This window comes from Glaciecola sp. SC05 (assembly GCF_041380235.1).
Lineage (GTDB): Bacteria > Pseudomonadota > Gammaproteobacteria > Enterobacterales > Alteromonadaceae > Glaciecola.
In genome coordinates, this window is record NZ_JBGIYY010000010.1 from 1 (window position 1) to 57,671 (window position 57,671).

General features: G+C 43.4%; 57 protein-coding genes, 2 pseudogenes and 1 riboswitch (1 of these 60 running past the window's edge). Of the genes and pseudogenes, 13 read left to right on the top strand and 46 right to left on the bottom strand.

All coding sequences use genetic code 11. The features are described 5' to 3' along the window. From AB9H30_RS10490 to AB9H30_RS10535, 10 genes and pseudogenes are all read right to left on the bottom strand, one after another. Positions 1–401: hypothetical protein (locus AB9H30_RS10490; RefSeq protein WP_371194623.1), on the bottom strand; the 401-nt coding region annotated here is incomplete at its 3' end. 163 nt (positions 402–564) lie between these two features. Then, positions 565–2,151, bottom strand: a complete 1,587-nt coding sequence (locus AB9H30_RS10495) for an IS66 family transposase (protein WP_371194624.1) — start codon at positions 2,149–2,151, stop codon at positions 565–567. Between the two features lie 122 nt (positions 2,152–2,273). After that, positions 2,274–2,609 carry an IS66 family insertion sequence element accessory protein TnpB gene (gene tnpB / locus AB9H30_RS10500; protein WP_371194625.1) on the bottom strand — a complete coding sequence of 112 codons (336 nt, stop codon included), beginning with the start codon at positions 2,607–2,609 and terminating at the stop codon, positions 2,274–2,276. Positions 2,610–2,671: 62 nt separating this feature from the next. After that, positions 2,672–2,959, bottom strand: coding sequence for a hypothetical protein (locus AB9H30_RS10505; RefSeq protein WP_371194626.1), 288 nt, complete (start codon positions 2,957–2,959; stop codon positions 2,672–2,674). Between the two features lie 104 nt (positions 2,960–3,063). Beyond that, positions 3,064–3,237 (bottom strand): annotated as a pseudogene (locus tag AB9H30_RS10510) (OST-HTH/LOTUS domain-containing protein); the annotation flags it as partial. 133 nt (positions 3,238–3,370) lie between these two features. Next, positions 3,371–4,714 (bottom strand): MobV family relaxase, encoded by a 1,344-nt coding sequence (mobV, locus tag AB9H30_RS10515; RefSeq protein ID WP_371194627.1) that lies wholly within the window; start codon positions 4,712–4,714, stop codon positions 3,371–3,373. Between the two features lie 1,143 nt (positions 4,715–5,857). Next, on the bottom strand, positions 5,858–6,160 hold the full coding sequence (locus AB9H30_RS10520) for a group II intron maturase-specific domain-containing protein (RefSeq protein ID WP_371194628.1): 303 nt from the start codon (positions 6,158–6,160) through the stop codon (positions 5,858–5,860). A gap of 37 nt (positions 6,161–6,197) precedes the next feature. Continuing rightward, positions 6,198–6,518, bottom strand: a complete 321-nt coding sequence (locus AB9H30_RS10525) for a reverse transcriptase domain-containing protein (protein WP_371194753.1) — start codon at positions 6,516–6,518, stop codon at positions 6,198–6,200. Positions 6,519–6,676: 158 nt separating this feature from the next. Next, positions 6,677–6,937, bottom strand: a complete 261-nt coding sequence (locus tag AB9H30_RS10530; protein WP_371194629.1) for a hypothetical protein — start codon at positions 6,935–6,937, stop codon at positions 6,677–6,679. Positions 6,938–7,100: 163 nt separating this feature from the next. Beyond that, on the bottom strand, positions 7,101–7,427 hold the full coding sequence (locus AB9H30_RS10535) for a helix-turn-helix domain-containing protein (protein WP_371194630.1): 327 nt from the start codon (positions 7,425–7,427) through the stop codon (positions 7,101–7,103). A 26-nt stretch (positions 7,428–7,453) separates the two neighbouring features. Between AB9H30_RS10535 and AB9H30_RS10540 the strand changes: the two genes are divergently transcribed. The 4 genes from AB9H30_RS10540 (at position 7,454) to AB9H30_RS10555 (ending at position 10,321) form a co-directional block, all read left to right on the top strand. After that, the gene (locus AB9H30_RS10540) at positions 7,454–7,738 is read left to right on the top strand and encodes a hypothetical protein (protein WP_371194631.1); all 285 of its coding nucleotides are present in this window, start codon (positions 7,454–7,456) and stop codon (positions 7,736–7,738) included. Positions 7,739–7,884: 146 nt separating this feature from the next. After that, on the top strand, positions 7,885–8,742 hold the full coding sequence (locus AB9H30_RS10545) for an HD domain-containing protein (protein WP_371194632.1): 858 nt from the start codon (positions 7,885–7,887) through the stop codon (positions 8,740–8,742). Between the two features lie 72 nt (positions 8,743–8,814). Continuing rightward, the gene (locus AB9H30_RS10550) at positions 8,815–9,387 is read left to right on the top strand and encodes a DNA-binding protein (protein WP_371194633.1); all 573 of its coding nucleotides are present in this window, start codon (positions 8,815–8,817) and stop codon (positions 9,385–9,387) included. Positions 9,388–9,499: 112 nt separating this feature from the next. After that, entirely contained in the window at positions 9,500–10,321 is an 822-nt protein-coding gene (locus AB9H30_RS10555) for an HD domain-containing protein (protein ID WP_371194634.1), read from the top strand. Positions 10,322–10,514: 193 nt separating this feature from the next. Here the strand turns inward: AB9H30_RS10555 and AB9H30_RS10560 are convergent, their stop codons facing one another. The 3 genes from AB9H30_RS10560 to AB9H30_RS10570 form a co-directional block, all read right to left on the bottom strand. Continuing rightward, positions 10,515–10,727: a response regulator gene (locus AB9H30_RS10560; protein WP_371194754.1), complete on the bottom strand. Its 213-nt coding sequence runs from the start codon at positions 10,725–10,727 to the stop codon at positions 10,515–10,517. A 204-nt stretch (positions 10,728–10,931) separates the two neighbouring features. Beyond that, a complete protein-coding gene (locus tag AB9H30_RS10565; protein ID WP_371194635.1) occupies positions 10,932–11,126 on the bottom strand; it encodes a phage integrase N-terminal SAM-like domain-containing protein in 195 nt (64 codons plus the stop codon). Positions 11,127–11,316: 190 nt separating this feature from the next. After that, positions 11,317–11,934, bottom strand: a complete 618-nt coding sequence (locus AB9H30_RS10570) for a class I SAM-dependent methyltransferase (RefSeq protein ID WP_371194636.1) — start codon at positions 11,932–11,934, stop codon at positions 11,317–11,319. Between the two features lie 350 nt (positions 11,935–12,284). Here AB9H30_RS10570 and AB9H30_RS10575 point away from each other — a divergent pair, with 350 nt between their 5' ends. Next, positions 12,285–12,488: a transposase gene (locus AB9H30_RS10575; RefSeq protein WP_371194637.1), complete on the top strand. Its 204-nt coding sequence runs from the start codon at positions 12,285–12,287 to the stop codon at positions 12,486–12,488. Positions 12,489–12,668: 180 nt separating this feature from the next. Here AB9H30_RS10575 and AB9H30_RS10580 read toward each other — a convergent pair whose 3' ends face one another. The 9 genes from AB9H30_RS10580 to AB9H30_RS10620 all read right to left on the bottom strand — a co-directional run bounded on the left by AB9H30_RS10580 (position 12,669) and on the right by AB9H30_RS10620 (position 24,705). Next, a complete protein-coding gene (locus tag AB9H30_RS10580; protein WP_371194638.1) occupies positions 12,669–13,376 on the bottom strand; it encodes an ABC transporter ATP-binding protein in 708 nt (235 codons plus the stop codon). 1 nt (position 13,377) lies between these two features. Beyond that, a complete protein-coding gene (locus tag AB9H30_RS10585) occupies positions 13,378–14,580 on the bottom strand; it encodes an ABC transporter permease (RefSeq protein ID WP_371194639.1) in 1,203 nt (400 codons plus the stop codon). After that, positions 14,577–15,728: an efflux RND transporter periplasmic adaptor subunit gene (locus tag AB9H30_RS10590; protein ID WP_371194640.1), complete on the bottom strand. Its 1,152-nt coding sequence runs from the start codon at positions 15,726–15,728 to the stop codon at positions 14,577–14,579. The genes AB9H30_RS10585 and AB9H30_RS10590 overlap by 4 nt, the downstream gene beginning before the upstream one ends. Continuing rightward, complete coding sequence (locus tag AB9H30_RS10595) at positions 15,725–16,333, bottom strand: TetR/AcrR family transcriptional regulator (protein ID WP_371194641.1); 609 nt, start codon at positions 16,331–16,333, stop codon at positions 15,725–15,727. The genes AB9H30_RS10590 and AB9H30_RS10595 overlap by 4 nt, the downstream gene beginning before the upstream one ends. A 689-nt stretch (positions 16,334–17,022) precedes the next feature. Further along, positions 17,023–17,817 (bottom strand): peptidylprolyl isomerase, encoded by a 795-nt coding sequence (locus AB9H30_RS10600; RefSeq protein WP_371194642.1) that lies wholly within the window; start codon positions 17,815–17,817, stop codon positions 17,023–17,025. A gap of 141 nt (positions 17,818–17,958) precedes the next feature. Next, positions 17,959–18,639 carry a respiratory nitrate reductase subunit gamma gene (gene narI, locus AB9H30_RS10605; RefSeq protein ID WP_371194643.1) on the bottom strand — a complete coding sequence of 227 codons (681 nt, stop codon included), beginning with the start codon at positions 18,637–18,639 and terminating at the stop codon, positions 17,959–17,961. A 2-nt stretch (positions 18,640–18,641) separates the two neighbouring features. After that, on the bottom strand, positions 18,642–19,382 hold the full coding sequence (gene narJ, locus AB9H30_RS10610) for a nitrate reductase molybdenum cofactor assembly chaperone (protein WP_371194644.1): 741 nt from the start codon (positions 19,380–19,382) through the stop codon (positions 18,642–18,644). After that, positions 19,382–20,914 (bottom strand): nitrate reductase subunit beta, encoded by a 1,533-nt coding sequence (gene narH, locus AB9H30_RS10615; protein WP_371194645.1) that lies wholly within the window; start codon positions 20,912–20,914, stop codon positions 19,382–19,384. The genes narJ and narH overlap by 1 nt, the downstream gene beginning before the upstream one ends. Positions 20,915–20,916: 2 nt before the next feature. Next, positions 20,917–24,705 carry a nitrate reductase subunit alpha gene (locus tag AB9H30_RS10620; protein ID WP_371194646.1) on the bottom strand — a complete coding sequence of 1,263 codons (3,789 nt, stop codon included), beginning with the start codon at positions 24,703–24,705 and terminating at the stop codon, positions 20,917–20,919. A gap of 288 nt (positions 24,706–24,993) precedes the next feature. Here AB9H30_RS10620 and AB9H30_RS10625 point away from each other — a divergent pair, with 288 nt between their 5' ends. Next, positions 24,994–26,850 (top strand): HAMP domain-containing protein, encoded by a 1,857-nt coding sequence (locus AB9H30_RS10625; RefSeq protein ID WP_371194647.1) that lies wholly within the window; start codon positions 24,994–24,996, stop codon positions 26,848–26,850. A gap of 23 nt (positions 26,851–26,873) precedes the next feature. Here AB9H30_RS10625 and AB9H30_RS10630 read toward each other — a convergent pair whose 3' ends face one another. Both AB9H30_RS10630 and AB9H30_RS10635 read right to left on the bottom strand, forming a co-directional pair. Continuing rightward, positions 26,874–27,524: a DUF542 domain-containing protein gene (locus AB9H30_RS10630; RefSeq protein WP_371194648.1), complete on the bottom strand. Its 651-nt coding sequence runs from the start codon at positions 27,522–27,524 to the stop codon at positions 26,874–26,876. A 122-nt stretch (positions 27,525–27,646) separates the two neighbouring features. Next, positions 27,647–29,260 (bottom strand): MFS transporter, encoded by a 1,614-nt coding sequence (locus AB9H30_RS10635; protein WP_371194649.1) that lies wholly within the window; start codon positions 29,258–29,260, stop codon positions 27,647–27,649. 334 nt (positions 29,261–29,594) lie between these two features. On the opposite strand from AB9H30_RS10635, the gene narL reads away from it, so the two are divergent. From narL to AB9H30_RS10650, 3 genes are read left to right on the top strand one after another with little or no spacing between them, the layout of a single operon-like run. Next, positions 29,595–30,248 (top strand): two-component system response regulator NarL, encoded by a 654-nt coding sequence (gene narL, locus AB9H30_RS10640; RefSeq protein ID WP_371194650.1) that lies wholly within the window; start codon positions 29,595–29,597, stop codon positions 30,246–30,248. 3 nt (positions 30,249–30,251) lie between these two features. Continuing rightward, the gene (gene glp / locus AB9H30_RS10645) at positions 30,252–31,487 is read left to right on the top strand and encodes a gephyrin-like molybdotransferase Glp (protein ID WP_371194651.1); all 1,236 of its coding nucleotides are present in this window, start codon (positions 30,252–30,254) and stop codon (positions 31,485–31,487) included. Between the two features lie 4 nt (positions 31,488–31,491). Continuing rightward, positions 31,492–31,854 (top strand): YbaN family protein, encoded by a 363-nt coding sequence (locus AB9H30_RS10650; protein ID WP_371194652.1) that lies wholly within the window; start codon positions 31,492–31,494, stop codon positions 31,852–31,854. Between the two features lie 5 nt (positions 31,855–31,859). Here AB9H30_RS10650 and nrdD read toward each other — a convergent pair whose 3' ends face one another. The 12 genes from nrdD to AB9H30_RS10710 all read right to left on the bottom strand — a co-directional run bounded on the left by nrdD (position 31,860) and on the right by AB9H30_RS10710 (position 42,417). Continuing rightward, positions 31,860–33,677: an anaerobic ribonucleoside-triphosphate reductase gene (nrdD, locus tag AB9H30_RS10655; protein WP_371194653.1), complete on the bottom strand. Its 1,818-nt coding sequence runs from the start codon at positions 33,675–33,677 to the stop codon at positions 31,860–31,862. Further along, positions 33,664–34,134, bottom strand: a complete 471-nt coding sequence (gene nrdG / locus AB9H30_RS10660) for an anaerobic ribonucleoside-triphosphate reductase activating protein (RefSeq protein ID WP_371194654.1) — start codon at positions 34,132–34,134, stop codon at positions 33,664–33,666. The genes nrdD and nrdG overlap by 14 nt, the downstream gene beginning before the upstream one ends. Before the next feature lie 246 nt (positions 34,135–34,380). Next, positions 34,381–34,845 (bottom strand): molybdopterin synthase catalytic subunit MoaE, encoded by a 465-nt coding sequence (moaE, locus tag AB9H30_RS10665; RefSeq protein WP_214451624.1) that lies wholly within the window; start codon positions 34,843–34,845, stop codon positions 34,381–34,383. Positions 34,846–34,847: 2 nt separating this feature from the next. Then, complete coding sequence (gene moaD, locus AB9H30_RS10670; protein ID WP_214451625.1) at positions 34,848–35,093, bottom strand: molybdopterin converting factor subunit 1; 246 nt, start codon at positions 35,091–35,093, stop codon at positions 34,848–34,850. Further along, complete coding sequence (moaC, locus tag AB9H30_RS10675) at positions 35,080–35,589, bottom strand: cyclic pyranopterin monophosphate synthase MoaC (RefSeq protein WP_214451626.1); 510 nt, start codon at positions 35,587–35,589, stop codon at positions 35,080–35,082. Before moaC ends, moaD begins: the two co-directional genes overlap by 14 nt. Continuing rightward, positions 35,586–36,170: a molybdenum cofactor biosynthesis protein B gene (gene moaB / locus AB9H30_RS10680; protein ID WP_371194655.1), complete on the bottom strand. Its 585-nt coding sequence runs from the start codon at positions 36,168–36,170 to the stop codon at positions 35,586–35,588. Before moaB ends, moaC begins: the two co-directional genes overlap by 4 nt. Then, positions 36,157–36,771, bottom strand: coding sequence for a molybdenum cofactor guanylyltransferase (locus tag AB9H30_RS10685; protein ID WP_371194656.1), 615 nt, complete (start codon positions 36,769–36,771; stop codon positions 36,157–36,159). Before AB9H30_RS10685 ends, moaB begins: the two co-directional genes overlap by 14 nt. A gap of 68 nt (positions 36,772–36,839) precedes the next feature. Further along, positions 36,840–37,814: a GTP 3',8-cyclase MoaA gene (gene moaA, locus AB9H30_RS10690; protein ID WP_371194657.1), complete on the bottom strand. Its 975-nt coding sequence runs from the start codon at positions 37,812–37,814 to the stop codon at positions 36,840–36,842. Further along, positions 37,806–37,976, bottom strand: a riboswitch (molybdenum cofactor riboswitch). (Overlaps the previous gene by 9 nt.) A gap of 165 nt (positions 37,977–38,141) precedes the next feature. Further along, positions 38,142–39,344 carry an alginate export family protein gene (locus tag AB9H30_RS10695; protein ID WP_371194658.1) on the bottom strand — a complete coding sequence of 401 codons (1,203 nt, stop codon included), beginning with the start codon at positions 39,342–39,344 and terminating at the stop codon, positions 38,142–38,144. 179 nt (positions 39,345–39,523) lie between these two features. Beyond that, positions 39,524–39,916, bottom strand: a complete 393-nt coding sequence (locus AB9H30_RS10700; RefSeq protein WP_371194659.1) for a SirB2 family protein — start codon at positions 39,914–39,916, stop codon at positions 39,524–39,526. Between the two features lie 20 nt (positions 39,917–39,936). Continuing rightward, positions 39,937–41,136, bottom strand: coding sequence for an NnrS family protein (locus AB9H30_RS10705; protein WP_371194660.1), 1,200 nt, complete (start codon positions 41,134–41,136; stop codon positions 39,937–39,939). 3 nt (positions 41,137–41,139) lie between these two features. Continuing rightward, positions 41,140–42,417, bottom strand: a complete 1,278-nt coding sequence (locus AB9H30_RS10710; RefSeq protein ID WP_371194661.1) for a nitrate/nitrite transporter — start codon at positions 42,415–42,417, stop codon at positions 41,140–41,142. Between the two features lie 462 nt (positions 42,418–42,879). Between AB9H30_RS10710 and AB9H30_RS10715 the strand changes: the two genes are divergently transcribed. The 3 genes from AB9H30_RS10715 (at position 42,880) to AB9H30_RS10725 (ending at position 46,619) form a co-directional block, all read left to right on the top strand. After that, positions 42,880–44,346, top strand: a complete 1,467-nt coding sequence (locus AB9H30_RS10715) for a NarK family nitrate/nitrite MFS transporter (RefSeq protein ID WP_371194662.1) — start codon at positions 42,880–42,882, stop codon at positions 44,344–44,346. A gap of 68 nt (positions 44,347–44,414) precedes the next feature. Continuing rightward, positions 44,415–46,175: a protein kinase gene (locus AB9H30_RS10720; protein WP_371194663.1), complete on the top strand. Its 1,761-nt coding sequence runs from the start codon at positions 44,415–44,417 to the stop codon at positions 46,173–46,175. A 30-nt stretch (positions 46,176–46,205) separates the two neighbouring features. Then, on the top strand, positions 46,206–46,619 hold the full coding sequence (locus AB9H30_RS10725; protein ID WP_371194755.1) for a hemerythrin domain-containing protein: 414 nt from the start codon (positions 46,206–46,208) through the stop codon (positions 46,617–46,619). Positions 46,620–46,656: 37 nt separating this feature from the next. On the opposite strand, the gene AB9H30_RS10730 is transcribed toward AB9H30_RS10725, so the two are convergent. The 9 genes and pseudogenes from AB9H30_RS10730 to AB9H30_RS10770 form a co-directional block, all read right to left on the bottom strand. Continuing rightward, complete coding sequence (locus AB9H30_RS10730) at positions 46,657–47,049, bottom strand: ribonucleotide reductase subunit alpha (RefSeq protein ID WP_371194664.1); 393 nt, start codon at positions 47,047–47,049, stop codon at positions 46,657–46,659. A gap of 220 nt (positions 47,050–47,269) precedes the next feature. After that, positions 47,270–48,022: a molybdopterin-synthase adenylyltransferase MoeB gene (moeB, locus tag AB9H30_RS10735; protein WP_371194665.1), complete on the bottom strand. Its 753-nt coding sequence runs from the start codon at positions 48,020–48,022 to the stop codon at positions 47,270–47,272. A 670-nt stretch (positions 48,023–48,692) separates the two neighbouring features. Continuing rightward, positions 48,693–50,762, bottom strand: coding sequence for a TonB-dependent receptor family protein (locus tag AB9H30_RS10740; protein ID WP_371194666.1), 2,070 nt, complete (start codon positions 50,760–50,762; stop codon positions 48,693–48,695). Between the two features lie 910 nt (positions 50,763–51,672). Next, positions 51,673–52,809 carry an ATP-binding cassette domain-containing protein gene (locus AB9H30_RS10745; RefSeq protein WP_371194667.1) on the bottom strand — a complete coding sequence of 379 codons (1,137 nt, stop codon included), beginning with the start codon at positions 52,807–52,809 and terminating at the stop codon, positions 51,673–51,675. After that, on the bottom strand, positions 52,806–53,504 hold the full coding sequence (gene modB / locus AB9H30_RS10750) for a molybdate ABC transporter permease subunit (protein ID WP_371194668.1): 699 nt from the start codon (positions 53,502–53,504) through the stop codon (positions 52,806–52,808). Before modB ends, AB9H30_RS10745 begins: the two co-directional genes overlap by 4 nt. After that, on the bottom strand, positions 53,501–54,331 hold the full coding sequence (gene modA / locus AB9H30_RS10755) for a molybdate ABC transporter substrate-binding protein (protein ID WP_371194669.1): 831 nt from the start codon (positions 54,329–54,331) through the stop codon (positions 53,501–53,503). Before modA ends, modB begins: the two co-directional genes overlap by 4 nt. Next, positions 54,324–54,641 (bottom strand): annotated as a pseudogene (locus tag AB9H30_RS10760) (ThiF family adenylyltransferase); the annotation flags it as partial. The gene modA and the pseudogene AB9H30_RS10760, both read right to left, overlap by 8 nt. 278 nt (positions 54,642–54,919) lie before the next feature. After that, on the bottom strand, positions 54,920–55,660 hold the full coding sequence (locus AB9H30_RS10765; RefSeq protein ID WP_371194670.1) for a hypothetical protein: 741 nt from the start codon (positions 55,658–55,660) through the stop codon (positions 54,920–54,922). A gap of 167 nt (positions 55,661–55,827) precedes the next feature. Continuing rightward, positions 55,828–56,004, bottom strand: a complete 177-nt coding sequence (locus tag AB9H30_RS10770) for a helix-turn-helix transcriptional regulator (RefSeq protein WP_371194671.1) — start codon at positions 56,002–56,004, stop codon at positions 55,828–55,830. Between the two features lie 185 nt (positions 56,005–56,189). On the opposite strand from AB9H30_RS10770, the gene AB9H30_RS10775 reads away from it, so the two are divergent. Continuing rightward, positions 56,190–56,882, top strand: a complete 693-nt coding sequence (locus AB9H30_RS10775) for a hypothetical protein (RefSeq protein WP_371194672.1) — start codon at positions 56,190–56,192, stop codon at positions 56,880–56,882. Between the two features lie 374 nt (positions 56,883–57,256). Here AB9H30_RS10775 and AB9H30_RS10780 read toward each other — a convergent pair whose 3' ends face one another. Then, positions 57,257–57,671 carry the 3' end of a tryptophan halogenase family protein gene (locus AB9H30_RS10780; RefSeq protein ID WP_371194673.1) on the bottom strand. It continues 1,082 nt past the right edge of the window, so only the last 415 of its 1,497 coding nucleotides appear in the window; its start codon lies beyond the right edge, outside the window; the stop codon is at positions 57,257–57,259.

Genomic DNA, 57,671 nt, shown 5'->3' on the forward strand with positions numbered 1-57,671 from the left:
ACGCTAGCGACGGGCATTAGCGTTCTGGAATTAAACGATTTAATATTTTTTGTTGAGCTGTTGTTACCTGTTGCAATGGCCTCATCACGCTCTAACACCTCGAGGCAATCCACGGGCACTGGAAAACACAGCATATACGCGGAATCGCAAGCTATGTAATGACTTGACTGCAAGACATGACTAGCTGCCTCTGTGCGAGTAACAGGAGCCTTGCTTTGCGCCAGCAGTACATCAAACTTTGTTTGGTCAATAACATTCAGGATATATTTATTCTTCGCCACCATCTCATTGCTGCCAAAAATATCATTCGCCTTGATATTTTTTGGCAATGCTTTGTGTAAGGAATCTAAATTTATCGGCTTGCCTTGACTGATAGCGTATAGAAGTTGATAGAGCGACACGTGGCTTCCTAATTATATTTCGAGTTTACATTTATACTGCTGTACAGAACCAGACCCTACAGCTTTTGAATTCTCCCACTAAGAGTTTACTGTGAGCATACGGCAGTATAGCATTGACATAGGCCGTTAGGCCTACATCAAAGGGTTTTTGTGGGTGTGTAGCTTACCTACTTTCAGTGTAATTCCACGGTAGGTAGTCGGCTGGGTTGGCTTTAACCGCCTCTTTTTCTTGTTGTAGCAGTATAAAATACTCGAACACATTGATTTGCGCTTCACTCGCGGTGGCAATCAGTGAGGTAACGATATCGCCTATAGTTGCCCCGGTTTGATTGCGGAGGAACATCGCGTTTTTTCTGTCTCGCACGACTATTTTCAGCATCGCTTCAATGGCGTTATTGTCTAGCTTTGCATTTTCTATTCGGCAGAAACAGCTCAGTCCTTCATAGTGTTTAATGAAGTAGCGTACGGCTTTGCCTAAGGCGCTGTTGTCTTCGACTTCCTCGCTATGTAGCTTGGTTTCCCCCCACTGTTTTATTTCTGCCAGCACGGGCAGCGAGTGTTGTTTATGGTAGGCGAGTCTTTGTCTAGGGCTGAGCGATTGTTCTATGATTTCATGCTCGTTGACCCATATTGCCTCATACCTTTCTAATACGTACTCCACCTCTTGCGGGAAGTGCGATATCACATCGACGAACTGGCGTCTTGCATGGCTGTTGCATAAAGCAAGTATTGACGCACATACCGTTGGCTTATTACTGCCAAGTGCGTCGCTCATGATAATGGGGACAGGTGAGTTTTCGCCGCGATAGGCAAGTATTGTATCGATGAACTCACCTGCATGGCCAATGCTGGTATCAAACAGCACCACATCGTGATTATTTTCAAGCGTAGCGATTATGCCTGACGCATACACGCCAGAGCGCAGTTGCGTTTTATCGCTGTTTCTTACCTTTTTCTCAATCGGCTTGGCATCCAATATGCGATGCGTGGTGTCGTCCATATAATAGTGCTTAGCATCGCCTGCGAGAGTTAATAAGTGTTGATACACCGGGTAAATGGCATCTGCCACGTATTCTGTTTGGTCACATGATGTCGAGGCACTAATACTCACCCCCAGTAATTGTTGCAAACTGCCTTGGCGATAATACGGCAGGCCCGCGAAGTACTTGTGGATAGCCATTAAGGCGCGTGCCGAATACCCGTATTTTTGACCCACTTCACCATCGGCCAATACTGCGTCAGGTAAAGCCGCTGTAAAGTACGTCCCGCAAGTATTACAGCGCAGGCGCTCCATCACATGCTGCTCGGGCACAAACGGGCTATGCCCACTAATGCGCAGTAAGTTGCCTGGCGGTGCTTTATACACTTTGCCGACTTCACACTCTGGACAATCATCGCCTTTAGCCATATCTGTCATGGGGTGCATCACCACGGTGGGTTTCACTTGTGTGACGTTGGGCAGCGCTTTGCGCCGTTTTTGGCGAGCAGGCTTAACGCCTTTACGTACCTTTCCCGTCACATTGCTGTGTGATTCAGTGGACTTTTCGATGCCCAACAGTTTTCGCAGTTTATGCACCGTCACATCATGATTGGCCAAACGGTCTTGCATACTAGACAAGGTGACTAAGGCATCTAGCAACAATTGGCAGTCCTCAGGGCTCAACGCTAGTTGATGCTCCTTGGCCTCGCTCACGCGATGAATAAGGGCCTCTAAGCCTGCACTGTCGATGTCGGTAAAAGGTCTGCTCACGAAGTTCCTATTGTCGTTAGTAAAGTGCCGTCAAGCCACGAATAGCCTGCCTTAGCGACTAGGCGTGTGGATAACGTTGAATGTGCTGGCAGTATTATCCCATTGATCACAATAGCAAGCCTTTATTGCATAGTATTGATGTAAGTGGCGTCATCCCCCGATAAAAGCGCACGCAAATACACAGCAGTAACGCGATGCAATTTAGGGTGTTTGGGGCTTGGCCACTGACGAAACTTGCCCTTCGACAAGCGCTTGGTCATCAACCAAAAACCGGTGCCATCAAAACGTAGAGCGCGGATCATGGTTTTATTTCGATTAATAAACACATACAGTTCACCTGACTGCGGATTAGCGTCTAAATGCAGGCGGCAACGCGCTGAAAAACCATCAATGCCGCATCTAAAATCAGCCGGCTCTGTGGCTAACAATATGCGCGACTGCGAGGTTAAATACATCATGTGCTGGCGGCACGAATAAGCTCGCCCATCATGCTGGGCGATAGCGGACCAGACAGCGATAATTAAGCGCCGTTGGGCAGGCGTAACTCAAGACGCAAAGCGCTTGGCAGGTCATCCAAGACGGGCAACTCCACAAATGCAGGCGGATCACCTGCGATCCCTTGCCAATGCTTTATTTGGGTGCCACTTAGCCCCAATTCACTGGATACTCTGCTTCGGGAATAATGGATAAGCAATTCAACGGCCTGCTGCTGCAATGCTTCTGGGGTTTTACGTGTCGACTTTTTACGGGTGGCACGCCACTGCTTGAAGGCGTCTATTGCACATGATAGCTGGTCAGCGGGACTCATAGTACTTTCCTGTACTGGTGAAAACACCATTACATCAGAAAAATATCAGGAAGTTGTGCTACGCTGCCGTAAGCTCACAGTTTACTCAACTTCAAATATTAATGTCATCTGTACTCAGCATAGGTGCTAGCGTTATCCCTTTTTTTTTTACGTTTATCACGCACCCATGTGCCATTATCCTTTGTTTGCTTCATTTGAAATAAATCGATTGCAGCGAACAAATCGCTTAACTTTTTAAATCCATAGTTGCGTTGGTCAAATGATGCCTGATTAGATATGATGACCTTGGTCGATAACCACGGCTTCACCGGCAGTTACTGGGCGGTAAACCGTTATATTAAAAGCATCATCGCTGCCCAACCAGGCAAGATCTCTACCGTGATGGAGTTCGAGCCAGGCGATGCGACGATGTCAGCGCAAGTTTTTTTGCGGCATCGAAGAATATAAAGCATTGTCCGACTGAAGCTTATTCGGTTTTCTCGTACCTGGTGTTGAGGAGGCAAAACTTACACTTCTTTCAACATCGATAGATTTATTATGTTCCAGAAAAACTCCAAGGTTACCCTTCATCTCTGCAAGAACATTTTCAAATGATTTACATATATCCTTTGCTAACTGCTCCTTAATAAGGAGTTCTGAGAATCCATCGACAAGCGACAACAATTTTACCGCATTCCGTGAAGCGGAATTAATTAATTCAAACTGTGTTCTTATAGTATTCAAAGATTCATTTGAAGCAACTTGTGCATCGTCCCGAATCTTTTTGAGGCTGTTGATCTCGTTATAAAGTTGAGCAAGTTTAAATTCGCTTTCTGCGATAGACTTCCTTTGTAATTTAAGTTCAGAGAGCCCTTGATTTTTCAAGCTCGATAGCGCTCCTATTTTATGTTTCATGTCGAACACAGCCCTGCTGTAGTTATCAAGACTAGCGCGAGCTTCAGTGGATTTTTGCTCATAAGAAGATGCTTCAGATTTAAGATGCAGAATTTTTGTTGCTAGCTCTTGCTTTGTTTTTAATTCAGCTCGCAAAGACTCACATTGTTTGACGAGCAAATCACGTTCTGCTCGCAGGCGTTCATTCTCCATTTGCAACATTCCATTTGCCTTTATTTCATTATGTTTAGCCTGAGAATGAATTACCCCTCTAGAAAGACCCAAACATTGCAGTAACTTACTGTAGTCGTCGTGAAGGCTGTATAGCCATTTTCGTTTGACAAGGTCACTAGCGCACAACCTAACTTCTGTTTTCAATTCAGTTTTTTTATACCCACAAGGAACACGAACTTGCTTTGTTATTAAGGGCACAAAAATAACGTGAATATGAGGCGTGCTTTCGTCTAAATGCAAGGACATGTCAATAATCGTGTCTTGAAATCTATTTCTCACCCAGTCGACTGTTAATCTTTTCCATTCTTCAAATTTATTTTTATCGCAATTGTCATCAATATCGAACCGGTAACGTTTATCTTCAGAAAAGAATTTGGGTGACGCGGTTAAAAGTACTTCAATTGCAAGAATGGCATTCTTTCTTTTAGTCGACAGGCATAATGGATTAAGCTTTTGTTTGATGAGCGTGAGGTAAGATGACGTTGGTACGCTACCATTTTCTTTAACCGGTATTTGTTCAATACGTTTTGTTCCGTCTGCATTAGGTACCTTCATCTTTCTTGTATTATGCGGACATGCTTTTACGACAGATTGCCTGTTCAGTTTTTTTACACGTGGTATGCTGTAAAGTATTGGTTCACCATTCATTGCTTACTTCCTCATAACGCGTCAATGATGCATTGACAGCCCTCTCATATAAACTTATCACAAGGACATAATATTTCCGTTTACGAAGATTTATTTTTATCAGCGGCATTGCAGACCAATAAAAGTAAGGGGTAAGAAAGAATTTCGCATTTTGATAATAAATACTCTAACACTCAGTAGTTCTTTTAAAAGCCATTTTTAGGGTTTATTATTATCGAGGTATTTCGGGAGAATTGGATAAGGTTTCATCCAATCGATTCAATCGACAAGGGACACGCAGCAAAATTAGACTAAGGATAGTTAACGTTATGGTAATTTCATCAGTTTAGAAATCCATTAAGCAATGTCTGCTGTTCAAAACTTCAACATAAATAGTGCACTTTAGAAGTGGATATAATGTTGCATGTTGGTTGAGTCCAGCACCACTTCAGTGTTCTTTGATTTAGTATTTTTTTCGATGAAGCTCTACAATTTCTTGCATTCAGGCGACATGTAAAGGTCAGTATTTACTCTTAAAAAAGTAAAGAGGCTTGGCTATTTTTGGTGAGTGAACTTGTGTCCATGATCACATTTTATCAATCCAATAACTTGCAGAATTGAAGCGTCTCTTGCGGTATTTAGGAGCTAACTTAATGACAGAAAGCAGAAGATTATGCCTTTAATAATAGCTCTCACTTTATGAACTTTGAGTTAAGTTGGAGTATCGCAAAACCATACGAATCACTAAGTATTATCAGGTATAAATCTTACAAATGTTACCGTATTGGGTAACAAAGGATGACTCGATTTTCATTACGTTTCTACTACAGAATACAGCTTATTATTGCCGTAAGAATGCTACTTGGACAGTTGATTTTCAGCGTTAAACATTCTATCTCGGCAGAAGGAAACCAATAAAACCTAGCGTAATACCGTTAAGGATTGCTATTGAAAGTATTTAATTGTTACTTCACAAATCCGGCGCAACTATGCATTCAATGCAAACACGATCCCGTTGAAATGGCGCGTCCAATCACTCAATATTGCTAGTTTATGGCTCACATTTGCCGAACAAAATCATATTAAGGTCGAGTAGCTCGACGGAGCTTCCCCCTCAGGCTCTCGCAGAACCGTACGTGAACCTCTCAGCTCATACGGCTCTTCCTATCTAATCGTTTTAAGATATACAAATTCCCAATGCACAAATAGCACAGGGTCATCAGATCGGATACGCTTAAGCCATTTCCATAATTGCTGCTTATGACCACGTAAAAGTTTGCACTCCTTCCGTGCCCATCGCCCTAAACGCAAGTCAATTTTAAGTAACGCTCGGTGTAGGATTTGCGGATAGAACTTCGCGTAATAACTCACTAAGCCTCGTACAACCGGGTTTAGTTTCTTCGCTAAATCATAAATCGTCAGCCGAGTCGCTTGGTTGATATTCATACTACGCAGGGTCTTAAACATTCGCTTTAATACCAGTCTACCTGCCGATGGATTAAAGCTAGAAAATATTCCCGACCTTATCTTGAACAGAACGAGCTTGAAAGGTGAAGCCAAGAAAATCGAACCGAGTGTAGGAACGAAACCCTAGTCGTTTGCGATCTTTGCAATACGCAATTTTGGTTTTTACTGGATGCAGGTCAAGATGACACGATGTCATACGCTCCTTCAATGAATTAAGTAATTGCTCCGCTTGTATCTTTGTCCGGCAATGGCAAACAATATCATCTGCATAGCGTTCAAACGGTAGATTTGGAAACTGCTTATTTATCAATATATCAAAAGCATAGTGCAAAAAAAGATTCGCTAACAACGGTGAAATAACGCCGCCCTAGGGCGTGCTCTTTGTCGACACTTCTATCTTCCCTCTTCAGTTTGAACCGGTGCTTCCAACCATCTGCGAACATAAAGAAGGTTCACCAACGTGCTTATTCACTGCTTTCATCATCAGATCATGATCTATCGTGTCGAAGAAAGCCTTCATATCGATATCCAACACTCAATCGTATCGCCAACAATGTTACTTTGCTTGCGCGACTGCTTGATACGCAGAGCGAGCTGGACGATAACCGTATGAAGAAGAGGGAAACACATATTCAAGCAGAGCTCAACAAGCATTTTCACCGCCATTTGGGCCACTCTGGCATCTACCGTTGAAATACCTAAAGGTCGAAAATTACCGTCTGCTTTTGGTATCATGACTTGGCGAACAGCTTGTAAGAAATAACTTCCCGAGCACATATGGTTCCATATTTCGTATAATTTGCCCCAAGATTTTCTTTGAATACAGCATGGCGTTTCCCATCCTAGGAGTCCGCCTTCAAGGCACACCAACAATTAAGTTGATTGGTTCGTATTATCTCACCGTCAGTGACTTCCAGAATCGTTTTCATCTCTTTAAAGCTCATGAACGTGATGGCTGCGTCGCTCGTTTTTGGTCGCGCACAATTTCCAAGAAATCACCAATATTGCACTCTAAATAATCACAAAGAATTTCTAGTGTCTCGTAATCAATTCGCGTAGTTGTCTCATGATAAAGCCTGTTGACCGTACTCCGATTAATACCTGTTTCGCGAACAACGTCAGAAATTTTAAGTCGTTTAGCACCCATTAGTGTCGATAAGTTACATTTTATCACTTTAAAGAACCAATTTATGTCTTGTGAGACACAAAAAAATATTGACTTGTATCTCACTACTAATGTATTGTGTCTCCAGAGAATCAAAAACACTCTTTTTAGTTACTTGGGGATTATGTATGAATCAAACGTATTTAACAACCGCCGAATTAGCAAAACGCATTAAGTACGACAGCCGCTCCATCCGTGAGCGACTAAAAGACTCTGTCCTCATTGAAGGCGTTCATTACATTCGCCCATTCGGCGGCCGTAAGATTTTGTATGACTGGGATGCCATTCAGCAGGATATGCGCAAATTTAGCCAGCAGCTTATGGTATCCACTGATGCGACACACCGAGCTTGCAAACCGCAATCCTTGTCAGACGAGCCATACGGCCGACAGGCTCTAGTTAGCGACAGATGAGGAGCCTGAATTGATTGATAATCAAATAGGGTACGCAAATACTGAAATGGTATTCCATGTTTGCTCTCGCTATGTCACAAATTTGACTCGCCAAGATGGCTCGGTAGCCATCAAGATGTTCTCACAGGTGCTGGGAGGAAGTGTTAGTGACTTCAAATGAAAATCTAGTTCATCAGCCCTTATTGACCTATGCATTCAATCAAATGAGATTCAAAGGTACCTATTTTTTAACGAGGTTTGTGGTAAAGCTTGATAAACAAAGCAATCCTTTTTGGGAGGTGTCGCTATCAGACGTTTCAGGCTCACTTACCCTTTATTGTAGAGACCAAAGCTGTGTTATTGGCCGCATTCAACCTGAGTCGTTAGTGCATATTGAAGCACAGGTTGATACGCGTGGAGTGTTGCCCTACTTTCGATGCAAGCTAATACAACCTTGCTCGCAACCAATAGGCAGTTTTACCTACTTATCCCAATTGCCCTCCGCTCGCTGCGCTAAACCCGATGCTCTGATGGATATGTATACGCTGGCAAGAAGTATTAAGCACCCACTCCTAGTATCGTTTTTAACTAAAGCGCTATTACAACCAGATGTTGGGCTTCGTTTTATACAGTGTCCGGCGAGCCTCAACCATCATCACAATTATGCGGGTGGATTGTTAGAGCACTCTGTTGAAATCGCTCGTCAATTAGCGAATGAAAGAACTGAATCAGATGATAATCGTGATCTAGCAATTGTCGCAGCATTACTCCATGACATTGGCAAAACTCAGACCCTGACACCAAAGTTGAGCCGAACATCAGTTGGTTCGTTAGTTGACCACAATGATCTTACCCTCGAGCTTTGTGCCGCAGCGTTGAGCGAGCTTTCTAAGCATCACGCTGGGTTTGCCAATCACTTAAGACATGTTTGGACATGTGCAACGCCCGGTGCTCGTTATGGTTTTAAGCCTAAATCGCGGATAGCCAGACTCCTGCAACTCTATGACCGCATGAGTGCAGCCTGATATCAATGAATTAAATAAATTAATTGAATTAATGAAACAAATTCAATTAATGCAACATAAGGAATAGAACAAATGGCAAGACATCCTGAAATCAAAGAAAAGGACATTATAGAGGCTGGATTAGCGCTCGAGGAAAAGGGAAAAATGCCGAACCCTGGAGCGATCCGCGCGCAACTTGGCTTTAGAGGCGGATTAATCCGCATACGCGATGTGTGGAATAAGCATCAAGCGAAACAAATTGGAGCAATTAGCACTGATGAGCATCAGATGTTGCTTGAAGATTTACCGAGTGAAATAGCCGACGCCACTGAGCAACTTATTGTTCAGCAAAAGACTCAATTAGAGCGTCTAGTTGTGTGCGCCTTTCAGCGATGTCAGTCATTATTTGATAAGCGCTTGGATGATCACCTGTCTAAGCACAACCAACAAATGGCCTTTTACAAAGACTACGAAACCAATGTGGATGTTTCTATTAAAAAGCTCGAAGATGATGCAAAAGATATGCAGACTGAGCTGAAGGATTTAGCTGAGCAGAATGCGAAGCTGCTTATTGAGAATGCCAAATTGGCTGGGCAAGTCGCGGCCTTTGAGAGGGCACTGCCTACACCCGCCACTACACAGCCTTCTTTAAACAAGGCCTCATAAAAATTACGGGTAACCATCTTACAAAAAAGACTGACGGTAGCTTTCAGCGTTTCATCAATATGGCTTGCTAAGCCATGACAATCAACAAACGACCTTTTCAATTGGAGTATTTATGAATTTAAAGATCACTGGCGCATTCAACCTTGCAGCACAAGCGCATGGACATCAAACACGAAAATATGATGGCTCTAGCTACACATTACACCTTAAAGAAGTCTATCTTTTATTAGAATATGCAGGCGTCCAAGATGAGAAAGTCTTGATTGCCGGTCTGCTTCACGACACGTTAGAGGATACTGCACTTACTGCCGCGGAAATCGAAGCTCAATTTGGCGGTGAAGTATGCTCGATAGTACAAAGCCTTACGGATGATAAGACGGCCAGCTTTGCATCACGTAAAGCGGCGGCGATAGTTAAGGTGAGAACATTATCAGGCGGTGCGCTCAGCATAAAATTAGCAGATCTAATCAGCAACATGACTGCAATCCCAGCAGCTTGGGATGCAAAAAAAATTGCTGAATATATGAACCATTGCCACGCCATTATTGATGCGGCTCGTCAAAACTCGCGCATTGATGAGATATCGGGAAAATTACTCAACTTGGCGGATTTCTTCTATAAGGCACAAACCAGTGGCTGTGAAGAGTACTTCGAATTATGCGACATGGCCGAGCGAGGATTGTTGTTCTGGAATGATGATGATCACTATTTTGTTATAGCTACTGACAGTTCTGATTCGAACGTAGCTTGCAAATTAGCTAATGGCCCTCTCGATGACTCCTTTCGTTTGGGGCTACTTAGAGGGCTTAAAATAAGCGATAAACGTCCCCAGACTATGTCAGTTACATGGGAGCAAACGCAGACTTGTGATGAACCTACGATTTACCATGCCGCAATAGAGGTTCAGTGTCAGCGAGTTATGTTGAAAACATGATTATAGGGAAAACGCAATATACTGAACTTCGCTGAGATGGTAAGTCTGTTAACACCAATACAGGTAAGTCGAAGACATTTCTGCAGCCTACTTGTATTAGTGTGATTACCTAGGGAAACTGTCGTTCTAATTACCGAGCGACTTTGTCGTAATTACATTAGCGCCCTAGATTTTGCGTTACAAAGTAGCATAATTAACGAAAGATTTTATGAATAAAACTCTTACCGAGTATATGAGGTTTTACATATTCGTCCTGACGATAGGAAGCAACCACTAATACTTTTGTGTTTGGGCTTACTTCGCGTATTCGACGCGTCGCCTCAACACCGTCAATTTTAGTATTAAATTTTAAATCCATTAAAACGACGTCAGGAACATGTTCACTTACAAGCTCAATGCTTTTTATCGGCTCTTCGTTCTGCTAGCAACGCGCGACCTCCTGTTGAAAAAGCATTGAAAGGCTTTCCATAAATATGCCTTACCTTGATATGCGTCAGCTCACTTAGCCGTAAATCACAGCCACATCAAAGAATCGTCATTATTTTAATGCGCAAGGTTTGGCAATACCTTTTTAAAGTGGCGACTTGGCTTCGTTATAAAAGTCAGGCGGCTATATTTTGCGCCATGGCACAGCCACATCTAATGCCAATGGCTGCTTGAGGACGTGTTTATACAGAAACGCCAAGCTGTTAATTTGCGGCGCTATGCTGGCATAAGAAAGTCGACGGACTGACGGATGTTGAAAGTAGGTCTTAAGCTCGTCACAGCTCACTTCATCTATCGGACGGCCAAAGAACTTGGCCATGCATATGAGGTGACAGTGTAAGATTGTTTCGTATTAGAAGAGTACACTCTATACTGTATTTCAGTGATGACTTGATTGATTAAATCATTCATTTTGTACCTGCGGAATTATGGGAAAAACCCCAAAGGTAGGTATGGTTAAAGTGGTGTAAATTACTCCTCTGCGAAGCAACTGATGCTGCAACGCATTGTTAGTCTTTTTTTACAAAGTGACAAAACACAAATTTTTGCGTTGTACCGAAAGGCGTATTATGAATTTCTTTTAATTGCTCTTTAAGTAAGAAGTTCTCACCAAATTCAGCATACAAAGCTTCAGTAGAATAGCGCATAACGGGCAAACCGCTGCATTGAGTTGGGCCGTCTTCTGCGAATGTAGAAATAATAATGTGGCCATTTGGCTTAACGGAATGCATTACATTTTTGATATAAGCGGAGCGCTCTTCTGGATTTATTAAAAAATGTAAAACTGCACGATCATGCCACACTTCAAATTGATGCTTAGGGAATTGTACTTCCGTTACATCAGCTTCAAACCATTCAACGCTTACCGAATTAGAGCCAATTCGCTTTTTAGTAGTTTCAAGAGCTGCGCCCGAAAGGTCAAGAACATATAAACGAGAGTAACCATTTATAAGCAGGTCATCTACGAGTGTTGAGGCTCCGCCACCTACATCAATAATTGGGGCGCTTTTTTCTAAGTTTAAATTTTTTATAAAATTTAAGGATGTTTCTGCTTGCTCCTGAAACCAACTTACAGAATCAGGCGCTTTTGTAGAGTAAACCGTTTCCCAATGTTCTTTCTTTTGCATGATATTTCCTAAGTGCCCCAGTCTAACGCTACACTAACTGCCAGTAATGCAGCGGCATAAGCGCCTTATTAAAAGCCACGGTTCGCCTCTGTGTCAAAAGAAGTTTTAGAGGTGGCGACCAATATTAGTTGAACCACAATAGCTATATAGATAAAAAGCAAATCTGCCCGTATGTTGACCTTTCAATGTAATGACAAGGCTAACATGATCCAAGCCAAGAGCATGATAAAAAACATAAATGAAAAAAAGGGAATTTTCATAAAGGTTTCAGTAAAGGCAAATGAAGTCTGTCACCGACTACAAAGTATACCAGATCTAGGCCCGATGGTGGCGAGCGCTTATGTTAATGAGTGGGCAATGACAGTTCTTATTATAAAGGGCATGATGTATCAGCATCGTTAGAATTGGTTCCCAAACCATACAGCGGTGTTGGAAAAGACAAATTACTAGGGATCAGTAAACGAGGAAATAGTTACTTGAGATGCTTACTTATGCGGGGCGCCAAGGCAGTTGTATTTAGACCTCAAAAGAAAGATGATGCACTTAGTTGTTAGATAAATAATTTAGTGAAAACCTGATACCACAGCAGTCACCAAAACTGACGAGCTGATAAGGACAATATACGCGATTCACATCAAGGTTAGAGCCTTAAGGCTAATTAAAAATCGTATATATGGCAGCAATCCTGTTCCTGTTATCAACATGAAAAACCTTGCAATGTTGAAAGAGGAGAATTAAGTACTTCGGCCCTCTCCCTGCTCCTCGTGCGTTACGCCATCTCGAATATGGTAAATACGCTTGAAGGTTGGGATGATTTTTTCGTCATGAGTAACCACAATTATCGCAGTCTCGAAACGTTTTGCCATGTCATTAAGAATACGGATCACAGCCATTGCCCTGACTGAGTCCAATGGTGCTGTAGGCTCGTCGGCTAAAATAACTGGTGGATGATTAACCAACCCCCGCGCAATTGCCACACGCTGCTGTTCACCACCTGACAATTGCGACGGCATCGCCGTTGCCCGGTGCTGAACATCGAGCGCAGTCAGCAGTTCAAGGGATCGGTGACGAGCTTCACTATTTGCCACGCCTGCCAGCATGGGCAACAATGCTACGTTGTCGATAACATCAAGAAATGGGATGAGATAAGGCGCTTGGAATACAAAACCAATCTTATCACGGCGCAGCGCCCGTAAATCCCGGACCTTCCAACCGTTATCAAAAATAACTTTATTCCCTAAACTCATTCGACCTGCCGTCGGAGCTATCACCGCGCCAAGGCATTTTAACAGGGTACTCTTACCTGAACCTGATGGCCCGATCAAACCAACAACCTCTCCTGGTGCTACATGCATATTGACGTCTTTTAGCGCCATTATAGTATTATGACCTACGCCATATAGTTTAGAGAGGCCTTCGATGTGGATCCCCTGATCTGCCATTTTAACCTCCTATCGCTTCTGCTGGGTCAACCTGAAGTGCCATGCGAATTGAGACAAGGCTCGACAGCAGACAAATGATAATAACCGCTATGAACCCCAACATCGCATCGAGGGGCATTAATAACACGTATTTCGGAAACAACGGCGCAGCAAAGGTGGCGCTGATCTTACCCACTACAAACCCAATTAATCCAAGTACAAGCGACTGCTGCAAAATCATTCCCGCGATGGTAATGTTTCGAGTACCAATAAGTTTCAGAACGGCAATTTCACGGATCTTGTCCATCGTTAATGTGTAGATGATGAACGCCACAATGGCGGCGCTGACCAACGCCAGAATAACTAGAAACATGCCGATCTGCTTAGCTGAAGTAGCAATTAGTTTTCCAATCAGAATTGACTCCATTTGTGGCCGATCATAAACGGTCAATCGTTTCCATCTGCGGATAGGTTCGGCAACATCTGCAGGCAAAAGCCCGGGCTGAATCCGCACAAGTACAGCATTTACAGCATTGTTGCTGGTTTGGGTGGCAATAACCGCATCAAGTAAATCGGACATGCCAGGGCGATTAAAAGCAGGATTGGTGGAAGTGCGCCGCCGTTGACTAAGCAACGCGTCGTTATCTTTGATAAATTGGGCAGCTTGAGCGTCCTTTAGCGGGATGAAAATCATCGGATCCCCACTGGATGACACCATACGACGGGTTAATCCCACAACAGTGTGTTGATTTCTGCGAATGTTAAGACGGTCGCCGAGCTGAAACCCTGTTGCAATATCAGCCACTGCTTCGTAGTGACTACGGTTGATCTGACGGCCAGCAACCAGCTGGGGTGGCCAGCCCGGTTTACCTGACTCGCCTCCACTAATGCCAACTACCATCGCTCTGACGTCTTTTTCTGCTTGACGAACCTGCATGGTAAGATAGGTGACATTAGCTGTTTGTGCTACACCCGGCATGCTACGAATACTGCGCCAAAGGTCATCCGGAACACTGGAAGACTCGGCATAAGGACCTAAAGTATCTTTTTGAACAACCCAAAGATCTGCGCCACTATTGTCGAGAAGCACTTTGCCATCATTAACCATGCCACGATAAACGCCTGCCATGGTTAGCGTAACCCCGATCAGAAGCCCTAGCCCAATACCAGTAAAAACAAACTTCCCCCATGCATGAAGAATGTCACGCCCTGCAAGGTTGATCATGGCGTCGCCTTCGTCAGATGTTCTACGACTTTGAGCCTACTGTTTGCCGTCAGCATTTTCTCACTGTAAACAATAATCTGTTCACCGGTATTCAAGCCCTCGATTACCTGTACATTACCAGCTAGGTCTGAGCGTCCGAACTTAAGAGAAACAAATCTTATCTTTCCCGCTACAAGTTTCCACACGCCACGCTGATTATTTAGTGTCCGAATAGCCGCATTAGGAATGGTAGGTGCTGCAGCCAATTCTGGTAACTGCACTGTTACTTCAGCCAATTCACCTAACGGGGGCAGAGGAACAGGTGTCGATTTGAAAGCTACTTTGGCCAGAGTTTCCTCCGTTACTGGATCTGCCAACGGCTCAGTTCTGAATACATACCCGATGACCGATACCGATGCTCGTGAACGCAGGATAATGGTTGCCGGCAAGTCTGCGGCTAAACCTTCCGCGGTAATTTGGTCAAATCTGGTATTCACCCATATGCTGTCAGGGTCAATAATTTCAATAACAGCCTGACCAGCGACTGCTGTAGAGCCGGGCTCGACGTCTCGCTTTGTAACGAGCCCGTGCACCGGTGCCACTAGAAGTAGATAGCCTTTTTGAGCCATTAAAGCTTCGCGCTCAGCTTGCAGACGACGTAGATCCTGTTTGGCCACTACTAATCCTGCATTGGCGATCGCCAGTTCCTGCCGTTTGGCTGACACCATTTCTTCACTGGTACCATTAACCAGCGACAGCTGGTTATAGCGTGTTGCTTGTGTTTGAGCATGAATCTGCTTGGCTTCGGCCTGCGTTATTGCAGCTACCGCACTATTAATCGCGGCTTGTTGAGCGCTGATCCGCTCATCCATATCCACAGCATCCATTTCGCCGATAACTTGGCCTGATTCAACTACGTCGCCCACTTGTACTTCCAACCGCTTAAGTTTTCCCGCAAATGTAGGCCCCACTTTAAAGGTATAACGCGCCTGAATCGTGCCAATACCAAACAATTCGGGCGCGATGGATTGCGAGCGCACGGTAGCAACAGTCACTTTTATCGGCGCTAGAGGCCCTGAACGCATAACCACAAAAATAAACAGCAGCAGCAACGGTACTATCGCTACGATCAGTCCGATAGTGCGACGTTGTAGGCTAGGAAACTTCATACCGTTCTCCCAATACCCCGGCAGTAAATAGCGAACACACCAGGGCCAGCTTTAACAATATGTGCAGTGTCCCCCGAAATTAATGTCTGCATAACTAAGCCCTGAATGGAACCAATGAATAATGCAGCAGCGGCGCTTATGTCTAAGTTAGGGTTCAATTCTTCCGCAGAAATACCTGCATCCAATAGCCGTTGCAACCGCTCCTTATATTGGCGGAGCAGTGTCTGTACCATTTTCTTCGGTAACGTATCACCGGGACGTTGAAGCTCACCAAATAGAATTCTTGGCACACCAGGATGTTCGGAAACGAATTTAATATGTGCCATAAACATTGCTTCTATAGCTGCCATGGGTGTGCTGGCTTGTGTGGCAGCTTCGTCAATCTTAGTCAGCAGTCGATTGGCGATCCAAGTCGTAACCGATTCTAGGATGGCTTCTTTGGTTGGAAAATGTCGGAACAAAGCGCCTTGAGTCAGCCCCATTCGCTTTGCAATAGCGGCAGTTGTAATATCACTTGGATTACGTTCAGCGGCCAACTCGACAACCACTTGCACTGTAACAGCACGTCGTTCATCTGCTGGCAGGTTTTTAGAGTATTTGATCATAAGACCCACATTAAGATAGTAATTAATTACTATCTTAATGGCGCTTTCTTATAAAAGCAAGAAATAACCTATCTTAAAGCTAAAAAGAAACGGCATGTTGAGAGCATGGCTCGGTGTTTTATACGTCTAGTAACCCACTGCTCTATAAGCTTCTACCCACAATGGAGTAACCTGACACACCTCTTAATGGCAATAACTAACCTCGTATATGGTCTCCTCCCACATTGGAAGGTTTTTCATGTTGATAACAGGGACAGGATCACGGTTAGCACGTTTTAATCTCAGATTCTAAAAGGGTTGAGCGATAATCGTCATCTAGCGCAGCCGTTTTTCTTCTACCTTTCATACTCGCTGTTTTTGTTTCGCCTTTTTTAAATAAGGCCATGGCTATTTTTCGCATGATATTGTAGACCAAAACCCGTGTCCTTTACGGTTCGTTGACTTGTTTTTTCTGAACGTCATATCCAACACGCAGTCCATACTCTCGACTTACCAATGGCTGCGTACACAATTCAAGGCTTGCTCTGCATTCAAATCCAGAGAGCTAACTTACCAGTGGGTTTATTTGTGCCGATACTTTCACATATACAGACAAATAGTTACTTGCACAGGCATATCACATGCCCACAAGCGAGCGCACTTCAAAACAGTTCGCTCAAACTAGATACTTTTATCACGTACATGCAGACTTACTGCATCACCCTTGACTCATCGTAATTAAACTCAAAACCACTTATTTCTGCTTCGGCAATCAGGCGATGCAAATACTGAGAAATTGCTTTTCTATGTACTTTGTCATTTAAGTATTTCTTAATTCTATCTTCAACTAAATCATATGTTAAAGGCTTTCCATCAACCTTTCTAATCACTTCAACGACATGATAGCCAAAACGTGACTCAACGGGCACTGTCATCAAGCCAATGTCTGCTGCGAAAACCTGCCTTTCAAATTCGCTTACCGTTTGACCGTTAGATAATTGTCCCAAATTGCCACCTTGGTCCTTTGAGGGACAAACAGAGTACTTTTTAGCAGCTTCCGCGAAGCTAATCTCCCTGGATTTTAGCTGTTCAATTATAATTTCGGCCACGCTAAGCGTTTCTGCACGATGCTCGAGATCTTTCGGATCTGCTGCTAGCAATATATGATTGGCTTCAACAAGTGGTGACGACGTGAACTGCTCTGGATTTGCCTTAAAGTACCGCTCACACTCCTTTGCTGTGGCTTCTGGAATATCAATCTCTATAGCGAATAATTGGTCTATAAGCTCTGGGTTGGCTTCTAAAGAGGCTCGGTCTGCCCTTTCATTAAGGCCCATGTCTCGTATTTTTTGAGCAATCACCTCAGCGATAATTAATGATTGAGCAGCTTGAACCATGGCCTCCCTGCGAGTTTCGGCTGGGTGATACTGTACTTCAGTGTCAATAGCAGAGGCTAAAATCCGACTGCCGTTCACTGTAATTTCTGGGGTATTGGTAAGTGACATTCTTTAATCCTATTTACGGGTACAAAATCTCATAATTTACTGGAGTGCTTGCTCTTACTATGTGTTGGATAAAACTTGGCATCCTTGCCACATTGCGGGAATCCCTGCCTCCTCGCTCAGCGATGAGCGATCGTTGGTAGCTTAACGCTGTCTCACTACTTGGTAGCTTCTAAGTACATACTGCACTGGTACACTCCAAATATGTACTAAGCGGCTGAATGGGAATAACACAAACAAAGTTATGCCTAGCGTTACGTGCATCTTATATAACCAGTGTACCGAGGAGATATATTCTACAGCCTCAGCAGGTCTAAAAGTTAAGGTATAACGCGACCAGCTCATTAGGTTATACATAACTGAACCATCCATATGACCAGTAGAGATAACAATGGTGAACATACCAATAATTAGCTGCAGGTAAATCAAGAGTAAAATACCAGTATCCATGAGGCTGCTGTTCGCTCTTATTCTAGGGTCGAACAATCGTCTGTATACCAACATGCTTAAGCCAATAAAGCATAGAACACCGAAGAAACCACCCACGCCCATAGCGATGATCTGCTTAGTGGCCATGCTAATTCCCAGCGCATGCCAAATTTCCCAAGGCAAAACTAACCCAGCGAAATGACCACCCAAGATAGCGATTATACCAACATGAAAAAGCACGCTGGCTATGCGAAAGTTTTTGCTACTAAGCATCTGGCTGGAGCCTGTCTTCCAAGTATATTGCTCGCGATCATATCGAATAAGACTACCCAAAAAGAAAATAGCCGTTGCTAAATATGGATAAATCCCAAAAAATATTGTGTCTATGATATGCATGACTAACCCCTTACACTTTCTTCGCTGCGTATGTTGTTAGCAGCATCTATAAATTGAATAGGCACATCTTGATCACGTCGTTGAGATTCAGAAGGCTTAGACGTATTGGTTGGACAACCACCATTTGTAGCATCACCGCCAAAAGTAACGGCTTCCTCTTCCCACACTTTGTCGAGGGCTTTTTTGGTGTCATCGCGTTTTTCTTCTTTCACTTGCTCGCGCAAAGCATCTAGATCGATGTCTACTTCAGACAAGTTCACTAGAGCCTGAAACAAGCTGCTGTAATTACACTGTCGCTTTTCAAGCCTAACGGTGAGTAAAGCTAGTACCGGCCCAATGTCTTGCAACCATCCTTTTGCATTTTCATTACCTTGGGTGCTGACAAACTCTAAAAATAATGGAATATAATCAGGCAGTTCACGCACGCCAATATCAAGGCCTGCAGCTTTATATTGCTCCAGCAAGTCGACCATAGCTTGACCTCGGTCGCGGGATTCGCCATGAATATGCTCATAAATGAGTAAAGACAGCGAACGCCCTCGCTCAAATAAACCGTCATAATCCGATTGCCAATCGAGTAAGCTATCGCCAAAGCGCTGAGCCACAAAAGCTTGCAAGGCTGTTTTATCAGACTCTGCAAGGTCTTCATTACCCGCAATATAATCACTTACATCCTCAGCGTGAGCATATAGCTCGTCGCTTGGATAATCGATGAGTCTTGAAATAAGGCTTAAAATTTTCATTAGTCACGCACCTCTACTGGAATAACTTGGCGTACTGTTTGTTTTTTACCGCCAAACAAGTCCGCTTCACTGTCGCCGCCGCTGCAGCCATTGCCGAAAGTAAAGCCACAACCAGACTTCATATCATAAGCATCTTCTGCGTAGGCTTTATGGCTGGTTGGGATCACAAAGCGGTCTTCGTAATTGGCCAATGCCATATAGCGATACATTTCTTCAACTTGCGCTTCGGTCAAACCCACTTGGTTTAAGGCTTCTAGGTTCAATTCGCCATCGACTTGTTGTGAGCGTTTAAATATACGCATTGCCATCATGCGCTCTAATGCTTTCTCTACGGGTGCTTCGTCACCAGCGGTAAGCATGTTCGCCAAATATTTCATTGGAATACGCAATGATTTCAGGTCAGGGAACACACCATTCATGGGTACCTTATTTGCAGCTACTGCATTTTGAATAGGGCTTAGAGGCGGCACATACCAAACCATTGGTAATGTTCTATATTCTGGGTGCAAAGGTAATGCAACCTTCCAATCCATTGCCATTTTGTATACCGGTGACTCTTGCGCCGATTTTAGCCACGCGTCAGGAATACCCTCTTTGCGAGCTGCTTCTTGAACACTTTCATCAAATGGGTCAAGGAAAATGTCACACTGCGCTTGATATAGGTCTTTGTCGTTTGCAACTGATGCCGCTTCTTGTACGCGATCTGCGTCATATAGCATGACGCCTAAGTAGCGAATTCGGCCTACGCAGGTTTCTGAGCAAATGGTCGGTTGACCCGCTTCAATACGCGGATAGCAGAAAATACATTTTTCAGACTTACCGGTTTTCCAGTTATAGTAGATTTTTTTGTAAGGGCAGCCGCTTACACACATTCTCCAACCGCGACATTTATCTTGATCAATCAAGACAATGCCGTCTTCCTCACGCTTATAAATAGCGCCTGAGGGACAAGAGGCTACACAAGCTGGATTAATGCAATGCTCACATAAACGCGGTAGATACATCATGAAAGTTTTTTCAAACTCGCCATACATATCAGCCTGCATTTGGTTAAAGTTGCTGTCGGCCCGACGTTTTGAGAACTCAGTACCAAGAATCTCCTCCCAGTTTGGTCCCCATTCAATTTTTTCCATACGTTGACCGGTGATCAACGAGCGTGGACGGGCTACCGGTTGGTGTTTACTCTCACCCGCTTTGTGCAGATGCTGATAATCAAAATCAAACGGTTCGTAGTAATCGTCTATGCCAGGTAAATCTGGATTGGCAAAAATATTTGCGAGTATGCGCAGCTTACCGCCTTGTTTTGGCGTTAGCTTTCCATTGGCATGACGCTTCCATCCGCCATTCCACTTCTCTTGATTCTCCCACTCTTTGGGATAACCAATACCAGGCTTAGTCTCTACGTTGTTAAACCAGGCGTATTCAACACCTTCGCGTGAGGTCCAAACATTCTTACAAGTAACTGAGCACGTGTGACAACCGATACATTTATCAAGGTTTAGCACCATGCCGATTTGAGCTCTAACTTTCATGATTAGCCCTCTACCTTATTGTTGTTAACAACACTGTTAAATTCTTCTTTGCTTTGGTCGACGCTATCATCATCAAGCCAATCAACTTTCGCCATTTTGCGCACAATGACAAACTCATCGCGGTTACAGCCAACGGTTCCGTAGTAATTAAATCCGTAGGATTGTTGCGCATAGCCGCCAATCATGTGCGTGGGCTTCATGACGCATCTAGTCACTGAGTTGTGAATCCCTCCGCGTGTTTTAGTAAGCTCTGAGCCAGGCACGTTTACAATACGTTCTTGTGCGTGGTACATCATGCTCACCCCCTCTGGCACGCGCTGAGACACAATGGCTCTTGCCGCAATGGCACCGTTAATATTGAACACCTCAATCCAATCGTTATCCACGATGTCAGCTCTTGCAGCATCAACCTCCGACATCCACACAACAGGACCACCGCGTGACAGTGTCAGCATCAGCAAGTTGTCTGAATAGGTGCTGTGAATACCCCACTTTTGGTGTGGTGTTAAGAAGTTAAGTGCAATTTCTTTATTGCCGTTTGAGTCCTTATTCATAATGGGCTTAACAGTTTTTAAATTAATGGGTGGCTTGTATACACACATGGTTTCACCAAAGTCGCGCATCCACTCATGATCTTGATAGAACTGCTGACGACCGGTCACCGTTCTCCAAGGAATGTATTCATGCACATTGGTGTAGCCTGCATTGTAAGATACATGTTCATCTTCAAGCCCTGACCATGTGGGGGAGCTGATGATCTTACGCGGCTGAGCCTGAACGTCTCTGAAACGAATTTTCTCTTCTTCTTTCGGTTTCGCTAAATGGGTATGATCGCGCCCTGTAAACTCGCTCAACGCTGCCCATGCCTTCACGGCGACTTGTCCATTGGTTTCAGGCGCCAGTGATAAAATCATTTCTGCGGCATCAATTGCCGACTCTAGCTTCGGCCGTCCTTTATTCACACCCTCTTCTAAATGCTTATGATTTAGCTCACCTAAGAACTCCACCTCTTTTTCGGTATTCCAACTGATGCCCTTGCCGCCATTACCTAACTTTTCTAGGGCCGGACCAATAGAAGTAAAACGGGCATAAGTATTAGGATAATCACGCTCAACGACCACCATGTTAGGGGCTGTTTTACCAGGAATGAGATCACACTCACCTTTCCACCAAGCTTTTACACCAAATGGTTGGGCTATCTCCGCAGGCGTATCATGCAAAATAGGCACAGTGACTAAATCTTTCTCAACACCTAAATGCCCTTCTGCCATTTTTGAAAATGCTTTGGCGACGCCCTTAAAGATTTCCCAGTCAGAGCGAGATTCCCAAACAGGGTCAACGGCCGCACTTAAAGGGTGAATGAACGGGTGCATGTCTGAGGTATTTAAATCATCTTTTTCATACCATGTTGCGGTAGGTAGAACGATGTCTGAATACAAACATGTGGTAGACATTCTAAAATCAAGCGTGACCAATAAGTCGACTTTACCTTCGGCAGCTTGCTGTTCGAACTTAACGTCTTCTGGCATTTTACCGCCTTCTTCGCCTAGGTCTTTACCAAGCAAACCGTGCTTGGTGCCCAGCAAGTGACGCAGCATGTATTCATGACCCTTACCCGATGAGCCAAGTAAATTGGAGCGCCAAATAAACATATTACGAGGGAAGTTTTTAGGGTTTTCAGGCTCCATGCAAGCGAAGTCTAATTCTCCTGACTTCAAGCGCTCTACTGCATACTCTTGAGGTGATTGTCCTGCAGCTGCTGCATCTTTACAAAGCTGTAAGGGGTTCATATTAAGTTGTGGTGCAGACGGTAACCAACCCATGCGCTCGGCGCGCGTATTGAAATCGATAATAGAACCAGACCATTTGCTCTTATCAGCAAGTGGAGAAACAACTTCGGTCATTTCTAGCTTTTCATAACGCCATTGACTGGAGTGGTTATAGAAGAACGATGTACCGTTCATATGACGTGGTGGACGTTGCCAATCTAAGCCAAATGCAAGGGGTTGCCAGCCTGTTTGTGGACGTAGCTTTTCTTGACCCACGTAGTGCGCCCATCCGCCGCCACTTTGGCCAACACAACCACACATCATTAGCATGTTGATGAGGCCACGGTAGTTCATGTCCATGTGATACCAATGGTTCATACCCGCACCCACAATGATCATAGAACGACCACGGGTTTTGTTAGCATTGTCGGCAAATTCACGAGCAATTTTAATCACCTCTGAGCGTGGTACGCCAGTGATTTGCTCTTGCCAAGCAGGAGTATAAGGAATGTCTTGATCGTAGCTTGAGGCAACGTTCGGGTCGTCATAGCCATTATCAACGCCGTAGTTTGCAATGGTTAAGTCAAACACTGTGGCGACATAGGCCTCTGTACCATCAGCAAGGGTGAGCTTTTTGGCGGGTACTTTACGCACCAAAATATCGTCATGCTCGGTGTTTTGGAAGTAGCCGAATTCATGCTCAGCGCCACCAAAATATGGGAAGCCAACCTCAACTAATTCGTCGTGAGAGCCTTTTAAACTGACGCGTAAATCAAGCTCATCACCTGACTTACCATCGGTCTGCGTAATGTTCCATTTGCCTTTTTCGCCCCAGCGATAGCCAACCGAACCCGTTGGAGAGACAAGCTCGCCATCTTTGTCGTTAATCGAAATAGTTTTCCACTCTGGGTTGTTTTCTTGGCCGAGATTCCCGTTAAGGTCAGAAGCGCGTAAGAAACGGCTTTGATGTAAAGAACCATCTTCAGCCTTTTCTAACATGACCAACACAGGGAAATCAGTGTAGCGTTTTACGTAGTCGGTGAAATACTTAGACGGATTCTCTAGGTGGAATTCTTTTAAAATGACATGACCAAAGGCCATGGCTAATGCGGCGTCTGTTCCTTGCTTCGGCGCTAGCCACTGATCGGTAAGCTTGGCCACCTCAGAGTAATCTGGCGTAATGCCGATGACTTTAGTGCCTTTATAGCGAACTTCAGTTAAAAAATGTGCGTCTGGCGTACGTGTTTGAGGTACGTTTGAGCCCCAGCAAATAATATAGTTAGAGTTATACCAATCGGCCGATTCAGGCACGTCAGTTTGCTCACCCCAAATTTGTGGTGAAGCTGGCGGAAGGTCACAATACCAATCATAAAAACTTAGGCAGTTGCCGCCAATGAGAGATAAATACCGAGCGCCCGCCGCATAAGAAACCATCGACATGGCAGGAATAGGTGAGAAGCCAGTAATACGGTCAGGTCCATAGGTTTTGGCCGTATACACGTTACTGGCCGCTATGATCTCATTGACTTCAGACCAGTTCGCGCGCACAAAGCCACCTAGCCCACGCTGCTGCTTATATTCTTTCGCTTTTTCTGGGTTTTCAACAATCGAGCCCCATGCGAGCACAGGGTCTTTATGTTCTAGCTTTGCCGCGCGCCATAACTTAACCAAGCGCTTACGAATCTTTGGATGCTTGAGGCGGTTAGCACTGTAAATGTACCAAGAGTAACTTGCCCCACGAGGACAGCCTCTAGGCTCATGATTCGGCAGATCTGGGCGGGTGCGTGGGTAATCAGTTTGCTGTGTTTCCCAAGTCACTAGACCATCTTTAACATAGATTTTCCAGCTACATGAGCCAGTGCAGTTTACACCGTGTGTAGAGCGAACGATTTTATCGTGCTGCCAGCGACGGCGGTAACCATCTTCCCAATCTCTATTTTCTTCGGTTGTTACGCCATGACCATCCGAAAACGATTCTTCTTTACGTTTAAAAAACTGCAATCTGTCTAAAAAGTGACTCACGCCAGACTCCTTGGTTAATAAGAATGCAGCACTGAAATATCTTTCAAATAATGCTGCAAATTCAAGCTATGTCTGGATTAAAAGCCATATTTTTACGCTATACAATAGGGCGAAATGAGCATCAATTTACCCCAGTACCACTAAAGAGGTAGGTGTTAATATATGCCTTTTCCTTTAGTTTAAAGGCGTATAGACTGGTCGTTCATAATTAATGATTTAAAAATTTTGACCCTTAGTCTTTGTAGGTATCACCTCTGACTCACACAATTTGGCCTTAGGTACATGCTTATGACGCAAAACTTTTTCCATTCCACTGTATTTAAAATTGCGGCACTGATGTTTTCAGTAAGCTTTTTAGCAGTAGCAAGTATGTTTAGCTCTGTGTTTATAAGTGACAGTGCGCAAACTGACGCAGCATCGATAAATGTAGCCGGCTCCCTGCGCATGCAAAGCTATCGTCTGGTGAGTCATGTGCAACTGCAAGATAAAACGCCTGCGCATTTTGAGCGATTCGCCGAGCTAATAAGCGCCTTCGAAGATGACCTGACCAAAGGGATATTGGTTAACAAACAGGCTCTTATGGGTGCAAACAACTCGGAAGTACTGCTAGAACAGTTAACAACGCAGTGGTTTGGGCAAATTAAGCCCATGCTTGTTGACGCTCAGAACGGCTTTTCAGTTGATGGTGCTGAGCTCAATATCGCGACACAAAGCTTTGTTGAAGGGCTCAATGAACTTGTATCGAGTTATCAATTGCACGCTGAAAGCAATATTGCAACCATCAGGCTTATTCAAAGCATCGCTTTATTTAGTACCCTGCTGCTAATCGCTTTTGCAATGATGATTGTGAATCGACATATCGATAAGCCTTTGTCTCGCCTAACCGATGTAGCAAAACAAATTGGCAGAGGGGACTTTACCGCAAGAGCTGACGAAAGTGGAAAAGATGAGCTTGCCTTGCTCGCTCGTACAATCAACAAAATGAGTGACTCTGTATACCGCTCCCGCAGTCAATTAGAGTCATTGGTAAAACAAAAAACACAAAAACTATCCCGTTCTAATGAATCTCTCGATGTGTTGTATGAGATATCGCGTCGCATGAACAACAGCGATCCAAACACGATTGATTTCAAATCACTGCTAGAACGACTAGCCAGTGTCACCGGAAACCCTGACCTAGATTTATGCATCATGACCGCACAGGGCAATGGTCCTTATGAGCATCTTGTAACCACAAACAAAGAACTGCCAGAAAAATGCATTCGTCACCAATGCGGTGATTGTACTGAACATAATGCAATTTTCCCCAAAGCCAGCAATCAGATGCGTTATCAGCTCACTCTAGGTGAATACAATTACGGCGTATTAACGGTCAACCCCAAAGAGAGTCAGCACTTTGATGACTGGCAAAACCAACTCTTTGAATCTGTAGCCGAGCAAATTGCCAATGGGTTAAGTCGCAAGCACCGTCAAGATGAAAGCCGACGTGTGGCGTTAATGAACGAACGAACGGTCATTGCAAGAGAGCTGCACGATAGTTTAGCCCAGGCACTCTCGTATTTGAAAATACAAGTTACTCGCTTGCAACGTTTACAAAAAATGGAAAATGCACAAGAACAAATTGATTTAGTTATCAACGAGCTTAAAAACGGGTTGGGGGCGGCATACAGTGAGTTACGGGAGCTACTTACCACCTTTAGGCTTAAATTAGATGGGCAAGGCATTAAGGCTGCTTTGGAACAGACCATAGAGCAGTTTAAAACTCGCTCTGATTCGTTTACCTTTGTTTTGCAATACGATGTGGAGCACATACCGTTTACACCACAAGAAGAAATTCATCTATTACAAATTGCCAGAGAAGCCACCCAGAATGCGTTCTATCACTCAAAAGGGAGTGAAATCAGGATCACTATTACAAGCAATAACATATCGGAAATTACATTGTGCGTGACAGATAATGGCATTGGTATTCCTGGAGACCCAAATAAGCTCAATCATTATGGCTTGGCAATTATGGTAGAGCGCAGCCGAAATTTAGATGGCACGCTGAATATTGAAAGAGCGATGCCGAATGGCACTCAAGTGAGATTTAGTTTCTTACCTGAATATGCTCGTGATGAAGCGCTTTCAGCACAGAATGGGTAATAGAGTGTTTGAATAAGCAGCTTTCATCTGACAAACAATACATTGTTTTCAATGAAAATATGCATATATATGTCGTTGATAAAAGCCTGTAAACCCAAATAAAGCGCCTTCCAAGAGTTACACGCATCTGGGTGCAACTGAATGTCGTTTGTGATTTCAAAAATGGTACTTATGAGTGATAAGTGGTCATCATGCTCACGCTTCATTACCTGAATAGGTCCAGCTGGAAGAGATAAGTGCTCTTGGGCTAACATCGGGAAAAGTACGTTTTCTTCCTTTTGCATGTGCTCTTCAAGTTCATTTTGTACTTGCACTAAATGCTGGCTCAGGCCAACAGGGCAGTACTTGTTATCAACATGCGTGGTCTCAACTCTTTCTGCCAGACGTATCAGCTCAGGTAGCTGTTGCCTGTGTACATCATGAAAGCGAGTGAAAATGTATTCAATAATCTGCTGTTTAGGCCATGTATCGAATTCTTGTATGTACTCTTGCCTATCGATAATGTTGTTTAATTCAGCATAAATGCGCTCGGCATCGGCTGACCGATTTTGCATTGCTACCCCTAAGGGTTCTTGGTTCTGAGAGCAAAAGTTAATATTATGGGAAAAAAATACCGCAGTTGCACCTGGCAAATTCACAGCAATCTTTGAAGCGCTTGTTCGCTCAAAATTCATGATAACCTCGCTATTTATCGCCCTCTATAGACCTAGAAGACACAACTACTTTCAATGTGCTTTGATGCAGGGAGCATGAATATGCATGCCCCCTTGTGTGTGACCCGCTTTAACTTCGCTTACTATGGGTTATAAAACTCACCGTCTTTGCGTAAATAGAACCAATAGTTAATTAACACGCATACGCAATAAAACACTGCAAAACCTATAAGCGCCACCTCTGGTGTGGTTGCTGTTATTTGCTCGCCAATCACTTTAGGGATGTAAAACGCACCATAGGCAGCAACCGCTGACGTCCAACCTAAGACAGGACCTGCCTGCTCTTTTGGGAACACCATGGCGATGGTTCTAAAGGTTGAGCCATTGCCGATACCAGTAGCCGCAAACAATAATAGAAATAAGACGAAAAACGGAATGAAGTACTCTTCAGGCGTAGCCGACTGATAAGCTTGCTTCATATAATAAGCAACACCTAAGGCACTGCCAATCATCACAATTGAGCACACTTGTGTCACAAAAGCGCCGCCTAATTTATCAGATATCCAACCGCCAACAGGACGAATGAGCGCACCAATAAATGGGCCCATCCAGGCGTACATAAGTGCACTAGGGCCATTTGCATTAATAGTATCGTGTGTCATGATCCCATCAACCATTATATGGCTGTAGCCAAAGATAACCTTTATTGCCAGCGGGAAGGATGCTGCGAACCCGATGAATGAGCCAAATGTCATTGTATAGATAATACTCATTACCCACGTATGTTTATTATTAAAAATTTGATATTGACGGGTCAGGCTTTGGCCAATGGCACCTGGTAGGACTTTAAGCGCGATAACCGTAGCGGCAACAACTAGCACCAGTACAAGCTCTTTGGGCACACCAAAACCGGAGCCATTGGCGCTTTCTGGCAACATTAACCATAAACCCACAGCGGCAATCACAAGACCGATAGTAAGCATTACTGTGATGAGCGCAAACGATGTTAACGGGTTGCCAATATTTGGGGATACCTCCGGAGTTCGGATGTTGTTCATACCAAACCATGTAAGGAAGAATAACGGTACCAGTAACAACAGCCATACAAAGCCCGCATTAGAGATATAGCTCTCGGTACCTGCTGGTATTTTACCAATGAGTGTACCAGATGCGTTAACCAACACCATCGGGTCGCCGCTTAGCGCACCAAAGGCAGCAAATGTCATAAATAATGGCACCACAATTTGCATGGTTGTAACACCAAAGTTGCCCAGTCCGGCATTTAGTCCCAAGGCTAAGCCCTGCTGTTTTTTGGGGAAAAAGAAGCTTATATTTGACATAGATGACGCAAAGTTTCCTCCACCAAAACCCGACAATAGTGCTAGAAGCTGAAAATGCCACAGTGGCGTATCTGGGTTTTGCAAGGCAAAACCCGCACCAACGGCAGGTATCATCAACAGCGCTGTGGTAAAGAACATGGTGTTGCGCCCACCACACAGCCTTATAAAAAAGCTACTAGGAATACGCAGTGTTGCGCCAGTTAATCCGGCTATTGCCATTAGGGTAAATAGCTCTGCCTTTGCAAAATCAAACCCTAAGTTGAGCATCTGCACAGTAATGATGCCCCAATACAACCAAACCGCGAAACCTGCTAATAAGCTTGGTATAGAAATCCAAAGATTACGGTTAGCGATTTTTTTACCTTCCTTTTCCCAGAACTCTGTGTCTTCCGGGTTCCACTTGTGTAGATCTGACATGTGCATTCTCCAATCAATGTCGTCTTCAATAAATTACATGCACTATGGTACACACGGGCCTCACTCACAATCTGCATTGATAGGTATATCAGAGGATTATTGTAGGCAAACAAACCAAGGTGGCGCTGATCAAAAACCACCTTCATTCGCGGCCTAAGCCCTCTGTATACCCCATATAATGTGGATTTACATATGGGTAGTCAGTTACCCCCTTTTAGGTAGTCGCTTTACCCCAAAGAAACTTATTGTTGATGAATATGATGATGTATAGTGGTGTCTGTAACGTTTTAATGTACGAATCGTCGCCACACACCAACGCCAAAGGAAGAACTGCATGTTTAATGATCAACCCGCGTCAATCATGATGGTAGATGACCATCCCTTATTGAGAAAGGGGCTCAATCAGCTACTTGAATTTGAAGATGATTTAACCGTTGTCGGTGAGGCTTCCTCCGGTCAAGAAGCTATAGAATTAGCGCTTTCATTAGAGCCTGATCTAATAACACTGGATTTGAACATGCAAGGCATGGATGGTCTAGAAACGCTGAAGATAATGCGAGACAAAGGTGTAGACTCACGCATAATCATGTTAACCGTTTCTGATAATGACGAAGATGTAGTGGAGGCTATTCGTTCTGGTGCAGACGGTTACCTTTTAAAAGACATGGACCCCGAAGAACTCGTCGACAAACTCAAAGAAGCCGCGCTGGGCAAAATGGTGATGAGCGCAAAGCTCACAGAAATTCTAGCCACAGCACTTAGAAAGCCTGAACGTGCGGGTAGTCGTGCATTGGCCAGTTTAACCAGTCGAGAGCTAGAAATTCTGAAGCTAATTGCGAAAGGCATGAGCAATAAACTGATTGCTCGCGAGCTAGATATCTCCGATGGCACGGTCAAAGTGCATGTTAAACACTTTCTTAAGAAGCTCAATTTACGCTCGCGCGTAGAGGCCGCCGTATGGATGGTCAATCACCAAAACGGAGTATAAGCAATGAAGTGCGGATGTGATGCGCCGGGACTAATGCCCATTGAACAAGCGAAAGATATGATTTTTCGCGCGATAACGCCCATAAATGTGCTTGAACACTGCGCGCTTCATGATGCCCTTGGAAGGGTGTTGTCTGAAAATATTGTTTCACCCATTAATGTTCCAGCCTATGATAATTCAGCAATGGACGGTTATGCGATCAGAGCAAGTGACCTGCAATCCACCTCTACACTTAAGCAGATAGGAAAAAGCTTTGCAGGAGCGGCGTTTATGGAAGAGGTGAACGAGGGTGAATGCGTTCGCATTATGACCGGCGCACAAATTCCAAACGGCTCAGATACAGTGGTGATGCAAGAGAATACCAAAGCCGATGACCTTCAAATAAGCTTCACTGGCAAGGTAAAACAAGGCGATGCTATCAGGCCTGCCGGTGATGATATAAAGCTTGGCAGTGTGGTACTGCAAAAAGGCAAACGAATCAGCCCAATTGACATTGGCTTGTTAGCTTCATTAGGCATCAATAAAGTACCTGTTGTACGCCGACTATGTGTAGCGGTGTTTTCTACGGGTGACGAATTGTTAGCCGCCGGTGAAACGGCTAGAGAAGATCGAATCTTTGACAGTAACCGTCCAATGCTCATTGCTATGTTAGAACGTCTAGGGGCATCGGTCATTGACCTAGGCATCATCGCCGACAGTAAAGCCGATATTAAAGCAGCCTTTGAAAAGGCGAATAACCTTGCTGACTGCGTCATAACCAGTGGCGGCGTTTCTGTTGGCGAGGCTGACTACACAAGAGAAATCTTGGAAGAGTACGGCCAGATTGATTTTTGGAAGCTTGCAATAAAACCGGGCAAGCCTTTAGCATTTGGCCGCTTAAGCGACAGCATCTTTTTTGGTTTACCGGGCAACCCGGTTTCATCGGCTGTTACTTTTGATCAAATTGCCGCCCCCGCACTTGCTTATTTGGCTGGAGAATCAAGCCCGGTGGCAGTGCCACTGAAAGCTGTGGCAAAAAGTGCCATGAAAAAGCGCCCAGGCAGGACAGACTATCAAAGAGCATATTACTATGCCGACGACTCGGGAGAGCTTTGCGTCACGCCTAGTGTTTCCCAAAGTTCAGGAGTACTCTCTGGTTTTAGCGATAGCAATTGTTATGCGGTGCTAGAAAATGTGCGCGACGCAGTGTCAGAGGGTGAATCGGTAAACATTTTACCTTTTAGCACTCTCGTCAAGTAGCCTAATGCGGCGCGGGTTCCTCTTATGTTTAGGCTGGTTATTTTTCGCGCTAGCTGTTATCGGCGTAGCTTTACCCTTAGTCCCCACTACGCCATTTTTATTGTTAGCAGCCTACTTTTTTTCACAAAGCTCTGATCGGGTTCACCAGATGCTAATGAACAATACGTATTTTGGTCCAGTGATAAGCGATTGGCACACTAATCACGTAATACGGCTCAAGACCAAATGCATTGCGAGCGTTTTAATGCTTATCATGATCTCCTACCCACTGATTTATATGATTAACAACTATTGGGTTAAAGGATTTGTAATAAGCATCATATTGGCCGTGTTAGGATTTATTTGGTCCAAGCCGAGCGCAATTTAACCTTACTAAACCTCATGTGCCTCGTCAGGTGATGCACTATACTCCTTAGTTTGTCGATGATAGTGGCGTATATCATGCTCATCTCGCCTACCTTTACTAAATGCAGAGACTCGCTTTAAGTAGCCAATTACACGCGTGCCATAATCAATATCTTTTGAATTACATGCGCTACAAGCAGATAAAGTACGTTTATCGATATGCTCGCACTCATTGCATATTGTAATTTTTACGTTAATGCAAAAGTAGTTACAACCCGCTTGAGCTGCGATGTTTAAAATCCGCAGCGCGTTTTTTTCTGTTAAGGTTTCTTCTAAATTGACATGAAGCGCAGATCCACCATCGAGATAGCGCGTCATTTCATGCCCATGCATGAAAAATTTATCGAGATGATTAATACCCGCATTTTCAACGGCATAAAAATATGAGTTATAACAGTCTCGCGTGACCCAAAATCCATCTTCTCGATCCCATTTGGCATTTTTTACACCAAGGTTTTCCGCCGGCACAAACTCAGTGTTGAACATATATCCATATTCTTTGTTAGCGCGCTTATTGGCGTCGTAAATAGTTCTTAAATGTTGCTGAACAAAGTGCTTATAGTCGCTATTATTATCGACTCGAATGCCTAAAAATTCGGCGGCCTCGACCATGCCATTTATGCCAATGGTAAGATACTGTTTTTTTAAATCGATGAAACCCGCGCTATACACAGAAAGCGCGCCTGCTGTTAAATACTCCTCAACGAGCGCGCGATAAGCAACTTGATACTTTTGAATATTCTCAACCGTCTTTTTAATGTCCATACCTTTTTGAATAAGTCGATTCATATTCATGGTAATGACATTAATCGAGCCTGTAGAAACGCCACCGGCACCTAAACTGTATGAAAAGGTATTGTCTGAAATTTCATTACGCAAGCGACAACATGATGCCAGAGAGTCTGGGCTGTCAGATTGATACACAAAAAATGACGCGCCTTGACTCATTGAGCGAGCGCACATTTGCGCAAAGCCTGCATCTTTAACTGCTCCATTTTCCGTCAGCATCGCAGCGGTAACGACTGGAAATGTCAAAATAGCTTTGCTCCTTTCTTGGGTAAACCAGTCAACAAAAAAGCCTTGAAGTTTTTCGATACTTTGCCACTTAGGAGCGGTCATATCAGGAAACACAAAACCTCCAAACATGGCGTCAAAGTAATACTTGTCGTATAAGGATATATTCCAAAATACGCTTTGGTAACCTCTGGCGGCTGCGGGCTGGTTAATCGCATAGACCACATGTTGTAGATGATTTTCTATTTCTTTTTTATGCGTGGTCAGATACTCGCTGCCAAGATCTTTGCGCGCAAAATAATCGAAGTACATTAAAAACTCTACTGTCGCAATGGCGCCAGCAAATTGTGCACTAATGGCAAAAACTAAGTTCACAAAGCTGCCACAAAATGATGACAGATGCTGTGGGGCTTTCGATTCGCCGCCAAGTTTGGTTAAGCCATCTAACAAGAACGGATACATGGTAATAGATGCACAATAGGGTTTTAAGCTCGTTTCGTCATGCACATATATTTCATGTTGACGAATTTGTCGCTCATATTCTTTGGCCAACGGGGCGCCAAAAAGCGTTTGTATTTTTTGTTTGACCGACGCACGATTAACTTGAATAAAGAAGTCTTTCATAAGCTCAGCTTCTAAAGTAGCAATATTTTTACTCGTTACGTTAGCGTTTGCGTCTAAAGTCGCGCCATCGGCGGCATTGTCGGCTCCTAGATAGTTAGCAATGAAATCTAGCTTATGATTAATGTGTTCTTGATTAAGTGGTAGCATTGAGTGAAGACTCCTGAAATTTAATGTTTAGTACTTGCCCATTTGCAAGCTCTATAAAGCGCTGATTAGTGTTGGGGTTTTCAAGTCCACCTAGCGTGCGAATATATGGACCTGTTTTTATATAAGTAAGTAAACTTTTAAGTGTGTCGGGTACGTCGTTAAGACCCGTATATAAACAGGTACTCATGCCGCTTTCACGTGCTTTTTTTAGTTTTGAACATAGTGCTTCTAAGCACCATTCTCCGCCAAAAAACAGCACACAGCTCACATATTGAGAGTACTGAGTTAGGTAACGGTTAAAGCGTTCATCACTCAGATGGGTACCTGCAGTGCTTGGCCAAGTATCTTTGCTATGACAGCCTTTACAACGTAAAGGGCAACCAGTAATGGTAAAGCACAAGCTAATATGATCTGGGACTTCTTGAAATAAAACCTGGGGCTCGAAAGAGTTAAACATTAACACTCCAAAACACTATATGTAGTGTTTTTATACTCCTCAAACACAACATGTAGTATGATCTGGATCAAAGTTTCACCTCTTAAAATGCGATTAAATGGTGGGTTTTCCCACAAAGCCGAGACGCCAATGACTTAGGGATTTTAAAACAATAAAGGGACGCAGAGCGCGCTAGAGGCAAGTGCTAATGTCATCGCTTATGCGATAAGGACATACAACAAAAAATACGACGATAGAAAACAGGTTTTATAATGATGAATGGGGCTCAAACCAACGCTTTATCGCTTGATGATCACTGGATTTAGTTTCCACCCATTTCAGACCTGTTGATGTGCCTTCCTGCTTCCATAAAGGCGCATTGGTTTTTAGGTAATCCATAATAAATTCTGTCGCTTCAAACGCATTCTTTCTATGTTTTGAGGTCACACCAACAAACACAATTTGTTCGGTTGCCTCAAGCTGCCCCACTCGATGAATCAAGCGAATATGACCGAGCTCCCAGCGCTTTCTTGCAGCTGAGCAGATTTTCATCAGCGACTTTTCGGTCATACCAGGGTAATGTTCAATGACAACACTCGATACCGCACCTTGAGGATTGAACTCTCTCACCAAACCGGTGAACGTTACGATAGCGCCATCACTGTCCGCATTATCCCGAAGTGCTTGATACTCAACACAGTGCTCAAAATCCTCTTGCTGGACGCGTATCATAATTATCCACCCGTTACCGGAGGGAAAAACGCAATTTCATCCCCGTCATTTATGCGCGCATCTGCACCACAAAGCGTTTGATTTACTGCTATGAGCACATCATTTTCTTTTAATACGCTCCACTGCTCGCTTTTTTCTAATAATTCACGAAGCAGGTCACTGACAGTCCTTTGACCTGAGTACTCAAAATTCAGAGACGCTACACCAAGACGTTCTCGTAGACTTGCAAAAAATTTAATTTGGATCATTTTCTCGCCTCCAGACGCCAGACTTACCGCCTGATTTTTCTAACACTCTTATAGCATAGATGATCATGCTTGGATCTGCCGCCTTACACATATCAAATAGAGTCAATAGCGCAACCGACACCCCCGTTAACGCTTCCATTTCAACGCCTGTTACCCCATCTAATTTGCAATGACATAACACGCGAATTTCATTATGTTGTTCATCCATTTCAAAATCGATACTAACTTTACTCAACATCAATGGATGGCACAGTGGAATTAAGTTGGCACAATTCTTACTCGCCTGTATGCCGGCTATCCTAGCGGTGCTTAACACATCTCCCTTTGCCATTTTGTTCTGCTGCACTTTTAACAGTGTCTCAGCGCTCATCGAGATAGCGCCGATTGCTGTTGCCTCTCTTCTTGTCTCTTGTTTGCCTGAAACATCCACCATATTAGCCGCGCCATGCTCATCCACGTGAGTTAGGTTAGCACTGCCGATTGTGGATGTACTCATGAGCGGGAGCTACAAAGCTGCTGCTGAAATTGACTTGAATCATTAGCATCTGATTTGGCAGCAATATCGACACGCTTTAGATGGGGAACAAAGTTGCAAGGTCCTTGTGCACCATCTAGCTGCTGCTTAATAATGCCGTTCCACGCTGTTTTGCATGCACCCGTCGACCCCGGCACACAAAAAATTACTGTGTTATTGGCTAAGCCAGATATTGCGCGGGATTGAATGGTCGAGGTTCCAATTTCTTGATAGCTCAAATGCCTGAAAAGTTCGCCAAAGCCTTCTACTTCCTTATCAAATAGGGGAGCGACCGCCTCAGGCGTTGAGTCTCGTTGTGTAAATCCTGTACCGCCAGTAATTAATATCGCTTGCACATTCGGATCAGCGATATACTCCGATACTCTCGCTCGAATAAGGTAAACATCGTCTATCACGATATCTCGGCGAACGACTTGATGGCCTTGGTCACTGGCGCTTACGGCCAAAAACTCGCCAGACGTATCAGTGGTTTTATCTCTAGTGTCAGATACGGTAAGCACCGCGATATTTAGCGCTTCAAACGTTTTATTAGAATGACTCATAGCGCACCTCCTGTGTATTTGGTTGATGATTTTTCTCAAAGTGTTGCATTGCGAAGCGCCATTGTTCAGGAGTATTGGTATTAAATGTTTTTGAATCCGCACTTGCTCGAAGCTCTAGCATCAAAAAGTGTGAACAAAGCCGCGCAACTGAGTACGATTGCGTGCACTTAAGCGTGTAATCTAGGATTTGTCTAAATTGAGGGGTGTTTTGCACAAATAGTGGCAAATTACTGCCTTTAAATCTGACATTTTTTGATTGCTCTCGTCCACATGCAATCAATGATTCTAGGTTTTTTGTATCCATTAATGGCAGGTCTACCGGTTGAATTAACAGGTTATAATGTGGAAAGCGGGTTGCGATACTATGAATGCCAGAAAGAGGACCAGCACCTGAGATGAGATCTGAAAAGTGCGAAGGATTTCCATCGTTTCGACTAATCACAACTTTATCAACCGAAGTATTGCGTAATAGCCGCTCTGTGCGCTTTACCATGGTTGAAGAGGCGATTTTAAGCAGTGCCTTGTCTTTGCCCATACGAGACGAAAGGCCACCGGCAAGGACTACGCCCATCACGTTTCGGTTTTCTTGATTGTCTTTCATCTGTTTTATCCTGTTATTTCGTTTTCTGTCATTTATGAGCTGCTTGGCTTTACCGTCGATTTTTGGCGTTAACCACCAAGCATAGCTAACTGCTTGGTAGCGCCTGTAAAACCTTCTTGTAAGAAATGTGTCGCTTTTTTATCTTTCATAGAAAGACCAACAGCCTCTACCGTCGCATCCACATCGCCAGCTTCAAGATAGGGCAAAATATCATGCCCTTCATTGGCAAACAGACACAAATGTAGCTTCCCTTGAGACGACACTCTCAAACGATTGCAAGTGTCACAAAAGTCTTTGCTATAAGGCATGATCAAGCCGATATTTCCGCGATAGTCAGGGTGTGAAAACTCTTGAGCAGGCCCAGCGTCACCGCCTCGAATAATGCGCTCCCAACCTTGCGTGAGTAAGGTATTTTTGATGGCTTGACCTGGCACATGATTGCGCTCAAAAAACACCTGATTATCGCCCGTTTGCATTAGCTCAATAAAGCGCCAAGTGACCTCGTGCTCTTTTAAATAAGCCAAAAAGCTACTTAGTTCTTTGTAGTTAAACTGTTTAAGCATCACGGTATTAAATTTCACCGTCTTAATCCCAGCAGCTAGCGCTGAATCCACACCCTGCAGGATATCCTCTAATTTCTTTTTACCGGTAATTGCAGCAAACATCCGAGGGTCAAGACTATCGGCACTAACATTTAGCGCATCAAGACCTGCATCTTTATACTTTTGTGCGTCCTTGTTTAAACGATAAGCATTTGTGGTCAATGCCACTTTATCTATACCTGGGGTTTGCTTGCATAGGGAAATGATATCGACCAAGTCTTTACGGAGCGCTGGCTCACCACCGGTAATACGTATTTTACTTGTCCCCATTTTTGCAAAGGCCTGAACCAAGGTCTCAATTTGGCGGATGCTAAGCCCGCCAGTGGGTGTATCGCAAGCGTTGCCATCAGGCAAACAATAGTTGCATTTAAAATTGCACAATTCAGTGATTGAAAGGCGCAGGTACTTAAATTTTCTGCCAAATGTATCTTCTAGTTGCACGTTAAACACCTTTCCAATTGCCGGGAGGCTAGCAGATTTCTCTGGTTAACCAGGCGTTGAGAAGAAATTTAGTATTTATTCGCAACGCGGCTTACATTTCCTAGCTATCGCTAAACCGCAACGACACACCTTAGAAAATAAAGCTCGGAGTTAAGTAATGATTAAATTGTGGACTATTGAAGGCACTTTTGTAATTAGTCTGAAGGAATACCCCCAAAGAGGTACAAGCCTGGCGGTGGGTTTTCAGTGCATTTTTGATAACAATAGGGGCTCAAATGTATGCTATTGAGCCCCCATAAGATGAGAATGTAACATTAAGGCGGCGCCTCAGAATTTGAAGTTAACCATACTCCAGAATTTGTTAGTGTCTACCGCAAAGCCATCGGCACTATAATTTGCGTACTTCAATAACAAGCTTACTTTATCTGCAACAGGGTAAGTCGCAATCAAATTAAGCTCATTACCATAGTCAATTGAACCTACATCAGAGTCGAGTTGGTGATACACTGCAGTTAGGTTTATTTTACCGATTTTACTCGATACTTTTACATACAAGTCATTAACACCTACCCCCGGCGTATTTAGAAACTTGTCTGCAAAGCCTTGGAACTTATGCAAGGTTGCAAGGGGAGTAGTGAAGCCTACGCCATTATCGCTACCAAGAGATTCGTAGCCAATACCTACATTTACTGCCGACACTTTAGTACCTAGCTCTAACGCTACATATTGCGTTGAGAAGTTGTTAGGGTTGTTGCCGGTGTCTGACTGAACCGCATAAGCGGCATGCAGCTTTATATCTCCAACATTACCATCGTAACTTGCCCCTAAGGTGCGCGTTGAAATGGCTAAGGCAGTATCAAAGTCTAGTTCGTATGCATAAGCGGTCAGTTTATGCGTTTTATCCAAGTTATAGTTAACGTTGAGCAAATGAATATTGCCCTGTAGGTCAGCATTTGGGCTATCGGGGCCAAAAATGCGATTAACATTATACACATAGCTGTAGTCAAACTTGAATTTGCCTTCATCTGCATATTGCACTCTATAAGCGTCGTAAGTCTGTTCATTTTGACGCCACGCTACCCCACCCACAAATCGCTGGTCATTGTGATTGATGCGCTGTCGCCCAAATGACAAATCAAAACCACCTGTCTTATAACCTACAAAAGCCAAATTAACCTCGGTAAGGGTTGGGTCGGCCACCACAGGGTAAACCGTATTTCCATTTACCGTGCTGTTATAGTTTTCATTACCAATAGCGGCAATATTATCCACTTCAAACACACCATAAAAGCCATTAAGGTCGGCACTTTTATAAGTCAGCCGAGTAAGCAAGGTAGAGGCGTTAGCGGTTTTATCAATGCTGTCTTGGTCGACGCGTTCATACCGATAGCGCATGCTTATATCGGTGTCGCCCTTTGAAATAGCATTTTGCACTTCTTTCAACGTCGAGTCTTGAGCGAACACGTGGCCTGAGAGAGGAAGAGTAGCACCTAAAGTAGCTACCACCATTAAGGATGTATATTTTTTCATGTGTTTTTCCTAGTGTGAATAGTTATTGGAAATATACACCTTAACCTTATAAAAATCCTTTAAAAACAATAAATTACCAACAATGCCCAGTCACTATCAATAAAGGGGTAGCTACGTTACCAACGAATGAGCATTTACATCTGATTTGTGGATCATTTGGCCCTATTATCACAAAGCCACTACAAGATGACCAATGGCTGGTGGGATAAGGCTACATTAATCATGTATCCATAAGTAAGAAGAGCAAATGCACCTGCAACCTTTTTTACTTTCACCGTTTTGCCGTATTTTATTGCGACACTGCCCAAAACGATATACACCACCAACGCGCATAGCTTGACCAATAACCAAGGCTGCTCACTAGGCCACAATTTCATGGTGACCATCAAGTAAATACCTAAACTCAATAAAAGCGTGTCGATACAATGAGGTAATACCCTCGCCCAGGTTTTTGTTAGGTTAGCAGGATAATTCAGTGACATGTAAAAGCGTACACAAAACAAGGTCACGCTTGCTAGCGCCAAAGTGATGTGAACGTGCTTAATGAGCGTGTATGCAATAAATGAAGACATTACGGCCCCTTAACGCCTCGCTAACCGGGTTTGCCATCTACCCGCGCGCGGCTCAGTATGCGAAAATATATAATGACAAAACAAGCAAATGCGGCACACCATAAAATACCTGAAAGCCCCCAAAGCTGGACCATATTTTGTGGTAAAAAAGCAACGCCAATGCTTCGTGCGAGTGCCGCGCAGATAATAAAGATAAAGGCCATACTCATAACTGGGTGAGCTTTTAACGGCCTTCCGCTATGCCCTAAAGACACTCGAGACATCATTGCTAAAATCATCCCTCCAATGGTACCTACCGTTAAGCTATGAATCGCAACGCTTAAATTGAACGGTGCGAACCAAAAGTGCGCTGCCATCAACCCCAGTCCAATAGGGATAAACATCATGGTAAAATGCAATGACCACACTAAAGGAGTGGTAAGGGTTACCCATGGACGCCATCTTAAGCAACGGTAAAAGTGTAAGCATGCACTTAGCGCGCAAACCGCCGCCATCAGGCTCGAAAAGCGTGTCAAACCAGCCGCAAAGAAGATAAAAAGAATAAACAAGCTCGCCATCGACGTGATCTCAAGCCATGCTTTTGGCAGCACTTTAGGCGTATTTGTGCCGTTGGCAGTAAACATGGGAATAACCCTGCCTCCCAATAAAGCCACCAACGCAGTGGTGAGCATGGTCATGCCATATAAACCTTGTGCGTTGAAGGCGCTGTCAAAGCCCAACTGCGGGAGGTAAGTCAGTAAATTCGCCAAAGACATTAAGCATAATATAGGTAAAAACACCATGTTACGTGTCTGGTTTACTTTGATTAATGGAATAGCAAGAAAGACTCCTACCAGCGGCAAAAACGCTAAGTCTAACGCTATAATCCACCATGGTGGGAGGCCTGCAGGAAACAGAATAAAAATCCTAGCCAGGGTCCATACCAACACTAAAAACAATAAACGATTGCCTTTTACACTTGGCACACCAGTCCACGTTTGCACCGCGGTTAACAAAAACCCAGCAATAATAGCCGGCACGAAACCAAACAACATTTCGTGACTATGCCACCACAATACGTCGTTTAGGGGCTTTACGCTGATTGTATTATTAAGACTGAGTATCCAAATCGCCATAGCCAGAAAAGCAAATAATGCACCCATTAAAAAAAATGGGCGAAACCCCAATCTCAATATGGGTATCAAGTTTTGTTCATCGCTCAGCTTGCTTACATTTATCATGACTTAATCCATCTCTAAAAAGTTTTGTTGCTTCGCTCTGAAGACTCTTTGTTGATAACGCTCTCGCTTAATGGCTAAAAACATTAAAAACATGCAGCATGCCAAGACGCCATATAACAGCATGAAGCAGGCACTGTAGACACCAATGAGCTCAACAGCCAAGCCAAACATAACGGGCAATGTGCAACCACCTAAGGCACCAAGCATGGCAACAAAGCCACCAACGCTACCCATTTGTTCGGGGTAATAATCATTTACTAATTTATAAACACTCGCTCTACCAAAACCTTGGGCAATGCCTATCACCAGCAACAGTAGCGTAAATATCCAAACGTTTATCTCAATCTGTAAATTGACGTCTTTACTGACACCATGAATAGTCATCGTTGTGGGCGGATAGCTCAGAAAAAACAGGCAGACAAGACAAATCCAAAAAACGCTCCAATTTACTTGGCGCGCCCCAAATTTGTCTGCAAACCAGCCGCCAGCGGCTCTTGCCATGCTGGAGCTGGTAACAAAAAGAAGGGTAAGTAAGCTCGCTTCGTTAAAGCTGAGTTGATAGGCATTGACGTAGTACTGTGGCAACCACAATAGCAGCGCTAAAAAGCTGCCGAACACAAAATAATAATACAAACCAAAGCGCCAAACGTTTGGTTGCTTTAAAGGCTTGATGTAAAAAGCGAGCTGCTGCGGCTTTTTTACTTGTAAATACTTAGGTGTGCTAGGCGCAAACACACCAAAAACCACGCAACTTACCAAGAGCAGTGCTCCATACACCCAACCGATATACTGCGAGCCCCAAAGATTAGTAATATAGGGCACCAAGATAAGGCTTAAAGCAGCCCCTGCATTACCCGCTCCAAATACACCCATCGCAGTGCCTTGCTCATCGCTGTCAAACCAGTCGGTGATGTAACGAATGCCAATGGTGAATGAAGCACCTGAAACACCAATTAACAGACCAACGAAAACGTACTCGGTAAAACTCTCTATTGCCGGTAAAAGCAGGAGCGGGGGGATCGTAATGAGCATTTGCACCAACCATAGAACCTTGGGCGAAAATCGCTCGCACAATAAACCAACGGGCAGCCTTAGCAAGGCACCAGTAAGAATGGGTGCTGATAACAATATGCCTACCTGAGTATTTGACAAGTTAAGCGTCTGTTTTAGCTCGACTATCATCACGGCAAACAAGGTCCAGGCAGAAAAATTTACCGCAAAGGTTATGGTTGCCAATACCAGTGCAAGTGTCGCTTGACTAGCTTTTATTTGTGATGCCAAGTTGATTACCTATGGTTAACCTTAGGCTCACTATAACCTCTGCTAGTTAGGTTCTCTAGACTTCAGTTGAGCATCAACTGACCTTATTAAACTCGCATATACCACTTAATGAGTAGGCTGCTTAAGTCACTTAAACTGGGCAATAAAAGCGCTTTTCATCGCTTTTTGAGGACTAGCGAAGTCGATTTTCATCTGCAGTGATACCTCTTAAAAGTGACAAATTACCCCCTTAATGGAATATGAATTTCAGCACCTTCATTTAGGCTTGAATAGAGACTATTTGTAAATGAATTTAGCACATTTTGTCTCCTGACCTACCCATACATATCTAAGGCTATATCCCTTACTAGGTAGCTCGGAAGCATTGTGATTACTGGCTTTCATCGCTTGATATGGATCAATAAAGACAAAGCAGTAATGCCAATAATGAACAAAATATTACACACTCATTGAGAGACACTCATGAACAGCGAAAAATTTAACATTTTCAAATTCCATGGAAAAATGAAGGTACTGCACCTTTCTTGGATGGCATTTTTCATCACCTTTCTTGTTTGGTTTAACTTTGCACCGCTATTACAAGCAGTTAAAGAAACCTTGGGCTTAACAACAGACCAAATCAAGACACTACTTATTTTGAACGTCGCATTAACGATACCGGCTCGGGTTATTATCGGTATGCTGACCGATAAATACGGTCCGAGGCTGGTGTATTCTTGGCTGTTAGCACTATGCTCAATTCCGTGCTTTATGTTCGCGATGGCCGATAGCTTTATTCAAGCAGCCATTGCTCGATTCCTGCTTGGCTTTATTGGTGCTGGCTTTGTGATTGGTATACGCATGGTTTCAGAATGGTTTCCGCATAATGAACTAGGCACGGCTGAAGGCATTTATGGAGGTTGGGGTAACTTTGGCTCTGCAGCTGCAGCATTCACACTACCCACGGTAGCACTGCTATTTGGCGGAGAAGACGGATGGCGATATGCAATTGGCATTACAGGTGTCATCAGTTTGCTCTTTGCTTTTATTTACTACACAAACGTAACTAACACGCCAAAAGGTTCTACTTATTTTAAACCCAAAAACGTAGGCGCAATGGAAGTCACGTCAAAAGGCGACTTTTTCTTATTGCTCGTAATGAAGATCCCTATGTATGCAGCCATTGCATTACTCGCATGGAAACTCTCACCAAGCGGTGTTGAAATGCTTAGTCAAACGGTTGTGACTTGGATTTATGTCGGCCTAGCCGCACTGTATGCCGCTGAAGTTTATAAAGTATGGCAGGTAAACAAGGGCATCTTTACCAAAGACGTGCCAGAGCTTCATCGTTACAATTTTAAACAAGTAGCGGTGCTCGATATTCTCTATTTTACCAACTTTGGTTCAGAGCTCGCGGTAGTATCAATGTTGCCCTTATTTTTTGCCGAAACATTCAAATTAGATCCTGTGCTTGCTGGTTTAGTGGCGGGTGCATATGCGTTTATGAATCTGATGTCTAGGCCAGCGGGTGGTTGGATTTCCGATAAATTTGGCCGTAAATCGACGCTCATGATTTTAACGGCAGGTTTAGCAGTAGGATATGGCCTAATGGGCTTGGTTGATGGGCAGTGGCCTCTTTGGCTTGCAGTCGCATTAGCAATGGGATGTTCGTTCTTCGTCCAATCTGGTGAAGGTGCTGTATTTGCCGTTGTACCGCTTATTAAACGCAGAATGACTGGACAAATTGCGGGCATGACAGGTGCTTATGGAAACGTGGGGGCGGTGACCTTCCTCACCGTGTTATCTTTTGTTGACTATAGCACCTTCTTTTTTGTGATCGCTGCGACCGCGCTTGTTGGCTTATTTACCTTACTATTCATGAAAGAGCCTAGAGGCCAAATCGCTGAAGTTGCAGAAGATGGCAGCGTACATATGATTGATGTAGGCTAATCAATGAATGCTCGTTGAAGCATGTGCTTTGACGAGTAATTTTGCCTAATACATAAGAGATGTAAGCAATGTCCACTATGCAAAACCCTGCCGATAGCCATTCTCAGAGCACTCAGCTGAACATCGCGCTCGGCCATGCCTCCATCAGAGGCGTTAAAGCAATTAACGAAGATGCTGTGGCATCGCATATTCCAGAGCAGCAACATGCTTTAGTTTCAAAGGGCATTGCCATTGCAATAGCAGACGGTGTAAGCAGTGCTGAGGCAGGGCAAGAAGCAAGCGAATACGCCGTTTCACACTTTATAGAGGAATATTACTTATCTCCAGATACTTGGTCGGTAAAACATGCTGGACAAAAAACACTTTCAGCTATTAACCTAAATTTATTTAAAAAAAGCCATGTTTTTACCCATCAAGAGAAAGGCTATTTGTGCACATTTAGCGCGCTGGTGATCAAATCTCAAACCGCGCACTTTTTCCATGCTGGTGACTCTCGCATTTACCGGCTAAGAGACGGGGAGTTGACGCAGTTAACTCGTGACCATGCAATAAACATTGGTGGCGGTAAAAACATATTAGCTAGGGCTGTTGGCATGGATAACGTGCTGCAAGTGGATTATGGCAAGTCTCCCGTAGAAGTGGGCGATGTGCTGCTGTTAACCACCGATGGCGTACATGATTTTGTGAGCCCTGCAGCATTAATTGACATATTGAGTCAAACAAATCCGCCACAGGTGCAGTGTGACCAAATCATAGAAATTGCTCAGGCAACCCATAGTGACGACAATATTAGTTGTGCTATTGCTAAGGTTGTGCAACTTCCTCAGGAGAGCCGTGACGATTTTAGTAATAAGCTTACTCGCCTACCATTTCCGCCAGACCTCGAACCGGGCATGACGCTAGACGGATATAGGATTGAAAAAGCACTATTTGCGAGCACCAGAAGCCAAGTTTATCTGGTGACCGACCTTGAAACAAACACACAAATAGTGATGAAAACACCGTCGTTGAACTTTGAAGATGATATTCACTATATCGATAGGTTCATTCAAGAGGAGTGGATTGGTAAACGTATAAATCATAACTTTGTCGTTAAAATAATTACGCAGAACCGTCCTCGCTCGTGCTTATACTATCTAATGGAGTACGTTCCTGGAAAATCCCTTGATAAGTGGATGCTTGCTAATCCCTTGCCAACGCCGAAAAAAGCAATCACCTTGGTTAAGCAAATCGCAGAGGCCTTAGCGGCGTTTCATGATGCTGAGACCATCCATCAAGATTTAAAACCTGCCAACATTATGGTTGACGATGCCATGCACATAAAATTAATCGATTTTGGCTCCGTTTTTGTAGCCGGTATCGCTGAAATTTTTATTCCGATTGAACATCAAGGCGCACTTGGCACTGCAACGTACTCCGACCCTTATTACATACAGGGTCAAAACACTGGAATTCAGGGAGATATTTACTCTTTAGCCACCATCACTTACGAACTATTCACTGGCGAGTTGCCCTATGGCGATAAAATTGAGCAGTCCGTTAATGCTAACGACTTTGATAAGCTTCGTTATACTTCTGCAAGTTATCACAATCCGATTATTCCAATATGGTTTGATCGCGCGCTTGAGAAAGGCACCACGTTAATTCAAGCCAATCGCTATCGTTCGTTAACAGACTTTATTAACGATATCACTCGTCCTAATCCACAGTTTCTGAAAGATGATCCTACGATCAAAAGCAGTAAAGGCTTATTATTTTGGCAACTTATGTCGGGTTTTTGGGTTGTGTTGCTGTTAATCGTAATCGTGTTGTTTTCAACTACCACGTAACGTTGGGAGCACTGATACATTAACAATCTTATTACTCAATGTTTTAGTGTTGATCATGAAAAAATCGACTTTTTGTTTCGTATGTACCGAAAATATAAACAACATAATCGCTACCAAGCTGCGCTTCTTTTCGAAAAGTTTAGTGAGCAGTTGCAACAACATATTGCTTGGGAGGAAGATTTATTGTTTCCCGCCTGTGAAATTAGCGCTCAATCGAAGCATGATGACAATATCCTCCTGTTATATCAGGAACACCAACAAATCATAAATAAAGTCGAGAGCATTAGGCAACACCTCATTGCTCATACTGATTGCGAGGCTCTCGAACAAGAGTTATCAGAGTTAATGCTATTGCATAATGAAAAAGAAGAACACGTTTTGTATGAGCAATGTGATCGCGCAATTGACGAAGCAAGATGTATGGAAATTTTCTTAGATATGTAGTTCGCGCCGCAGATGTTTTAGACGCGAACAGAGAGCGTTAGCTAGCAATCAACTCTATAGGATTTTCCTCCCTATCAAAGACCACGTATTTACGAATATTGCTACCCGTCATAACGTCATTGGTCATTTTATCTAAATATGTTTGCGCCTCATCACTCGTTGGGGGTGTGCGCATCTGACCACTTAGACTGGCGATAAATACAAAATCCCACTCTTTGTTAATTGAATCCGCCTCTTTCACTAAAGCCTCAAATGTTGATAGTTCATCAGGTAACTTGTCTACCACCATGGTTGGCTCGATTGTTCCTTTTTGATCATCTCGTTTTTTACTTTTCTTTGTTGCTTGTGCTGAAGCAAATAAAAACAGTAATCGCTGGGGATCAGGTTGTTCATTTGCCATGGAAAGCAAATCGCTAAACATTGATATCATCGTAATTCCGTAAACATATAAAGACTATGCTTTACGTTACGCTATCTTACATATTTTGTGAATGACAAGGAGTGGGTATGTTTGTACCTATTTTGAGGTACACAGGAAAGTGTTATACAGGCGATAAAACGTCTGCGCGATAACAAATGCTAACATCAAGGGGCAAAGCAATGGCCAATCAGTCGTTTAGCAAACTCATTTTGGAACGACACCATATTCATTATGCATCGCATACTTTGCATCCAATGGCCTTTGGTACTTTTAGCTTCACCCATTGCGCTTGCATGGCGTCAAACATAAGTAACGAGTTGATGAGCACATCACCATAATCACTCAAGATTTTTATCGCCTCTAAAGCTTGCATGTTACCGATAATGCCCACTATCGGAGACATCACGCCTGCCTCATGACAACTCAACTGTTGCTCATTAAAGAATTGGCTAAAACATTGGTAACATGCTGTCTTTTTAGCGGGCAAAACACAAAACAGTTGCCCCTCCATACGAATGGCCGCACCTGATACCAAAGGCACTTTTGATGAATAACACTGCTGATTAAGGCTTTGTCGCGTTTCAAGATTATCCGTGCAGTCTAATACAACGTCGTGTTTTTGAATTTCCCTTATTAACGCTTCATCACGCAAGCGCTCGCATATCGCTACTACTCGACTTTCTGGATGTTTTTGGGTCAACAAATCTCTCGCGGCTTTCGCTTTGTACAAACCAATGTCTTGCTCACAATACAAAATTTGCCGAGGCAAGTTATGCACCTCAATTTTATCATCATCCACCAGTGTAATATTACCTACGCCACTAGCGGTTAGATACTGAGCTACAGCGCATCCTAAGCCACCCGCACCGATAATTAACGCACGCGATGATAGCAATTTTAGTTGTTTATCGATATCGAAGTTGGGTAGCATAATTTGGCGAGCAAACTTCATGGCTTGCTTATGTGTAAGTTCTTTTTTCAATGGCTTTGTGTTTCCTCTTTGACCCTAAAATAAGGCGTCAGCGTCAGATCTGCTTAAACTTAACGGTATTACAGTTTGCGAATATTGTGAGAAAAATTTGGTGATACATGTTAAGTAACCTGAGAGTCATTTAATCAAATGAACGACAAGCTCGTTCCAAGATCATATCTTTCAACAAACACCAAACACCAAACACCAAACACCAAGAAGTTAGTCGAATTGTTTTGCGATGTCGATGATTTTTGTGAAGTATTTGTTCATCACTAGCAATTACTTAAAGACAGCCTCCAAGTGCGTAAAAGTGACTGACGAATATCAGTGAGTGAATAAATAATAAACCCACTCTAGCTCGGTTACATCGAAAATTTAGACCGGCAATAAATGAGAATGCCGGGATTCATAAAATTCGCACATAAGCCAATAGTGCTGTGATCCCATTACTTAAGTTCATCGCTCGACTACACATGTTATTTTCAAATCCTTGCTAGGAGTTGAAATTAGCAAGTTAAGTGTCTAGAAAATTTGCAGCGGAACAAGTTGCTGGAACTTGCTCTGGCTGCTAGCCCGAACATCAGCCTTACTTACAAATTAATGGTTACTCACGGTGCAATGCACTAACCCCTCAACAATATTGCGAGATTAGCTTTTACCTAGGCGGTGTAAGCTCTCACTAAAATCGATAATTTACGCCAATTTCAAAAGAACGCTCAGGTCCAACATAAATACCTTGTCGCAAGCCGGTGATGTAGCGTTTATTAGTTAGGTTTTTGACTGCGCCGAATAGCTTCATTTTCTTATTAACGGCATACCGCGCGGTGACATCTAACAAGGTGTAAGCAGGCAACAAGCCACCCCAAATACCACCCGCTGCATCGTCAGGTATGTCTTCTGTGTTGTTAGCATCCCCATATTGTTCGCCGCGGTGGTGGACGGTAAATGCGCCGCTCAAGTTATCACTTTCATAACTTAACGCAACATTAGCAATCACTCTTGGTGCGTAAGGCAGTCTGTTTCCGCTATTTTCTCCTGTTTTAAATTCTGAAGTAGGAATAAACGTAGCGTTAGTATCAATATAAAATCCGCTCCCGATATCATAGGCTAACAGCAATTCCATCCCTAAATGTTCAGTTTCACCGCCGTTTGACTGAGACAAATTGGGGTCGCTATTACCCGTTACTACTTGATTGCTAAAGTCCATTACAAAAGCCGCTGCTTCGTAAGTAATGGCGCCCTGCTTTCCTCTGAGTCCCAGCTCATAATTAGTTGAACGCTCTCCATCTAAGTTTTGATCGCTCAGTCCGTCAAGTGCTACACCGTTTGAAGCGGGCGACAAAGCGCGGTAAACACCACCATAAATCTGTGTTGAATCGTTTACGTCGTAAGTTGCGCCAATGCCGGGTAGGATTTCGGTGTTACTGGTGGTTGCAGCTGCACTATCGTTGGTTAGTATTATTCTTTTTTGCTCATAGGACTCCACTCTCAGGCCCGGTGTAAGAGCAAAAGCATCGCTTAATTGAATACGACTTTGGGCATATCCGGCATAGCTTTGCGCTGAATCAATACGGTGGCGGTCATTTGTTCCTGTGCGATCGGAGCTGCGCAGCGCACGAATGCGAGTGTCGTTCGACTCCTCATCCATGAAACGTAAACCAAATTCACTGTTGGCTTCTAAATCCAAAAGACTGTGCTCTAAAGTCAAGCGAGTTTCTATTCCAACCCGCTCAAACGAACGATTATTACCCGTTAAACTGTCGGTATATACCCATTTATTGGCCTCATTTGATGCATTCATATCAACACTGTAACGCCAATAATCTCGGCTCACGTCACTCCAATAAACAAGGGTGTTTAGGGTTGCGTCGTCAGACAATGACCATTCGTGATTAATATCAAATGCTGTGCGTTCAGTTAAATAATGATCGTCTGGCGCAGGGTTGTAGTCTTCTCCCGCCTCATAGTCCGCAAGCAATAATCCACGATAAGAGATATTTGCGTCATTTTCATGATGCGATAGTTTAATGCCTAGCTTTTGATGATTATCAAAAATAACCCCGGCTTTAGCCATTACATCGGTCATATTATAGCCTTTATCCATAAAGCCATCGCTGCTAGCTCGCGTTGCCACAACACCAGCAAAAGCATCTTCGGCGTCGTTTTTGCCACCGGCTTCTACATTAATTTCTCGCAAATTAAAGGAGCCAGTACGGCCAGTAAGGATGACACCATCATCCGGAGTTTTGGTTTTATAATTCACCACCCCGCCTATGGTAGATGGGCCATAGCGGAGAGAAGCTGAGCCCTTTAGTACTTCAATTTGACTTACACGCTGAATACGGGGGTTAAAATAACGGTCGTTACCAATAAAAAGACCCGGTGCAACGGGCACACCATCTTCTAACAGTAGAGACTTAGATTCACTTGCTGAAAGACCCCGGATTCCAAAGTTAGACACTATGGCCGTTTCTTCTTCACTTTTGATATTCACACCAGGAATACGTCGTAAAACATCTTCTGTCGACAAGGGTTGAATTCTGTCAATTTGCTCTTGATTGATAATAACAACGCTACCCGTTTGTTTTAGAAGAACGGGATTACTGTCGCCCATTACACGAATAACCTCAATTGCAGGCATTATTTTATCGCCCCCGTCTCCCACATCTGGCGTTTGTTGAGCTAGGGAACTGAAAGATAGTAGTGCGATTGAAACTGACAAAGATAAGCGCGTGAGCTCAAGTTGCATAATAAAGATACCTTGATGAGTAGTGAAATGGTATAGAAAGACTTTGTTGATATGCTATATGATAATGAGAATCACTATCATTTGCAAGTTAATGTCTAGCCAGTCTCGCGATTACTGATAATTTATGAAAATTAGAATATCAGCAAGAACGAGTGCTATGTATTGCTCTTGCCATAAATGTTTCTTGTTGTATTTGCCGGTAGCTGGCTTATTAGGTCTTCAGCATTGCTTGAAGACTATCTTGATATGTTTGGCGATGCCTCTATATACACTTTGTCATTGTTCGTATTGCATCGCAGCTAGCGATTACGAGCAGGAGCAGGGCTTGTAAAAGATATCTTCATGTTGATATTTGGGCTTGTCGTTATCATTGAAGTGGTCGCAGGATTATTCTAGGAGTTCAGCCGGAGTCAGGCTGGAAGAGAAGCGTAGCCCTGTTAGCACTTACTGCTAATACAGTATGTTTCCTATTCCTGCTTCGTCATCGTAGTGACCATTTAAATATGCGATCAACTTGCCAATGTATAAGGAATGACCTCATCGCAAATATTAGCGTAGTTATTGCTGCGGTCTTAGTCGCTAATACGGGCACGTTTTGGCTAGACATTTTGGTAGGCCTGGCCCAGTCATCACAAGATTGTTTTTATCTTTTACTTTCAGCTGCCCACTGAAACATAGCGAGGTTAGCTAAAGTCATCGGGTCATGCCCACGGATGGTAAAAAATGGGAAAGTGAATTTAATCGCTTTATACTTTAAACTATCTATGGTTGTGACTCATCGCACTGTAAACTACGATATTGTAAGTCGTAGGAGGCATTCCGCTCACCGACTTAAATGATGAACTTCTCGTGTTGACGCGCTCGCCTCAAACGGTTGACGTGTCATCAAGAAGCACCGTTGACTGAGTGCTCAAATCGCTTTAAACAGAGCAAATATTTGGTCGCCTATCTTGATTTGCATATCAATAAACGATCTTTTTGAAATAAGCGCACGCAAGGCTTGTCCATTCACGCTCAGCTTGATCATCACACCACTTGGTAAATATTCTCCTCCAGAGCCAACATCATGGATACTAGCAACCTCCCCTCGAATACAATTTAACATGCTAGTTTGCGTGGGTTTATCGTAGGAAAGACTGATTCGATTTGCGTCTATGACAAAACTTGTGAGTATGGATTTATCTGAGGCGTTCATCTTTTCTATTTGCGTTTGTGCGCTACGCCTTATAAATATTGTTTGCGCGTCTGCTGCATCAACAGCCAGCAACTGCCATATTTGCAAGTGCGCATCAAGCGCGTCATCTTGAAGATATTTCAGATCTAATACCGAAAACAAGCTCTCTGAGTAAGCTTGTATTTTACTGTCACTCAAAAGCATCATATCCAGTGCAGTATTGACGTCGGCTTGCAATACAAAGCAGCCCTCTTGCAGTACCCAAATATGCTTGCATAACAAGGCGAGCTCTTTCAACGAATGGCTAACCAAAATAAACCGCAAGTCATATTGATGTTTTAGTCTTTTAATCAATTCAATAAAGTATAGACGAGCTGACCAATCTAAGGCTGAGAACGCTTCATCAAGTAAGAGCAGTTTTTTGCCCGACAATAGAGCTCGCGCAAATATCACTCTTTGCCTCTCCCCGCTCGAGAGTGCCGCAATTGGCTGCGCCAGTAAATGCTCTATTGCGCAAAGATGTATCACCTCGTCAATATCTAAGCAGCGCTGTGACGCGGATAGGCTATGCTTTACAACAAGTGTTAGGTTTGCCAGCACATCAATATGATCAAATAAAACGCTATCTGCGCCAACATAGACACAGGGATTATTCGCGGCAGCAATATTTGAGTAAGTGATAGCATCTAATTCAATTCGATATGCGGTGTCCGAAGTCAGTCCAGCTATAGCTTTTAAAAAGCTTGTTTTACCGGTTCCCGACTTGCCAAACACTCCTAAAATACCAGCATCAAGTGCATATGAGGTGTTCACCTTAAAATGAATGTCATCTTTTGCATACCGCTTTATGCGGTAATCTAGCTCAAGCTTCATCTATCACTTCCTATGCCTAGCGGCAAGGCCGAACGATTGAATTTATATAGCAAGGTCAGGCTCACAACACTTATCACTAGTAGTGTGAGGGATAGCGCATGAGCATCTTCATATTGCAAAGACTCTACATGGTTAAAAAGCGCAATTGATACCACCTGCGTTTCAGAGGGGATATTTCCTCCAATCATTAAAATAAGCCCAAACTCGCCCAATGTATGAGCAAAGCCCAATGTGGCAGCGCTTAATATACTGGCTTTGGTCATCGGCAGAATAATAAAGATAAAACGCTTTAAACGCCCTATGCCAAGGGTACTAGCGCTTAGTTGAGCATTTCCAGCTAATTGGGAAAACGCTGCTAGCATAGGCTGCACGACAAAAGGCAAAGAATAAATAATTGAGCCAAACAATATACCGCTAAAACTAAAGACAAATTGTTCACCTACCATACTGATCCACAGCTTGCCCATCCACGATTGAGGTGAAAACGCAGTCAGTAGATAAAAGCCCAAAACCGTAGGCGGTAACACTAAGGGCAAGGCAATCAATGCTTCAAAGAAGGGCTTGAACATCCCTTTATATTTTGCCAGCCACCATGCTAACGGTAAGCCAATTATCAATAATATTATGACCGTAAAAAAGGCGAGTTTTAGGGTTAGGGCAATGGCGGGCCAATCATTGTACAAGCTCTCTATCATGGCATGTCGTAACCATATTCAGTTAGAACAGCCTGCGTCTCTGGACTGAGTATAAAGCGAACAAAAGCGTCACTTTGCGAGTGCATATTTTCGCGTTTAAGAGAGATTACAGCTTGTTCAATAAGCGTATGTTGCGTGCGAGGGATAAGTATATAGTTTTGATATTTTACTGAGCCCAAGACAGCGCGGGCTTGAATTAAAAGAGACTCTGCAATCAAGCCTGCTTGTGCATTTGAAGAATCAACAAACTGAAAGGCTTGATTGACGTTGCTTCCTTTGACAAGCTGTGCTTGCAAATACCTCAGCGCAGGCTCGTTTTCTATCAACTCTAAAGCCGCTTTTCCGAAAGGAGCTACGCGCGGATCTGCAATGGCAAGCTTGCCTGAAAAATTAGTCAGGTAAGAAAGATAAGACGTTTCCGTACTTATCTCGTTGTGCTCACTAACGTCGATAATACCGCCCATCCACAAAGTTAAACGACCAATCGCATATACCTGAGCATGATATCCTAAGCCTGCTTGTACTAGCTTATTGGGCCGCTCAAAATCTGCGGATAAAAACACATCAAACGGCGCTCCTTTCAATATTTGAGCATATAACACACCAGAAGAGCCGGTTACTATGCGAAGCTCTTGTGCTGACCAAAATGGAGAGCGCGCAATAAGCTGTTCAAGGGTATATGCAAAGTTACTCGCCACCGCAATTGTCAAAGGGGATGCTTCATCAAGCTCTGCAGTTGCCTTGGGATTGGCAAACACATCGTTGCCGAGTATCGATTGCCCTAACACAAGCAAACAGCCAAACAACACTGATAGACACTTATACATTACATACCCTGCAAGTTGCTGACTTATCGACCTTTAGTTTTATCCATTCAGATTGCATCCCGTCAAACACCAGCAGAGTATTACGAAGGGGTGTGCCAAAATGAGTGAGTATTTTGATGGCTTCAAGCGCTTGTAAATTACCAATAATACCCACGACGGGCGACATCACACCCGCCTGATGACAGCTTAATTCCTGCTCCTGATAAAACTGGCTGAAACATTCATAACAGGCGCTCTGTTCACTCGGCAGGACCCAAAACACCTGACCTTCCGTACGGATAGCCGCACCTGACACCAAGGGGATCCTATTTGCATAGCAAGCTTATTAAGCGTATTTGATTAATCAAATACACTCGGAGTTGTAAATACCCAAAATTCAAAGAATATATTAGGATATTTCGTCGCAAAAAACACTAATTATCTTATCAGTTACACCAAACTCAATGAGAGGGTGTCGCTCATCATGAATCTGAAATGCGACTTGCCAGTTAAGGAGATTGACGCGCTGCAGCGTTTCATAAATTGTTTCGTGAGACGGGTGCAAGTCCTTGTTAGGTGCACTTATTAGGGTGTTAACACAAATTTTCGTTAGCATAAATTATTGACCTTTTTTAGCTCAATAATTATCGCCTCGCTCACGGCAACTTTCTTGGCAAGCTCAATTTTTTCATCATTTAAGTCCTGATTTTTCGCTATCAAGTTATCCTGTTGTTGCTGTTGCATCTTCAGCTGTGTTTCTAAATGACTCGATGAAGCCTTTAACTCCGCTGCACTAGCACGGAGTGAAGTGAGTTCGTCTTTGTACTCTGAGTTTATTACCTTAATAATATCAAGTTCCTGTTTGTATTTACTAACTAATTCCTCCGACTCAGCATTAAGTGCTTTATATTCTGAATCTTTAGCGTGCTGCAGCACCGCAATTTCAGTCACCAGGACTTGCTTCTCTTGTTGAAGTATATCTACCTTATTCAAGGTATCAGACAACATTCTGCCTAAGCGTAGTAACTCATCAGTGGTATCATCCAATAAAGATTTATAAAGTTCCGTTTTTTCCTTCTCTTGTTTGATTGCTTCTTCATTGACTCTCTTCGTTTCGCTGATTAGGGCCTCCATAAATGGTGACGAAAATTGATATCTTTCGCGTATTTTATCACGCTCTTTTTCCTGCAACTCACGCCACTCTCTAACAAGTGGATGAATAGTGCTTGTAGAAGTATACTCGGGTATCTCGCTAAGAACCGTTCTCACTGAACACTTCTCACCTTTCCCAGATAAATCTTCACAAACTTGAAAGACACGCTTACGCAAATCTAGATTATTTACAGACATATCGTATTTCCCTTTTAAATACTCGTTCCTAATGGAGAGCGAACAAAAAACAGTTTCGTTCGAACATTAAACACTGTTCGTTCGATAAATAATTCATTCCGACCCCACGTCGCGGTAAATTAGCGACAAAGCTCAACAACAAATAAAATAGTTTTGAGTTGAGCGACTTACCTGTTCTCAAGCCACTCATTGATCACTTCTCGTTTCCAACCAACGAAACGCGGCCCAAGTTGCACTGGTTCCGGTAAATAGCCTTGTCGCCTCCAATTCCACAATGTTACTGCGCTAACACCCAGCGCCTCAGCCAGTTGGTGCTGTCTAACAAACGGTTGCGTAAAGTGCATAAATTAACCTCCATATTAAGTAAAACAAATTTAATGCCTGCCTAATATATTCCTTATTTCCAAGAACTCCTGTTATAATCCACATTTATCTATTTACTTTTTTTATTAACAACAAAATGCAGTTTGTAACTAAAGACCTTCTAAAAATAGCGCTTCCAAGATACTGTGCTTGTTGTTGGCGACCCGTGACAGCAAAGAATAAAAAAGGTCGTCCAGAGAAATATTGCGCTCTGCATAAGCCTGAGGGCGACACTAAACGCGACTATATGAAGGCTCAGAGACAAATCAAGAAAGCATTGGCTGCTGAACTAGACTCGATAGAAAGTCTGAAAGTCAACTCGGAATACACTGAGAAATTAAATGAATTGGTCACAGCTCTTATTGCTGATCCAAAATCGTTGAGTTTTGCTGAAGTAGATAGCGGGAAGGGTCTTATCAAAGAATTGCTTAGTATTACAAGTATGCACTATAAAAATGCATTTAAACCGCTCCAACAATTAGGTGACTATACAGAGCAAGCAAACTTAACTATAAAATCAGTTCTGCTGGCAATACACTTTGCACTGGGTACCATCATACGCAGTCAGGCAGAATCGGAAATTAGCGTATATGAGACTAAAAAGACAAGCACCGTATGGTTCGTTCAGTTATTATTTACAATAGCTCGATACGAGGCTTTCACTGTCCTTGCTGAACGAGCTCAAATAAGACGAATACGAAGTGACAAAAACCTTACATTGCGTCTATCGATCAAAAAAGAAGTTGATCTAGCTATAAACAGTAAGAATAAGCTAAACCAGACTTCAATTGCAAAAAAGCTTAACCTCAGCAAACAAAGGGTAGGTAAGCTTATAAAAGAGTTGTACCAAACCAAATAAGGTTACAGAAAGTGTGACAGAAAATATGAGTTATAAAATTAACTGTATTAAAATCAATCAGCTACATGTATTAACTATAAGCAGATCCAAAACATCGAATAGGTTCCTGGGTAGAAAGTTACCCGTCCAAGAATGTCTTAAAAGCCCTGTTATTTGCTTGTAAATAAAGGGCTTTTTTATTTTCTCCGTCCAAATCGGTTTGCAGATGTTCGTTACAAACTACCTGTTAAGTGTAGATGCAAAAAAAGTATCACTCAAACAATAGGCGATCAAACCAGCCATCAAAGTCAGCGTGAAGCCATTTACTGAGCAATTTCTTGAATGTTTAATAAACGATTCTCATGTTAATCATAATCAGCAGGGGGTATTAGTAGCTAAGACCTTGCTAATGCCGCTTCGTGCGCTTTAAAGTGACTTTTAAACTGCGTCAATTTTGCCTGCACTTGTTTAAATGTATGCATAGATTGAGAGTTTACGAGCTTATCATTATTCATATTTGCTGGATTAAATCGGCCATAACCTGCCAATAAGCAGTACCATGAAACAGCGGGGTAGTACTTATCCATCCCTCGTTGTTGCAATACAGGCGTTATGTCTTTTCCTGCATCCCAGGTTTCAATTACGCTCTGCAGATTATCTGACATAGGAATAGCATGCTTCACGTCTTGCCAGTACTGCGTATCAGTTCTGCTATTTACCTTATAATGACACACAATATAATCGCGTATTCCTTGATAGCGCTTAGACATGCCCTGATTAAATGCTTCTACATCAGACGACGCAAAATCG

Bases quoted from the DNA above. Each gene is read 5' to 3' on its own strand.
- tnpB (WP_371194625.1), bottom strand. From the start codon at position 2,609: ATGATGTATTTAACCTCGCAGTCGCGCATATTGTTAGCCACAGAGCCG.
- AB9H30_RS10505 (WP_371194626.1), bottom strand. From the start codon at position 2,959: ATGAGTCCCGCTGACCAGCTATCATGTGCAATAGACGCCTTCAAGCAG.
- mobV (WP_371194627.1), bottom strand. From the start codon at position 4,714: ATGAATGGTGAACCAATACTTTACAGCATACCACGTGTAAAAAAACTG.
- AB9H30_RS10520 (WP_371194628.1), bottom strand. From the start codon at position 6,160: ATGTTTAAGACCCTGCGTAGTATGAATATCAACCAAGCGACTCGGCTG.
- AB9H30_RS10530 (WP_371194629.1), bottom strand. From the start codon at position 6,937: ATGTGCTCGGGAAGTTATTTCTTACAAGCTGTTCGCCAAGTCATGATA.
- AB9H30_RS10540 (WP_371194631.1), top strand. From the start codon at position 7,454: ATGAATCAAACGTATTTAACAACCGCCGAATTAGCAAAACGCATTAAG.
- AB9H30_RS10550 (WP_371194633.1), top strand. From the start codon at position 8,815: ATGGCAAGACATCCTGAAATCAAAGAAAAGGACATTATAGAGGCTGGA.
- AB9H30_RS10555 (WP_371194634.1), top strand. From the start codon at position 9,500: ATGAATTTAAAGATCACTGGCGCATTCAACCTTGCAGCACAAGCGCAT.
- AB9H30_RS10565 (WP_371194635.1), bottom strand. From the start codon at position 11,126: ATGGCCAAGTTCTTTGGCCGTCCGATAGATGAAGTGAGCTGTGACGAG.
- AB9H30_RS10570 (WP_371194636.1), bottom strand. From the start codon at position 11,934: ATGCAAAAGAAAGAACATTGGGAAACGGTTTACTCTACAAAAGCGCCT.
- AB9H30_RS10580 (WP_371194638.1), bottom strand. From the start codon at position 13,376: ATGGCAGATCAGGGGATCCACATCGAAGGCCTCTCTAAACTATATGGC.
- AB9H30_RS10585 (WP_371194639.1), bottom strand. From the start codon at position 14,580: ATGATCAACCTTGCAGGGCGTGACATTCTTCATGCATGGGGGAAGTTT.
- AB9H30_RS10590 (WP_371194640.1), bottom strand. From the start codon at position 15,728: ATGAAGTTTCCTAGCCTACAACGTCGCACTATCGGACTGATCGTAGCG.
- AB9H30_RS10595 (WP_371194641.1), bottom strand. From the start codon at position 16,333: ATGATCAAATACTCTAAAAACCTGCCAGCAGATGAACGACGTGCTGTT.
- AB9H30_RS10600 (WP_371194642.1), bottom strand. From the start codon at position 17,817: ATGTCACTTACCAATACCCCAGAAATTACAGTGAACGGCAGTCGGATT.
- narI (WP_371194643.1), bottom strand. From the start codon at position 18,639: ATGCATATCATAGACACAATATTTTTTGGGATTTATCCATATTTAGCA.
- narJ (WP_371194644.1), bottom strand. From the start codon at position 19,382: ATGAAAATTTTAAGCCTTATTTCAAGACTCATCGATTATCCAAGCGAC.
- narH (WP_371194645.1), bottom strand. From the start codon at position 20,914: ATGAAAGTTAGAGCTCAAATCGGCATGGTGCTAAACCTTGATAAATGT.
- AB9H30_RS10625 (WP_371194647.1), top strand. From the start codon at position 24,994: ATGACGCAAAACTTTTTCCATTCCACTGTATTTAAAATTGCGGCACTG.
- AB9H30_RS10630 (WP_371194648.1), bottom strand. From the start codon at position 27,524: ATGAATTTTGAGCGAACAAGCGCTTCAAAGATTGCTGTGAATTTGCCA.
- AB9H30_RS10635 (WP_371194649.1), bottom strand. From the start codon at position 29,260: ATGTCAGATCTACACAAGTGGAACCCGGAAGACACAGAGTTCTGGGAA.
- narL (WP_371194650.1), top strand. From the start codon at position 29,595: ATGTTTAATGATCAACCCGCGTCAATCATGATGGTAGATGACCATCCC.
- glp (WP_371194651.1), top strand. From the start codon at position 30,252: ATGAAGTGCGGATGTGATGCGCCGGGACTAATGCCCATTGAACAAGCG.
- AB9H30_RS10650 (WP_371194652.1), top strand. From the start codon at position 31,492: ATGCGGCGCGGGTTCCTCTTATGTTTAGGCTGGTTATTTTTCGCGCTA.
- nrdD (WP_371194653.1), bottom strand. From the start codon at position 33,677: ATGCTACCACTTAATCAAGAACACATTAATCATAAGCTAGATTTCATT.
- nrdG (WP_371194654.1), bottom strand. From the start codon at position 34,134: ATGTTTAACTCTTTCGAGCCCCAGGTTTTATTTCAAGAAGTCCCAGAT.
- moaE (WP_214451624.1), bottom strand. From the start codon at position 34,845: ATGATACGCGTCCAGCAAGAGGATTTTGAGCACTGTGTTGAGTATCAA.
- moaD (WP_214451625.1), bottom strand. From the start codon at position 35,093: ATGATCCAAATTAAATTTTTTGCAAGTCTACGAGAACGTCTTGGTGTA.
- moaC (WP_214451626.1), bottom strand. From the start codon at position 35,589: ATGAGTACATCCACAATCGGCAGTGCTAACCTAACTCACGTGGATGAG.
- moaB (WP_371194655.1), bottom strand. From the start codon at position 36,170: ATGAGTCATTCTAATAAAACGTTTGAAGCGCTAAATATCGCGGTGCTT.
- AB9H30_RS10685 (WP_371194656.1), bottom strand. From the start codon at position 36,771: ATGAAAGACAATCAAGAAAACCGAAACGTGATGGGCGTAGTCCTTGCC.
- AB9H30_RS10695 (WP_371194658.1), bottom strand. From the start codon at position 39,344: ATGAAAAAATATACATCCTTAATGGTGGTAGCTACTTTAGGTGCTACT.
- AB9H30_RS10700 (WP_371194659.1), bottom strand. From the start codon at position 39,916: ATGTCTTCATTTATTGCATACACGCTCATTAAGCACGTTCACATCACT.
- AB9H30_RS10705 (WP_371194660.1), bottom strand. From the start codon at position 41,136: ATGATAAATGTAAGCAAGCTGAGCGATGAACAAAACTTGATACCCATA.
- AB9H30_RS10715 (WP_371194662.1), top strand. From the start codon at position 42,880: ATGAACAGCGAAAAATTTAACATTTTCAAATTCCATGGAAAAATGAAG.
- AB9H30_RS10720 (WP_371194663.1), top strand. From the start codon at position 44,415: ATGTCCACTATGCAAAACCCTGCCGATAGCCATTCTCAGAGCACTCAG.
- AB9H30_RS10730 (WP_371194664.1), bottom strand. From the start codon at position 47,049: ATGATATCAATGTTTAGCGATTTGCTTTCCATGGCAAATGAACAACCT.
- AB9H30_RS10740 (WP_371194666.1), bottom strand. From the start codon at position 50,762: ATGCAACTTGAGCTCACGCGCTTATCTTTGTCAGTTTCAATCGCACTA.
- AB9H30_RS10745 (WP_371194667.1), bottom strand. From the start codon at position 52,809: ATGAAGCTTGAGCTAGATTACCGCATAAAGCGGTATGCAAAAGATGAC.
- modB (WP_371194668.1), bottom strand. From the start codon at position 53,504: ATGATAGAGAGCTTGTACAATGATTGGCCCGCCATTGCCCTAACCCTA.
- modA (WP_371194669.1), bottom strand. From the start codon at position 54,331: ATGTATAAGTGTCTATCAGTGTTGTTTGGCTGTTTGCTTGTGTTAGGG.
- AB9H30_RS10765 (WP_371194670.1), bottom strand. From the start codon at position 55,660: ATGTCTGTAAATAATCTAGATTTGCGTAAGCGTGTCTTTCAAGTTTGT.
- AB9H30_RS10770 (WP_371194671.1), bottom strand. From the start codon at position 56,004: ATGCACTTTACGCAACCGTTTGTTAGACAGCACCAACTGGCTGAGGCG.